This window comes from Phorcysia thermohydrogeniphila (assembly GCF_004339575.1).
Lineage (GTDB): Bacteria > Aquificota > Aquificia > Desulfurobacteriales > Desulfurobacteriaceae > Phorcysia > Phorcysia thermohydrogeniphila.
Genome location: NZ_SMFV01000007.1, coordinates 1 through 53,163, shown reverse-complemented (window position 1 = coordinate 53,163; position 53,163 = coordinate 1). Strand labels below are relative to the sequence as shown.

Below are 53,163 nucleotides of genomic sequence, written 5' to 3'. Positions count from 1 at the left end.
GCAATCAACGTGGGCGTAGTGGTACTTGTCGGATTCGTACTCTACGTGGGCAGTGGCGATTGTGATACCCCTTTCCCTCTCCTCGGGAGCTTTGTCAATCTGGTCGTAGGCTACTTCCTGAGCGAGACCTTTGAGGGCGAGACAGTGGGTGATAGCAGCTGTGAGGGTTGTTTTACCGTGGTCTACGTGTCCGATTGTTCCTACGTTCTTGTGGGGCTTCTTCCTTTCAAATTTCTGCTTTGCCATAATCCTATCCTCCAAAAATCTATTTGGGCTTTAGTGTTTGACGGTGGAAATTTAACAAGGGAAGGGGAAAAATTCAAGGGGGGATTTTCTTTATTTTTAAAGAAAGTGGTGCCCACGGGCGGAGTTGAACCGCCGACCTCACCCTTACCAAGGGTGCGCTCTAACCTCCTGAGCCACGTGGGCAGCTATGATGAAAAATATAGGCTGATATGCCGTGATTGCAACAGGCAGAGCTACTTAAGAAAGAGGCTTGCTACGTGATAAACGCCAAAGGCTATGACCCAAGCTGTCGTTAACTCTATGGCAATAGCTAGGATTGGGTATTTCCAAGTTCCGCTCTCGTGCTTTATTGCAGCAATGGTTGCGATGCAGGGCATGTAGAGAAGGGTAAATACCATGAATGCAAGGGCACTTGCCGGCGTGAAAATGTGGGCAATCGCCTCAATTACGTTTTCTTCTGCTCCGTAGAGCGTTCCGAGGGTTCCAACGACTACCTCTTTGGCAAGAGCTCCAAAAATGAGGGCAACTACAGGTTTCCAGTCGCTTATGCCGAGGGGTTCAAATATGGGAAGTAGCCACTTACCAACGTGCCCAACTATGCTGCCTTCCCCTGCATAATCTACTCCCGGAGGAAGGCTTGCAAGGGCCCAGATGAATACGGAGAGGGCAAGGATTACCGTTCCGGCTTTATACACAAATTCCCTTACCTCTATCCAAGTCTGGTTAAAGACAACGCTCCACGCTGGGAGTTTGTAGGGAGGGAGCTCTATGAAAAAGTCCTCTTCTTCCGATTCTGGTTTAAATGACTTTGAGAGGAGAGCTCCAAGGGTTAGAGCTAAAAGAACGCCTAAAAGGTATAGGGAAAAGATAACGAGGGATTCTTTCTCTCTAAAGAACGCAGCTACAAAGACGGCGTAAACTGGTAACCTCGCACTACAGGATATCCAAGGGATTATGAGCATGGTTATTAGTTTCTGCCTTGTGGAGCGCATAGCCCTTGTTGCGTAAACTGCAGGAACGTTGCATCCAAAGCCAAGTATCATGGGGATTACAGAAGCCCCACTTAGTCCGAATAGCCTCATAAAGTTGTCCCAGAGGGCAGCAGCCCTTGCCATGTATCCCGTATCCTCAAGGATGGACATCGTCAGGTAAAGAATTCCAAGGACAGGAAGAAAGACCATAACGGCTCCGACGCCGGCAAGGACGCCGTTGTTTATTAGTGAGGTTACAAAAGGTGGAAGGGATGAGAGGTAACTTTCAACAAGGCTTGGGAGAATCCTGCTAAACACGATATCAATCAGGTTACTTAAAGGAGCGCTTAAGTCAAAGGTTAGCTTAAAGACTAACCACATTACCCCGAAAAAGATGGGAATGCCGGTAAATGGGTTTGTAACGAACCTGTCAATCCTGTCGCTGATTCTCTCCTTGGGGATTTCCCTGATACTTTTAATGACCTTCCTTGCAATTTGTGAGGCTAAGTTAAACCTCTCTCTTGCTATGTACGATGGAAGGTCGCACCTGTGTCTCTCCTTTATGAACTCCTCTATTTTCTCTATTTCCCTGAAGATGCTCTGGGGCAGTTTTAACTGCTCCTTAGCCTCTTCTGTTACCTCCGGGTCTTTCTCAAGGAGTTTTATTACAAACCACCTTAGGTTGTAGGGGAAGTTTTTTTCAGTGATTAACCTCTCAATTTTCATTGAGAGGAGCTCTATGGCGTTTTCAAGGTCTTCAGAGTAGGTAGGGGTTATTCCTTCTGGCTTTAGTCCTCCCGTTGCTACCCTTAGCAGTGTTTCTGAGAGCTCCTCAAGTCCCTTCCTCTTTAAGGCAGAGACGGTTACTACCGGAAGTTTCAGTATTCTCTCAAGAGCTTTACTGTCAACGGAGAAGTTTTCAAGCTCGTCAGCTTTGTTTAGAACTAAGACCGGTTTAATTCCCATCTCAAGGAGCTCTAAGGTGAGATATAGGTTTCTGCCAAGGAGCGTAACGTCAATGACGTTCATTACGACGTCGTAGTCCCCTTTCAGGAGGAAGCTCCTTGCAACTCTCTCTTCAAGGGTGTAGGAGGTAAGGCTGTAGATTCCCGGAAGGTCTATAAGCTCTACGTCAACGCCACGGAAGTTGTACTTACCGACCTTTTTCTGAACCGTAACGCCCGGCCAGTTCCCTACTTTTTCGGTCGTTCCGGCAAGGGCGTTCATTATGGCAGTTTTTCCAACGTTGGGGTTCCCGGCTATTGCTACCCGGATACTCCTTTTCATTCTTCCTCCACCTCTATCTTTGAGGCCATACCCTTTCCGAGGGCAAGTCGCGTTCCAGCTATCTCCACAATCATAGGGCCCGGAGGAGATTTAACAACTGTAACCTCTGCACCGGGGTAGATACCTATCGCTGCGAGGCGGTTTCTCAGACCAAGACCACCTTTTATGTTAACTACCCTAACTCTTTTTCCTGAGGGGGCTTCCAGTAACTTCATTTTCACCTCCTGAGTTAAATAATATGAACTTTTTTAAGTGTGGTCAACTTTGGATGACTGAAGTGTCTTATAATTCAACCTAAAACCTAAACTAAAGGAGGAGGTATTATGGATGTAAAGAAGATACCACCGGGAAAGAACCCTCCTGAGGATATCTACGCTGTAATAGAAATACCTCAGGGTTCCAACGTGAAGTACGAGGTGGACAAGGAAAGTGGGGCTGTTTTTGTTGACCGTTTCCTCTTCACTCCGATGTTCTACCCTGCAAACTACGGTTTTGTTCCAAACACCCTTGCAGATGATGGAGACCCTATTGACGTCCTCGTTATCTCAAGACAGCCTGTCGTTCCCGGTAGCGTAATTAGGTGTAGGCCAATCGGCGTTCTCGTGATGGAGGACGAGAGCGGACAGGATGAGAAGATTCTTGCCGTTCCTGTTGACAAGCTTGACCTTACCTTCTCTAAGGTAAAGGAGATAACAGACCTTCCAGAGGCTACTCTCAACGAGATAAAGCACTTCTTTGAGCACTATAAGGACCTTGAGCCCGGCAAGTGGGTTAAGGTTAAGGAGTTTAAGGGAAGCGACGTAGCTAAGGAGATGATTAAGAAGGCAATAGAGAACTGTAAGTAAGAGCTCTCAGGCAGCCTCGTGGCTGCCTTTTTTAATTAAACAAGGAGGGGGATGTAAAGCTAAAATTCCAATTGGCGGTTGTTTTTTGCTTTTCCTATATTTAACCAAAACCTTTTGAGGGAATCGGATGGGGCAAGAGCTTATAAGGAACTTCTGCATAATTGCCCATATAGACCACGGTAAGTCTACTTTAGCAGACAGGCTTCTTGAATATACGGGTACGGTTTCTAAGAGGGAGCTCAAGGAGCAGATGTTAGATACTTTAGAGCTTGAAAGGGAAAGGGGCATTACCATTAAGCTAAACGCCGTCCGTATGAAGTATAAGGCCGACGACGGAAAAACCTACACCATGCACCTTATAGATACTCCCGGTCACGTGGACTTTACCTATGAGGTTTCAAGGAGCTTAGCGGCCTGTGAGGGAGCTCTCTTAGTTATTGACGCGACTCAGGGGATTGAAGCCCAGACCATTGCCAACTTCTTCTTAGCCCTTGATGCAGGTCTTGAGATTATTCCCGTTATAAACAAGATAGACCTTCCGAGCGCAAACGTTGAGTGGGTGAAGGAGCAGATTGCAGATGTTCTTGGACTTGACCCCGATGAGGCCATCTTAGCCTCTGCAAAAGAGGGGATAGGAATAAAGGAAATACTTGAGGCGATAGTAAAAAGAGTCCCTCCTCCCTCTGGCGACCCTGAAAAACCGTTAAAGGCGCTCATCTTTGACTCTTACTACGACAACTACAAGGGGGTTATCCCCTTTATAAGGGTTTTTGACGGCGTTGTAAGGCCGGGAATGAGAATAAAGCTCATGTCAAACGACAAGGAGTTTGAGGTCGTTGAGGTTGGAACTCAGACTCCCAATAGAGTTACCTTACAGGAGCTAAAGGCCGGAGAGGTAGGCTGGATAGCGGCCAACATTAAGAACATTGAGGATACACAAGTTGGTGATACGATAACCGACGCAGAGAACCCAACAGAAGAGCCCTGTCCCGGATTTAGGCCTGCAAAACCTATGGTCTTTGCCGGACTCTACCCTGTGGACTCTGACGACTACGAGAACTTGAAAGAAGCCCTTGAGAAGCTAAAGCTTAACGATGCTGCCCTCTTCTTTGAGCCTGAGACTTCTGCTGCCCTTGGCTTTGGCTTTAGGTGTGGATTCTTAGGACTCCTTCACATGGAAGTTATAAAGGAAAGGTTAGAGAGGGAGTTTGGCTTAAATCTCATTGCTACTGCTCCAAGCGTTATCTATAAGGTTTACCTTAAAGACGGTAGCGTGATTGACGTTCAAAACCCTGCCGAGATGCCTCCTGCTGAAAAAATAGAGAGGATTGAGGAGCCCTACATAAGTGCTTCAATAATTACGCCGGCAGAGTACGTAGGGCCAATAATGCAACTGTGTCAGGATAGGCGTGGCATTCAGACGGGCTTTACCTACCTTGACCAGACGAGGGTGGAGCTCCGCTACGACATGCCACTTTCCGAAATTCTCTTTGACTTCTTTGATAAGTTAAAGTCTGTTTCGCGTGGTTACGCCTCCTTTGACTACGAGTTTGCTGGTTACAGGCCTTCCGACCTTGTTAAGCTTGACATTCTCATAAACAAGAAGCCCGTTGATGCTTTATCCGTTATCGTCCACAGGGACAAGGCTTACCAGAGGGGAAGACAGCTCGTTGATAAGCTGAAGGAGATAATTCCGAGACAGCTCTTTGAGGTTGCAATACAGGCTGCAATTGGAAACAAGATAATTGCCCGCTCTACCATTAAACCTTTGAGGAAGGACGTTCTTGCAAAGTGTTACGGTGGAGACGTAACGAGGAAGAAGAAGCTCCTTGAGAAGCAGAAAGAGGGTAAGAAGAGAATGAAGATGCTCGGCAAAGTGGAAGTTCCACAGGAGGCCTTCTTGGCTGTCCTTAAGGTTGAGTGAGTGGATTTGCAAATTTGCAATAGCAGTCTATATTTTAAGTGTGGATGAATAAAGTGGGGGTGAATGGTTTCGACGGGGATGCAAAGGCTTGGGTAGTGGCAGGCCGGGTGCCAACCCGTAAAAGGCACTGCAAATAGCTGCCGACGAAACTCTCGCTCTCGCCGCCTAAATAAACGCGGCGACGTCCCCCGGAGCTCCGCCTGCCGGCTCCGGGTAGGGCGACAGAGAGGCGGGCTGGGCTACTTCCCGCGCCCTCCGGGGGTAGCCGAGAGCTAAGAGGGCTGGCTCTGGGACGCCTGCCCGTGGGCTAATCCCAGAGCGAGAAGTAAAACACGGGCTAAGCCTGTAGAAGCTACCCGAGCCGCATCTCCGGACGCGGGTTCGAATCCCGCCACCTCCACCAATTTAAATAAAAAAATCCCTCCCTCTTTTAGATACCCAGCTTATTTACCCCAAGTAATCACTTTGTAGCTCTGTGTATCTTTTTGAGTTTCACTACTTCAAAAAACAACAATAAGTTATTAAGGGTAGAGGTATTTCTTTAAGTGAAACGGCATAGAGGAGAAGCCTGTATGGAAGTTAACGTAAACTCAAAAAAATCTCATGGTAACCATTCTAAAAAACACAACCACAGTATGAAAGCTTCAAGTCATGGGAAAAGCCATGTAAATCATAAAAGCCATCACTCCCGTATGGTAGAAGACTTTAAAAGGCGGTTCTGGATTTCTCTTATACTGACAGTCCCCGTTCTGGTTTTGTCTCCATCAGTCCGGAGCTTGCTGGGTATTGAGAAAGTACTCCGATTTCCCGGAGACCTCTATGTCCTCTTTGGGCTGTCAACCGTAATCTACCTTTACGGAGGTTACCCTTTCCTCAAGGGCTTCTACAAGGAGATAAAGACGAAAAAGCCGGGAATGATGACCCTTATTGCTACTGCGATAACTACGGCTTACCTCTACAGCAGTTTTGTCGTCTTCGGGTTAAAGGGAAAAATCTTCTTCTGGGAGCTGGCGACGTTAATAGACATCATGTTGCTTGGTCACTGGATAGAAATGAAGTCCGTCATGGGGGCTTCTAAAGCCTTGGAGGAGCTGGCAAAGCTGATGCCTTCAAAGGCTCACAAGCTTATGCCGGATGGGACTTTAAGGGATATTCCCCTTCAGGAGCTAAAGCCGGGAGATATAGTTCTTGTAAAGCCGGGTGAAAAGATTCCTGCAGATGGCGTTGTTATTGAGGGGGAGACCTCGGTAAATGAGGCTATGCTGACCGGTGAGAGTAAGCCTGTCCCTAAGAAGAAAGGCAGTATAGTTATAGGTGGTTCTATCAACGGGGAGGGTTCAATTAAGGTTGAAGTTAAAAAGACGGGGAAGGACTCCTTTTTATCTCAGGTGATTGAGCTTGTAAGGAAGGCTCAGGAGAGTAAGTCTAAAACTCAAGATTTGGCAAATCGTGCTGCGGTCTGGTTAACGGTAGTTGCTCTATCTGGAGGGGCTATTACTTTCCTCGTATGGACTGTGATAATGAAGAAGGACGTTGCCTTTGCCTTGGAGAGGACGGTTACCGTTATGGTTATCACCTGTCCCCATGCCCTTGGTTTGGCAGTTCCTTTAGTGGTTGCAGTTTCAACTGCCCTTGCAGCAAAGAGTGGTTTTCTTATACGAGACCGTTCTGCCTTTGAGAGGGCGAGAAACTTACAGGCGGTGGTATTTGATAAGACGGGAACTCTAACAGAGGGAAAGTTTGGAGTTACTGACGTAGTTAATTTTTCAGATAACCTTACAGACGAGGAGATTCTAAGGTATGCAGCTTCTATTGAGCTACACTCAGAGCATCCCATCGCTAAGGCCATAGTAACCTCGTCTAAGGGGTACATGGAAGTAGAGGGTTTCAGGGCTATTCCGGGGAAGGGAGCAGAAGGTAGGGTAAATGGAAAGCATGTGATGGTTGTTAGTCCGGGTTTTCTAAGAGAAAGGGGTATCAAGGTTGATGATGAGAGAGTTTTAAGGATGGCCTCAGAGGGGAAAACGGTGGTATACGTCCTGATAGACGGTGAGCTAAAAGGAGCTATTGGGCTTGCCGATATCGTAAGGCCTGAGTCTAAGGAGGCAATACTAAAGCTAAAGGAGATGGGTATAAAGTGTATGATGCTCACAGGGGACAATAGACAGGTTGCCAGTTGGGTGTCAAAGGAGATTGGACTTGATGAGTTCTTTGCTGAGGTTCTACCTCACGAGAAGGCAGAGAAAATTAAAGAGATTCAGTCCCGTGGTTTAGTTGTTGCAATGGTTGGCGATGGAGTGAACGACGCGCCGGCGTTGGCACAGGCAGATGTAGGTATTGCTATTGGAGCAGGTACTGATGTGGCCGTTGAATCTGCAGATATAGTGCTTGTGAGAAATGACCCGAGGGACGTTGTTTCTATCGTGAAACTTGCAAGAAGCACTTACAGGAAGATGGTTCAGAACTTGATATGGTCAACGGGGTATAACGCAGTTGCTATTCCTCTTGCTGCCGGTGTTCTCTACGGCTCAGGAATTCTCCTCAGCCCAGCAGTAGGGGCTGTTTTGATGTCTCTAAGCACTGTTATAGTGGCGATAAACGCAAAACTTCTTAAGGTTGAAACGTAGTTAATTTAATAAAGTCGCTAATCTTCTGAGAGAATTCTAAGATTCCTACTGTTACGCTCCTGTCTGGAAAAATAAAGACAGGAGTTCCTGTTATTCCGTACTTTTTGAGTGTATCTGAAACTGTCCAGACCTTTAATTTGCCCCTGTCACAGGTTAAAAGGGGAGGTTGAATTTCAAAAAAGTTCTGGGCGTCCTTTTTTCTACAGACAGCGTCAACTGCTACCTTTTCCTGTTCTCTGTTAAAGGCTGCTGGGACGAAGGAGAGTTTTACCTTCTCAACCAGCTTTTTGAGCTTTTCTCTATTCTGGCGACAGGCGTTACATAGGGGATTGGTTACAACGATAATTTCTTCCCCCTTTCCTGTGCTAAAGAGAACATTTTTCCTTAGTTTAAGGTAGTCTTCCTCTGATATCTTAAGGGGAGGAACTTTAGTAAGGAAGCCTTCTATCAGGAACTTCTTATCAAGGGACAGAAAGAAAGTTTCTCCTTCGGCGGTTTTAACTTTGCAGGCTGAAAAGCTCTCTACCGGTTCTACAGAGACAGCGGTAAAAGGCGTCTTTAATGTTCTGTTGAGGATAGACTGGACTTCTGGAACTGGAGGACAGTTTTGGGCGTAGGAAGCAAAACTGGAAACGAGAACTGTGAAGATTGGGAGTAATTGCTTAACTTTCATTTGGAGCTCCCAAACCTCTTTTAGAGGAATATTGTAATATACACCCTGCGTCTTCCTTAAGTTGCCGTAGGTAGGTTTGTATGGACAGGAAGGAAATAAATGAGCTTAGGCAGGAAATAGAGAGTATTGATAGTAGGTTAAAGGAGATAGCAGAAACCCTTTCTGTAAGCAAAAAAAACTTTAACTTTAACGACTTTATTCAGGAAATTACAGGAGCTGTAATTTTAGCTTTCCCCTTTGCTGCCAATGCCGACATCTGGGAAATTTCAAAGAATATGACTTTTTATCATGCGGCTTTTACGTTTATAGCTACGGTATTGGGACTGTTCATTTTCATAAGGTACGCTAACGTCGGAAACTGGAAAACACAGAACCTTGCAGGATTTATACCTTTAAGGCTTTTAACGAGCCTCATCATTTCTTTGGTAATTTCAGCTCTTTCACTTTTGATTCTTGGAATCTACCCGGGTATCATCAACACCTTTAGCTGGTTCATTAAAACAGTTATACTTGTTACTGTTTTTTCTGTGATAGGCAGTATAGGTCTTGACGCTGCAAAATGATGATGGAGGGAGTTATGTTTGAGGAGTTAAAGGGTAAGGTTGTCTTGGTAACCGGAGGGACGAGGGGCATTGGAAGGGCTATTGCAGAAAGATTTAAGAGCTTAGGTGCTGTTGTTTACATTACGGGAACTAACGAGGAGAGAACGAAGGCTGTAGCAGAGGAGATAGGAGTAAACGGTGTAAAAATGGACGTAACGGACAGAGAAGAGGTTAAAAGGGTAGTTTCAGAGATACTTGAGAAGGAAGGAAGGATAGATGTTCTCATTAACAACGCAGGGATAACGAGGGATACGCTGTTTCTGAGGATGAAGGATGAGGACTGGGACGCTGTCATAAACACCAACCTAAACGGCGTTTACAACGTTACAAGGGCAGTTGTTCCTTCTATGGTGAAAAGGAGAAGTGGGAACATCATCAACATCTCTTCTGTTATTGGCTTTACCGGTAACGTAGGACAGGTTAACTACTCCTCAACAAAGTCTGCCCTTGTTGGTTTCACAAAATCCCTTGCTAAGGAGCTCGGTGGGAGAGGAATAAGAGTTAACTGTATTGCTCCTGGCTACATAACCACCGATATGACTGAGAAGATACCTGAGAAGATAAAGCAGGAGATACTCAAGTCCATTCCACTTAAGAGAGAAGGAGAGCCAAGGGAAGTTGCCGACGTTTGTGTCTTCTTGGCCTCTGATATGGCCTCTTATATTACGGGAACGGTTATTCACGTAAACGGTGGACTTTTTTAAGGCTTGGGCTATAATTCCAGACGATACTTAAAAAATAAAGCTTGGGAGGTCATAAGGATGGAAAACATTGAACAGAAGGTAAAGGAAATCATAGCTGATAGACTTGGAGTAGACCCAGAGGAGGTAACTCCTGAAGCTTCATTCGTAGAGGACCTTGGTGCTGATTCTCTCGATACAGTAGAGCTCGTTATGGCTCTTGAAGAGGAGTTTGGAATTGAAATTCCAGACGAGGATGCTGAGAAGATACAGACAGTAGGAGACGCTATAGAGTACATCCAGAAGCACCTTTAAGTTAGTAGATAGTTGGTAGATTCAGCCCCCGAAAGGGGGCTTTTTATTTTTTACTTAACACTTCTCTTAAAAACTTACCCGTCCACGTGTCTGTTTGGGCAACCTCTTCGGGTGTTCCAGTTGCAACTACACGTCCACCCTTTTCTCCACCCTCAGGGCCTAAGTCAATTATCCAGTCTGCGCACTTTATAAAGTCAAGGTTGTGCTCAATAACTATTACGGTATTCCCCTTATTAACGAGCCTCTGGAGGACGTTTATCAGCTTCTTTATGTCGTGTAGGTGAAGTCCCGTGGTAGGCTCATCAAGGATATAGACGGTCTTGCCAGTTCCTTTTTTAGAAAGTTCTTTTGCTAATTTAATTCTCTGGGCTTCTCCACCTGAGAGGGTTGTTGCAGGCTGTCCGAGCTTTATGTATCCCAGCCCGACGTCGTAGAGAGTTTTAAGCTTGTTCATTATCGTCGGGTGGTTTTTGAAGAACTCCATTGCCTCTTCAACTGTCATCTCTAAGACGTCGTAGATGTTCTTACCCTTGTAGGTAATTTCAAGGGTTTCTCTGTTGTAGCGCTTTCCTCCACATACGTCACAGGTCACGTAAACGTCCGGCAGGAAGTGCATCTCAACCTTTATAACGCCGTCTCCTTTACAGGCCTCACACCTTCCGCCGGGAACGTTAAAGGAGAACCTGCCCTTTTTATAGCCCCGTGCCCTTGCCTCTGGCGTTGCGGCAAAGAGCTCCCTTATCGGCGTGAAAACGTCAACGTAGGTTGCGGGGTTGGAGCGGGGAGTTCTCCCTATCGGGGACTGGTCAACCCTTACCACTTTATCAACGTGTTCTATTCCCTCAATCCTTTCGTGTTTTCCGGGGATAACCTTACTCTTGTAAATCTTCCTTGCCAAGGCCTTGTAGAGTATTTCGTTTATGAGGGTGGACTTTCCAGAGCCGGAAACTCCCGTAACGCAGACAAAGAGCCCCAAGGGAATTTCAACGGTTATGTTCTTGAGGTTGTGCTCCCGTGCTCCTACTATCCTGAGCCACTTACCCTTTGGCTTTCTCCTCTCTTTCGGGATTTCAATTCTTAGCTTTCCGGATAGGTACTTGCCCGTAAGGGATTTTTCGTTTTTCTTGATTTCTTCAGGCGTTCCGGTTGCAACAACTTCACCGCCGTGGACTCCAGCTCCCGGCCCCATGTCAACTATGAAGTCTGCGCTCTCTATGGTTTCAAGGTCGTGCTCTACGACAATAACCGTGTTCCCCAAGTCCCTTAAGCTCTTTAAGGTTTCTATGAGCCTCCTGTTGTCCCTTTGGTGAAGGCCTATACTTGGCTCATCAAGAACGTATAGAACGCCTGTAAGCCTTGAACCTATTTGAGTCGCAAGCCTTATCCTCTGGGATTCCCCTCCAGACAGAGTTGATGTTCTCCTATCAAGGGTGAGGTAGTCAAGGCCAACGTCTATGAGGAACTTAAGCCTGTTTCTGACTTCCTTTAAAACCCTCTCTGCTATTACTGCTTTCTGCCCTGAAAACTTAAGGTTTTCAAAAAATCGGTAGCACTCCCCGACGCTCATAGACTCAACTTCTGCAATGCTTAGCCCCTCTATTTTTACTGATAGCGCCTCCTCGTTGAGCCTTCTCCCCTTACATCTTTCGCAGGTTACTTCCCTGAGGTAGGGCTCAATCAGCTCCTTTACGTAGTCTGACTCAGACTCCACGTAGCGACGCTCTAAGTGTCTTATTATCCCTTCAAAGTAATAGGGGCGGTAGTTGCCCCGACTGTAGGGAACGGTGTTAAAGACCCTTATCGGCTGTTTTTTTGCGTAGAGGAGAAACTCTAACTCTTCCTCTTTTAACTCTGACGCTTTCGTGTAGGACGAAATCCCCAAGTACTCGCACCCAGTTTCTATTAGGTCGTAGAGATACTCAAACTTTGCCCTATTCACAAGCTCAATAGCCTCAATTATGGGCTTATCCCAGTCAATTAAGAGGTCTGGGTCAACTGCAAGCCTAAAGCCAAGACCTCCACACTCAGGACACGCCCCAAGGGGGCTGTTAAATGAGAAAAGCCTTGGGGAGATTTCCTTAAAGCTAAAACCGCAGATAGGGCAGGCTCCCTTTGTTGATATTGTTTCTTCCTCTCTTGTATCGTAGTCCTGAATTGTTACAAGACCTTCTGAAAGCTTTACGGCAATTTCTACTGAATCTGCAATTCTCGTTTTTTCTTTTTGAGAAACCTTTATCCTGTCAACTACTACCTCTATGGTGTGTTTTACCTTTTTCTCAAGTTTTAAGTTTAGTGCTTCTTCAATCCTGTAGTCTTTGCCGTCTATTCTTAACCTGCGAAAGCCCTGCTTAAAGAGCCTTTCAAGGAGCTCCCTGTGCTCTCCCTTCCTCTCCCTTACAACCGGTGAGAGGATTATGACCCTCTTCCCTTCCAGCTTTAAAACCCTGTCAACGATTTCCTGAACAGTCATAGGCTCTATTGGAACGTTACACTTTGGACAGTAGGGAGTTCCAACCCTTGCAAAGAGAACCCTTAAGTAGTCGTGAATTTCCGTTGTCGTTCCAACAGTTGAGCGGGGGTTTTTTGAGACGGTCTTCTGCTCTATTGAAATGGCAGGGGAAAGTCCCTCTATAAGGTCAATGTCTGGCTTTTCCATGAGCTCCAAGAACTGCCTTGCGTAGGCAGATAAACTCTCAACGTACCTTCTCTGCCCCTCTGCGTATAACGTGTCAAAAGCCAGAGAGGATTTTCCAGAGCCGGAAACTCCTGTAATTACGACCAGTTTGTTTTTAGGTATTTCAAGGTCAACGTTCTTTAAGTTGTGCTGACGAGCTCCCTTTATAACGATTTTGTCCTTCATTTTCCCTTTCTCTTCCTCTTTGGAAAGTATTGCTCTTGGAAAAGATAGGCGGTAGGAAGTAGGAGGAAAAGAATCTGTTGTTATTACCAGACTTTGTCAACTTCAAGCTCTAACGGACACTCAATTTCAAAAGTGAACCTACCTGAACTTCCATCAAAGACGTTTATGAACTTATCGCCTGTATGTTTGTAAACTTTGAGCCTCTTTTCATCTGGGTAGACAAGGACGTAGTAGTTTACTCCTTCCCTCTCGTAAAGCTCAAATTTTAAATTTTCGTCCTTAAAGGCTGTTGTTCTTGATACGACTTCAAAAACTATGCTTGGAGTTTTCCTAACGAAATCCTCTGACTCATCTCCACAGACCACTAAAATGTCTGGTCTTACAACAGTGTCCTTGCTTACTATCCAGTCTATCTCGTGGAGAACTTGGCAGTTTTTACACTCCGTAAGCTGGCTGAAGAGCTGTATGTAAATCTTGCCAGCGACAATCTGGTGTTTTTTTAAAGGAGAAGGTGTCATAGCGTAAGGAATTCCCTCTATGAGCTCCCAGTCTCCTTCCCAGCGTTTGTAATCTTCATAAGTGTAGTGGGGAAGGTATCTGTGAGTTAAGGGCATTTTAAACCTTCTCTAAGGGTTCAAAAGGAAACTATATCCAGTTGGAAAAGAGTTCAAGGCCGGTGGTTTCAGGAAATCCACACACGATATTCATATTTTGGACGGCCTGACCAGAAGCGCCTTTACCGATGTTGTCAATTGCAGAGATAACTACTGCAAGCCCCGTTGATTCTTCTTTTGTTACGTAGATGTCGCAGAAGTTTGTCCCTGCAACGTCTGAGGTTGAGGGAGGAGAGTTTCTAACTCTAACAAAGTATTCGTCTTTATAAAACTCCCTGTAGATTTCTTGTAGTTCTTCCTTCTTTGCCTCGGTCTTAAAGTAAATTGTTGAGAGAATCCCCCTGTTCATCGGGACGAGGTGGGGGGTAAATCTGACGGCTGGTAGGTTTAACTTTTCAGCAATTTCTGGAGCGTGGCGATGACCCTCTACTCCGTAGGCCTTAAATGACTCGTTAACCTCGCAGAAAGTAAAGGAGAGACTTGCCTTCCTGCCTGCTCCAGTTACTCCTGACTTACTGTCGGCTATTATGGGGAAGGAGGTGTCTATCAGTCCTTTTACCCTTGCAGGGTAGAGTCCCAAGATGATGCTTGTTGGATAACAGCCGGGATTTGCAATGATGCTTTTTCTCTTTATTTCTTCCCTGTTTATCTCTGGAAGTCCGTAGGTGGCCTTTCCAAAGAGCTCCTTTGCCGAGTGCTCTACTCCGTAAACTTCCTCGTAGGTTTTCGGGTCTTTAAACCTAAAGTCTGCGCTAAAGTCAATGATTTTAAGCTCAGGGTTGATAGTGTAGAGTTCCTTCACGATGGGGAATGATGCCTTGTGAGGAAGACAGCAGAAGACAACATCACAGTTTTTGGCAATCTTTTCGGAGTTGTAGGGCTCAAATTGGAGTTCTGAAAAAGGACTTTTTAAAAAGTGAGGGAAGACGTCTGTGAGCTTTTTACCTTCAAACTGTCTGGAAGTAACGGTAACTACGCTGACAAGAGGGTGTAGTGTAAGGAGGCGGAGGAGCTCCGCCCCCGTATATCCAGAAGCACCGATAATTGCAGCTTTAACGCTTGGACCACTGGTACCTTGCACGTGCTCCCCTTTGACCGTACTTCTTCCTTTCCTTGATTCTTGCGTCCCTTGTGAGGAAACCTGCTTTCTTGAGGACTGGACGGAGTTCCGGGTTAAATGCGAGGAGTGCCTTAGCAATTCCGTACTTGATTGCGTCTGCCTGAGCTGACTTTCCGCCACCCTTTACAGTGCAGAGGACGTCAAACCTTCCGGTAGTTCCTGTTACCTCAAAGGGCTGCTGCATAATCTTGAGGAGTGTAATCCTTCCAAAGTACTCCTCTGCAGAGAGAACCTTGTTCTTTGAACGCTTTATCTGTATCTTCCCCTCTCCGTTTGGAATGAGCCAGACCCTTGCAACTGCAGTTTTCCTCTTTCCTGTTCCGTAGTATCTAACTTCAGCCATTACTTTCCTCCGTTAAAGCTCAAGGGGTTTGGGTTTTTGTGCGGCGTGGGGATGCTCAGGCCCTGCGTAAACCTTTAACCTCTTCATCCTTCTCTTTCTGAGCTTGTTCTTAGGGAGCATGCCCCTTACTGCGAGCCTTATAACCTCCTCGGGCTTCTTCTGGAGCATCTCTTTAAGGGTAGTTTCTTTGAGGTGTCCCATGTAGCCTGTGTGCTTGTAGTAGATTTTCTTCTCAAGCTTTTTACCGGTTACGTGGATTTTCTCTGCGTTAACCACGATAACAAAGTCACCGTTGTCAACGTGAGGGGTGTAGTTTGGCTTGTGCTTACCAATGAGAATTTTAGCAATTTCGCTTGCAAGCCTACCGAGGGTTTTTCCAGTAGCGTCAACTACGTACCAGTCTCTCTGGACGTCCTCCTTCCTCAGCATAAAGGTCTTCATCCTTAGTCCTCCGGACTTAAATGGCGTTTGGGTAAAGCGCCGAAAATGTAGCGGGCAGGCGGAAATTTACTAAAGTAAGAGTAACTTGTCAACTCCTTAAAATTGTCCTATATTTGCTCCTTGCACGGAGGGGTGCCCGAGCGGTCGAAGGGGCACGACTGGAAATCGTGTGTACCCCTAAAAGGGGTACCGCGGGTTCGAATCCCGCCCCCTCCGCCATTTTAATTTGAGTTCTAACTATGAAGACGCTTCAGAGCATAATCCAGATTCTACAGAAGCACGAAGAAAAGTTAAAAGGAAAGTATAAAATAAAAACTTTAAAAATTTTTGGTTCTTACGCAGTAGGCAAACAAACAGAAAGCAGTGACCTTGATGTAATAGTGACCTTTAAAGAAGCTCCAACCCTTCTTGAGTTTTTAAGCTTAAAAGAATACATAGAAAACTTGGTTAAATTGAAAGTGGATTTGGTTACAGAGAATGCCATAAGTCCTTATATAAGGCCTCATCTAAAAGAAGTTGAGGTGTTAAATTTTGAAAAGTGATAAAGTTTACTTAGCCCACATCTTGCAAGAATGTGAGTTTTTGATGGAATATTCCGCCAAAATTTCCTATGAAGAGCTTGTGGATGACCCAGTTCTATCAAGAGCGTTTGTAAGGAGTCTTGAAATCATAGGTGAGGCTGTTAAAAATCTTTCTGCAGGGCTTAAAGAAAAGTACTGTGAGATTCCTTGGAAAAAGATTGCGGGAATGAGGGACGTCCTCATTCACGATTATTTCGGTGTTGATTACGAGATTGTCTGGAGGAAGACCGTCTGTAAAGATGTTCCTTGGCTCAAAATGAAAATTCAGGAAATTTAAGACAAGCTGGAAGAAAGTGCTCTTGACAGTTGATGTTTAGTTTTTATCTTTTATTAAAGCCGGGGTCTCCACAACGTCCGGAGGGTGAACCCCGCCAGGCCCGGAAGGGAGCAACGGTAAGCCTGAAGGACGTGTGTGGTAAGGCTCCGGCTCTTTTATTTATCCCTGTTCATTAAATAAGAGAGAGCTCTCGCCACGTTCTCAACTATCGGAATGACCTCAGAGTAGTTCATCCTCTTTGGTCCTATTATTCCTACAACTCCGCTGTTTCTCATTCCTACCTGATACTTTCCTATCACTATACTGAAAGGTTCAAAGGGTTTAAATGAGGTTTCTGAGCCAAGAATTACGTCTATCTTCTTGTTCTCCTCTAAAAACTTGGATAGTATTTCAAGGAGAACGTTTTTCTCTTCAAGAACTTTAAGAATTTCCTTTAATTTCTCCAAGTCATCGGCTAAAACGTTTACTATGTTGGGCGTTCCTTGAAGTTTTACTTGGTTTACGCTGTTTAAGGTAGATAGTATTTGCTTGTTGACCTTAAAAGACAGGGTAGCAAATTCCTGCCTTACTGCGTCTATCTCTTCTATGAGCTCTTTTTTGACTTCTCCTAAGGTTTTCCCTTTAAAGCGTTTGGAGAGCTCCTTAGACAGTTTGGGGAGCTCCGTGTCGGGAATTTCTATGTCTATTACTTTGTGGAGTATGTAGTCTGGAGAGAACTTGATAACGATGAGTACTTTATTGTGTGAAACCTTTATCAGCGTAACTCCTTTAACTACTAAGTTCTCAACAAAGTTAACTCCAAATCCAAGGTAACCTGTTGAGTTCTGGAGGAAATCAAGAACCCGAGAGAGTATCTCTTCTGGCCTTGAAACGCCTGCACCCTGTATGAAATCCAGTAGCCTGTTAACGAGGGTGGTGTCTTCTTCTCCTAAAGCTAAGAAAAGGTGGTTTATGTAAATTTTCAGTCCTTCGTCCGTGGGAACTCTTCCGGCAGAAGTGTGGGGTTGGGAGAGAAGCCCTTTGTCTTCTAAATCCGCCATAACGTTCCTTATGGTTGCGGAGCTTATTTTCATCCTGTAAGTCTTTTGAACCGTCCGAGAGCCGACGGGTTCACCGGTCTCAATGTAGAGCTCTGCAACCTTTAAAAGAATATCTCTCTCCCTTTCAGAAAGTTGTTCCTCAGAAGTGTACCTTACCCTTTCCATTTGCTCTGTCTTCACATAGGATTTCACAGAGTTAAAATATAGGACTATTTAAAGAATTCCAGATACTCGTCTTTGTACCTTACGTACCTTTCAGCGTGCTCTCTTAGGCCTTTTATTTCTTCTTCTGTTAGCTGTCTTACCACCTTGGCAGGGAATCCCATTATGAGACTTCCGGGAGGAAACTCCTTTCCCGGTGGAACGAGAGCTCCAGCAGCGACTATGGAGTTCTCATTAATTACTGCACCGTCAAGGATAATCGCTCCTATACCTATCAGGCAGTTATCTTTAACTGTGCACCCGTGAAGTTTAACTGCGTGTCCGACAGTTACGTAGTTTCCGATAATTGTCGGGTGAGTTTTTCTCGTTACGTGGACAACGGAGCCGTCCTGAATGGAGGTACACTTACCAACTTTTATGTAGTTAACGTCTCCCCTCAGGATAGCTCCAAACCAGATGCTACTGTCATCTCCTATCTCTACGTCTCCTATTACCGTTGCGTTCTCTGCGATGAAAACTCTTTCTCCAATTTTTGGGGTTAGGTCTCTGAAGGGCTTTATCAAAGCTTCCTCCTTTTAGTTGGTTGATTTTCAAAGCAATTTTAGCACTTTAGAAGCCCATATATAAATAAAGTCTTGTATAAATAAAATGTTATATAGCTATATAACATTGATAATTTAATTTATTTAGGTATTGTCAATTTTCTAAAATTGAAGTAAAGTATAAATATGAATGAACTAACTAACCAATTTAGGAGGGAACGATGAAGAGATACTTAGGGGTAGTGTTGGGGGTTGCGCTGTTATCAACCTCAGGAGCTTTAGCAACACACCCTGATGTAACCCTTAAAGACCAGTTTGAAAATCCTGTTTCAGAATCAGGACTTCCTGTGGATGTTAGAAAAAGCTGTGGCTCCTGTCATGACGTTGATTACATTGCAACAGCTTATCACTTCCAACAGGGAAGGCTTGTTCTCCTGACAAAGGAGATTTATGAGAAGAACTATTACAACAAGTATGGTGATACCCAGTTCACAAACGGTCTTCCTAAGGAGCTGACATCTCTTGACATGGGGATGTACGGTAAGCTCTGACCACCAGCTTACCGCCAGTTGGCGCCTCAGGAAGGAACAAACCCGGGACTCATTGACCTTACTACTCCAGATTACGCCAGAATGTGTGGAATGTGCCACCCCGGTGGCGGCCCTATGGAGAAGGACAGAAACGACAACTTCCTTCACGAAAAGTCCCTTTCAGAAATTCAGGCAGTGTTTGACTCTGGAAAGATTCCGGGAGATTACGCTACCTTTGGTACTGACCCGAATACCGGGGAGAAAAAGTTTTTACCTTTTGAGTGGAAAGTAGATGTAAACGGCCAAAGTGTAAATAATACGATGGCTCCTACCTGTTTCTACTGCCACTCTAAGAAGCTGACGGAAAGCTGGGAAAAGGCGGCAACAGGAACTCTTATGTTCAGAACAACTGTAAACGGTAGAGCTGTTGGGAAGCCTTACTTTGCTGCTGCAGACGTTGCTGGAGGCTTTATTGGGACAGTTAATGAGGATTTGAGCGTTACCTATGAAAGTGGAACGGTTGGGGATGAAACCATAGGCCACGCAACTGATAAGCACTGCGGCCACTGCCACGGAGCTATAGGGTTTGAAGATATAAATGGCGACGGTCAAGTAAATGCGATGGACTTTGTCCTGCAGGTTAAGGACTTAAAGTTCATGCAGCCGGACTTTATGAAAGAGGCAATGGTATGGCAGTTTGCAGATGGTAGTAAGAACGTTGACGTTCATAAGAAGAACGGTATTGGCTGTGTAGATTGTCACCAACCTGTGGGAAGTACTCACATAGGAACTCCTTCCCACAACTTTGCAAAAGGTAGCTGTGGGCCTGCCTTTGGAGTTATGTGGAATCAGCTTGCAGGTAGCTTAACCTGTAAGAACTGTCACTACGATGCAGAGAGCGAGCACATAGACTACTTCGGCCCTGCGGCAAATACCCACCTTAGTGTAATTGCTTGCACTACTTGCCACATAGGAAAGAAGTATTTTTACAGGGTCAAGCTCATAGACTGGACTCTCCCGATGTTTGTAGTTATGGGAAATGCAAGTAACATTCAGTTCTTTGGGCTTGACAAGCACGGTTACCTCTACGGAGACCCTGTAAACGGTAAGTACGTTGATATCGCTTGGTTGCCAGAAAGGGACTTTGAGACGGGAGAAGTTAAGTGGAAGATTAAACCTGTAAATGCAATGGGAGTTCTCCTGTTTGAAGATAACTCCTCTGGAGAGTTTAAACCTGTTCTTGCAAGGTATTTAGCTAAGGTCTTTAAGGTTAATCCTGAGTGGCCGACCAAGTATATGAAAGTGGAGATAGACCCTTCTACCGGTAAACCTAAGTATAGTCCAGCAACGACGAATACAGGGGAAAACTTGAATATTCTTAACATTAAGGTCGTTAAGGCGAATTCTGGAGTTACGATTGCAACCGATTCCGACCTTGCCAGCGGTAACTGGTCACTGTGGAGGGTCGTCCCGAACTGTATAGACGTTAATCTGGATGGTGTTTGTGGTGAAGGTGATGTTCAAATTACTGACGATACCGGTCTTACCGGAGCTCCCGACGGCGACTTGGAGCTCAATACAAAGGAGGAGGTTGAAGCAGCAATTACTGCTCTCAAGAAGGTTATAGCTTCTGCGACCGGAAAGAGCGAAGAGGAAATAGAGGTTAGGCTTGTTGCTACGACAGACGCCTTTGGAATGAGCCATAACATCAGGCCGGCAGACGAAGCCCTTTCCTGTGGCGACTGCCACGGAACAAGGACTGAGGACTTAGAAGGTTCACTCCTTAGGAACACTACGCCTCTATACTTTACCTACGACTCCGATGTTGAGACATCCTCTTATTTTGTAAAAGCGATTGACAGAACTCCTACCCTTGCTGAGTACGCAGAACACGTTAAGGAAGAACTGGTGGCTGTCGGATATCCCGCTCCTTCTGAAGATACCCTTTCTCTAACAGAAGAAAGCGGGGAAACTACCACCGAGTCCTCTATAAGCGAGGTTGCTACGTCTGAAGGTGGCGGAGGCTGTTCTGTGAGTCATTCTGCTGGAGTTGGTGGAGCTCTCTCTGCCTTGATTTCACTCCTTCCCCTTGGACTCCTTAGAAGAAAGAGGAACTAATTTTGGGGGGCTTTCGCCCCCTTTTTTAATTTCCCAAGACCTCAACGATTGCATCCCTGTAAGTTTTCACCATAAAGTCAATCTCCTCTTCAGAGATAGCTAAGGGTGGCATTATCACGAGGACAGGACCTAAAGGCCTTGTAAAGACGCCTTTTTCTACGATTCTCCTTGAAACTCTCCTTCCTACATCGTCCTTCCACGAAAAGCCTTCTTTAGTTTTCTTGTCCTTGACGAGCTCTATTCCTACCATAAAGCCCTTTCCTCTTATGTCTCCAACGTGTTTGAGCTCTGAGAGCTCCTCGTATAGTTTCCTGTAGAGGTAGTCAATTTTTGGTTTTAAGGACTCTGGATATCCCTTCTTCTCAAAAAGGTCAAGGTTTGCAAGGGCTACTGCACATCCTAAGGGGTTTCCTGTAAAGGTGTGTCCGTGGAAGAAGGTCTTTCCACTTCCGTAGTCCCCTCCCCAGAAGGCTTCATAGACCTCGTCGGTAGCCAATGTTATTGCAAGGGGCATGTATCCTGCAGTAAGTCCTTTTGAAATGGCCATAATGTCCGGGGTAACCCCTTCCCACTCACAGGCAAACATCTTTCCGGTCTTTCCAAAGCCCGTTGCAACCTCGTCTAAAATCAGGAGGACGTTGTACTTGTTGCAGAGCTCCCTCACCCCTTTTAAAAAGCCTTCCGGATGAACGATTATTCCGGCTGCTGCCTGAACGAGAGGCTCTAAAACAACCGCGGCAACTTCTTCTCCGTGTTTCTCTAAGACTTCTTCAAGCTTTGAGAGGGCGTAGTCCCTACACTCTTCTGGCGTTCCGTCAAACCTGTAAGGGTGAGGGGAGGGAATTTTGTAGGTCTCAAACATGAGCTCTCTAAACATTGAGTGGAAGAGGTCTATTCCTCCGATGCTGACAGAGCCTACCGTATCCCCGTGGTATGCCTCGTCAAGCTTTACAAACTTTGTCCTCTTCTTTTCTCCCTTAAGTTGCCAGTACTGGTAGGCCATCTTTAGGGCAACTTCCATGGCTGTTGAGCCGTCGTCAGAGTAAAAGACGTGGTTTAGCCCTTTAGGGGCTATATCAACGATTCTCTTTGCTAAAAGGACTGCCGGAACGTTTGAAAGGCCAAGGAGCGTTGAGTGGGCTATCTTATTTACCTGTTCTATTAGAGCCTCGTTTAGTTCTTTTACGTTATGGCCGTGGACGTTACACCAGATTGAACCGACTGCGTCAAGGTACTTTCTGCCATCAATATCGTAGAGCCAGCACCCTTCGCCCCTTTCAATAATAATCGGATCAAACTTTACGTATTCGGCCATCTGTGTAAATGGATGCCAGACGTAAGTTTTATCCCACTCTTTAAGGAGCTCTTTTTCTACTTTCATTTTTAAAACCTCCAAATGTCCATAAAATCAAGACAAATTTTAACCTGACGGTTAACCTGAAGGGGAAGAGGAGAAAGGCTTAGGATTCTTCAGTTAGTATTTCCCTATCTTTTACGAAGACCTGTCCTGTAAAGAGGGCGACCAGTTGACCGTTTTCCTTCCTTACCTCTACTCTGTATAGTCCTGTTCTTCTTGTTCTGTTCATTTCAGTGGCTTCTGCGATTAACCTTTCACCTTTAAAGGCTGGATTGGCAAAGTTTATGTTTGCGTTTGTTGCAAGGGCTACTTTTCCGTAACTGTTTGATGCAAGGGCAAAGGCAAAGTCTGCAAGTGAAAATATTGCCCCTCCCTGACAAACGCCGGCAGCGTTTAGCATATCTTCCCTTACAGTCATTTCAATTTTTGCGTAACCTTTCTTAATTTCTATTAGTTTTACGTTGAGCCATACGGCTACTTTGTCGTTTTTTAGCATAAAGTCGGCTATCTTCTCAACCAAAGTAACCTCTGCGATTGTCTTTTCTTGAGAAATTATTTTAGCAGTTTGAGGAAGGAAAAGCCCTCCCACCGAGGGAGGGCAAGGATGTTATGCTTTCTGGAGGGCTTGCTGGCCGATTTTGACACCTTCAAGGAAGGCGTTCTTGTTGAGGTCAATGAACCTTGCAGGAACGCTCTTTTCAATCGCTTTAAGGAAGGAATCCTCAGAGATGAGGGGCTTTCCGTCAAACTGGATGGTGGTTGCAACCTGAAAAACTCCAAGGGCAACGATGTTCATAACCTGCCTTCTTCCAAGAACCTCTGCTGCCGTTCTGGCTATTGGGGCAGAAACAACTCTGTACATGTTGCAGTCAAGGTCGCACTGGACGAGGTCGGCGTCTACTATTACGAGAGCTCCCGGCTTAACGTTTACGAGGATGTCGGCGTCATTCTCGCCACACTCAGGGTCAAGCCTTACAGGCTTACCCTTTACCATATCGTCGTAAGCTTCCTGAGACTGTATGATAACTGCGTCAAGGTCTGTTGTCTTTGGGAAGTCAATAGGCTCGTTGGAGATAACCACGTCTCCAAGAGAAACTCCACTCCTCATAGCAGCGCCGTAGGTAGCTGTCTGGGTAGCGTAAAGCCCTTCCTCGGCTGCTGCCGTAGCAAGGACAACTGCGGCCAATATGGAACCCTGACCAGCAGAACCTATAACTCTAACTTCATACCTCATTTTTCACCTCCAGAGAGCTCTTTCACCCTTTTCCAGTAAACTTCCGTGTACTCAGGTCTTGAGGTGTCGTGGTAGAGAACACCCCTTGGTATCTTTCCAGCCCTCTTCTCCTCTGGGAGTTTCTCCCAAGCCTGAATAGGTAGTGTGTTCTCCTTGAACCAGAAGTACATCTCCTCTGTGCTCATCCTGTTCTTACGTCCGTAGATAACTGTACATGGAGAGAGAACCTCAATTAGGGAGAAACCTTTGTGCTTAATTCCGTCCATTATGAGCTTCTTGAGCTCCATTGCGTGGTAGGCCGTTCCCCTTGCAACGTAGGTAGCTCCGGCAGCTATGGCTACCTTTGCTATGTCAAACTGGGGCTCGTAGTTTCCGTAAGGCATTGTTGTAGCGTAAGAACCTTCTGGAGTTGTTGGGGAAACCTGTCCACCTGTCATACCGTAAATCCAGTTGTTGATGAGAACAACTGTAACGTCAATGTTTCTCCTTGCAGCGTGGATAAAGTGGTTTCCACCGATGGCGAGAGCGTCACCGTCTCCGGTGAAGATGATTGTTGTGAGCTCGGGCTTAAAGAGCTTTAAACCTGTTGCGAAGGTGAGAGCCCTTCCGTGAGTTGTGTGGAGGGTAAATCCGTCAAAGTAACCGGGAGTCCTTGAAGAACATCCGATACCGGAGACCATTGCAACTTTGTCGTTTGGTATTCCGAGCTCGTCAAGGGCCATACAGGTAGCCCTGAAAGCCTGTCCGATACCGCAACCCGGACACCAGATAGTAGGGAGCTTGCTAAGACGCAGGTACTTAAAGTAAGGCTTCTTTTCAATGATTTTTTCCATAGGTATGTTAGCGGCGTTCATTATTTACCTCCCTTAGCAATTTCCTCTACTTTTTCAAGAATCTCGCTGGGGTAGATTATCTTTCCGTTTGCCCTGTTGAGCCTGTAAATTGGACACTCGCCCTTAGCACACCTTTCAACTTCAAGGACGTACTGTCCCATGTTGAGCTCAGGAACGAGGATGGCCTTAACGTGCTTGGCAAGCTTGTTTAGAGTTTCCTCTGGAGATGGCCATATGGTTATGACCCTGAAGAGTCCTGCCTTTATTCCTTTTTCCCTTGCAAGCTGAACGGCCGTTCTTGCAGCCCTTGCCGTTGTTCCAAAGGCAACGATTGCGATTTCTGCGTCGTCAAGCATATACTCTTCGTTTTTCTCAAGCTCAGGCTGAACTCTTTTAACCTTTCTGATAAGCCTGTCTATGAGCTCTTGGCACATTTCAGGGTTTGTCGTTGGGAATCCTGTGTAGTCGTGGTGAAGGCCAGTAGCGTGTCCCCTGTATCCGGGTGTTCCGTAGTCGGCTATTGCTGGAACGTCGTCCTCACCGGGCTTGTAGGGGAGGTACTCCTCTGGTGGAACGTCGGGCTGTTTCCTGTTCCAGACTTCAATCTTGTCGGGGGTGAACTGCTCAACGTCAACGGTTTCCCTCATGTGTCCGAGAACCTCGTCAAGGAGGAGGACAACGGGAGTTCTGAGCCTTTCAGCCCAGTTGAAAGCCCTTATTGTCTCTTCCATTATCTCCTGAACGTTTCCGGGGTAGAAGACCGGAATGAGCTTGTCTCCGTGAGTTCCCCAGAGGGACTGCATTATCTCCTGCTGACCAATCTGGGTAGGAAGACCTGTTGAAGGACCGCCCCTCTGAACGTTAACGACAACGCACGGAGCTTCAGACATAAAGGCGTAGCCGAGGTTCTCCTGCTTTAGGGAGAATCCGGGACCAGAGGTTGCTGTCATTGCCTTTGCGCCGGCAAAGGAAGCTCCAACTACAGCTCCCATTGCGGCAATTTCGTCTTCCATCTGGATGAATACTCCTCCAACCTTTGGAAGGAGCTCTGACATCTTCTCGGCAATCTCTGAAGATGGTGTAATCGGGTAACCTGCGTAAAACCTACATCCTGCAAGGATTGCAGCTTCAGCACAGGCGTGGTTTCCGTACTTGAGCTCCAGTTTTGCCATACTTTCCTCCCTTAAGCGCTTGCTATTTCTTCATACTCTTCTGGAGTGAAAACGTAGATGCAGAAGTCTGGACATATCATTTCACACTGTTTACACCCGATACACTTTTCGGGCGCTACGACCTTCATTACGGCCTTAACCTTGTCAAGCTCAAGAACTTTTGTAGGACATACGGCTGCACAGATGTTGCAGCCCTTGCACCACTCCTCTTTTACAACAACAACTCCTTTTGCCGCCATACTTTCCTCCCTTTTGGTTCCTTTAGAGAAGTCCCCTTTCTTTAAGAGCTCTCTCAACCATTTCGCCAATCTCTGCAGGAGTGTTGCAGACGTAAGCTCCTGCTGCCTTTAGAGCTTCCATCTTGCTCTTGGCGTCTCCCTTACCGCCGGAGATGATAGCTCCAGCGTGTCCCATCCTCCTTCCCGGAGGAGCTGTAACACCGGCGATGTAGGCAATTACCGGCTTGTCAACGCACTCCTTGATGTACTCGGCAGCTTCCTCTTCCATAGTTCCACCGATTTCACCGATGAGAACTATTGCGTCGGTTTCTGGGTCGTTGTTGAACATCTCAATAGCTTCCCTGTGGGTTGTTCCGGGAACTGGGTCTCCACCGATTCCGATAACTGTTGACTGTCCAATTCCCCTTGTTGTTAGCTGGTAGGCAGCCTCGTAGGTTAGAGTTCCAGAACGGGAAACGATTCCGACCCTTCCCTTCTTAAAGATATGTCCGGGCATAATTCCCATCTTGCACTCTTCAGGTGTGATAACGCCGGGACAGTTTGGACCAACGTAGCGAACGCCAGTTCCTTGGAGTGCCCTCTTTACCTTTACCATGTCGTTAACTGGAATTCCCTCAGTGATACAGACAATCAGCTTTATTCCTGCGTCTGCAGCTTCCATAATTGCGTCTGCCGCAAAGGCAGGAGGAACGAAGATAAGGGAGGCGTTAGCTCCAGTTTCCTTAACGGCTTCCTCAACTGTGTTAAAGACGGGCACTTGATACTTACCTTCGTCATCTGTCCAAGTCATTCCACCCTTACCGGGTGTTACGCCTGCAACTATCTTTGTCCCGTAGTCAAGACACTGCTTTGCGTGGAAAGAACCTTCCTTTCCTGTAAGCCCCTGAACGACTACTTTTGTGTCCTTATTTATGAGAACGCTCATCTCTTCCTCCCTCTCCTTTTTTAAAGTTCACCTTTTGCAGCTTTTACGGCCTTCTGAGCTCCGTCTGCCATATCCTTAGCTGGAATTATGTTGAGACCACTCTCCTCAAGCATCTTCCTACCGAGCTCAACGTTTGTTCCTTCAAGCCTTACGATTAAAGGCCTGTCAAGCTCAACCTGCTTTGCAGCTTCAATAATTCCTCCGGCAATCCTATCGCACCTAACGATTCCACCGAAGATGTTGACGAATATTGCTTTAACGTTGGGATCGGAAAGGAGTAGCTTAAATGCAGCTGCAACCCTCTCTACAGTTGCGGTTCCACCAACATCTAAGAAGTTGGCAGGCTCTCCACCGTAGTACTTAATTGTGTCCATTGTGGCCATTGCAAGGCCTGCACCATTAACCATACATCCGATATTTCCGTTGAGCTTAACGTAGTTGAGGTTCCACTTCTGAGCTTCAAGCTCAAGTGGGTCAATCTGGGTTGTATCTTCAAGCTCCTGAATGTCGGGATGTCTAAAGAGAGCGTTGTCGTCAAAGTCTATCTTTGCGTCAAGACAGATAAACTCTCCTTCCTTTGTCTGAACGAGTGGGTTTATTTCAATGAGGGAAGCGTCAAGTTCAAAGTACATCTTTGAGAGGGTCATTGCGATTTTAACGAACTGGGAGAGAAGCTTTTTATCCGTTATTCCGACCTTGTAAGCGATTTTCCTTGCTTGGTAAGGAAGGAGTCCTATGGCAGGGTCTACGTGTTCCTTGATGATGAGTTCGGGGTTTGTTTTCGCTATTTCCTCTATTTCCATTCCACCAGCCGCTGATACCATAAGGACTGGCCTTGAAACTTCCCTGTCAAGGGTTAGACCAACGTAGAACTCCTTGTCTATGTTTACGCCGGCCTCAACAAGGACACAGTTTATAGGAAGGCCCTCTGGGTTCTGATAGGTTTTAAGGCGGCTTCCTATCATTTGAGCTGCTATCTGTCCGGCTTCCTCTGGGGACTTTGCAAGTTTAACGCCACCAGCTTTGCCCCTACCACCTGCGTGAACCTGAGCCTTTACAACGACTACCGGTGTACCGAGTTCCTTTGCAGCCTGCTCAGCTTCCTGAGCGTTGTGGGCTACGATACCCTTAGGAACCGGGAGTCCGTACTTCTTAAAGATTTCTTTTGCTTGGTACTCGTGTATCTTCATCCTCTTCCTCCCGCCTTTTAAGTTGCCAATGATTTTAACAAAATTTTTACAAAAATTTAACGGGAATTAAAAAGTCAAGTGGCTCTTTAGTTGATGGGAGGGTTGAACTCCAGCTCTGTAAGCTCAACTTTTAGTTTTTCAACGTTATTTGTGTTTTTGAGCTTGACGAGGATAAGGGAAACACCTAAGGTTTTTTCAATCTCCTTTATTTTTTCTACGATTTCACTGTCTGGCTTTGAGGTTGGAACGAAGAAGATGAAGTTGTCGCCAGAGTACCTGACTATGTAGTTTGGTTGAACTTCCTTTTCAAGTAGTGAGACTACTCCTTTGAGTAACTTGTCCCCCTCGCTCCAACCGTTTTTGATGTTTATTTCCCTTAGTTTTGCAATGTCCAGAGAGTAGGCCTTGAACTCTCTTAGCTGTTCTTTAACGAGAGTGTAAACGTACTCAAAAGCATTCCTGTTGAACACGCCGGTAAGGGAATCCCTCAGGAAGTAGTCAAGTCTTCTCTCTTCGATTTCTTTTACAGTTTCTACGTTTAGGTAGTCCTCGCGGAGCTCCTTCGGTTCTTCGTTTAGCAGAATGGGAATAGCTGCAGAGACAACATCGGGGTCGTAGAGTTTCCCGGCCATTTCCATAATCTCGCTAATAGCCTCTTTCTTACTCCTTCCTTTCCTGTAGATTCTCTCGCTTGTCATTGCATCGTAAGAGTCTGCAACGGCTATTATTCTTGCTGCAAGTGGAATCTCTCTACCTTTAAGGCCTTTCGGGTAACCTCTACCGTCCCACCTTTCGTGGTGGTACCTTATCCCGTCAAGGGCTCCCTTTAGTGGCTCAATGTTTTTCAGGAGCTCATAGCTAAGTAATGGATGTAGTTTGATTATTTCGTACTCTTTGTCTGAAAGCTTTCCCGGTTTTAGGAGTATGCTGTCGGGGATACCTATTTTTCCAATATCGTGAAGGAGGCCTGCCAAGTATATGTTTCTGACCTCTTCCTCAGGGAGTCCCATTTCTTGAGCAATTCTCTTAGAGTAGTACGCAACCCTTTCGGAGTGACCGCGGGTGTATGAATCCCTTATCTCTATGCCCCTTACAAGGCTTTTTATTATTGTGTCCGTTAATCTTTCTTCCTTTTCTAACTTTCTGCGGAGCTCCTCTATTAGATTTCTGGTTTCAACGGAAATTCCTATAGCTTTAGCTATGTTCCTTATAAACTTCTTGTTTTCCTCGTTAAGAGGTTGGGTGCTTTTCCTGAAGAAGATACAGTAACCTATTGTCCTTGAGAATACCGTCATGGGGAGTCCTATGAAATATTTAATACCAAGCCCTCTTTCTTCCCTTGATAGAATGTCCTCTTTTGCTGTTTCTACTTCTTTTCCCATTTCAAGGATGTAAGGTTCTATTCCTTGGAGGTCAACAATCTTCCTTTCCAGTGTGCGATGTTCAGTTTGGGTAATTACCCTTATTTCTACTTTGTCCCTATTGTTATCGTTTAGAACACCTATGATTGCCCCGTCTGTACCTGTAATTTCCAGTGTTTTTTTCATGAGTTCGATGAACTCGCCGTTAAAACCTTTACCAACAGTAAGTAACTGAATGAACTGGGATATTGTTTCTGCTTTTTCGTCCCTCTCACGAATACTGTCTATCATCTGGTTGATGCTTTTCCTTATCCTTCCAAACTCGTCCCTTCCAATTTCTGGAACTTTCTGAAGTTTTCCGCTATGAATTTTATCTATGTCCTGTCGTATCCTCTTGAGAGGAATGAGGTAGAACTTTCTTATTAGTAGGATTAAAAGAATTTGAAGGAAGAGTGTTGCGGCAAATACAGTTAGAGCTACGTTCTTAGCAACGGAAGAAGCCTTTGACTTTATAACCTCTTTATTTAGGAGAACTTTGACATTTAGCGGGCCGTCAGGAAATAGGAGCTTTTTCTCTACAGAGAAAGAACCAATTTTGTTTTTGCCAAAGGAAACTTCCTTAATGTAAGGAGCTTTTTCAAGGATTTCCTTCAGTTTTGTTTTTTCCTTACTTGAGGTGATGGCTGTTGCTGTGACTTCAATGTAATTATTGGCGCTTTCTATGGTTGATGTTAGAAATCGCTTTTCTGTAATTGAGAGGGTGATAAAGTAACTAAAAAGGCCGATGCATATTGATATGACCGTGGAGGAGATAAGTAGAAGCCAGTACTTATCTATGCCCCGGCTCTGGCCATAGCCTCAACCTGTACAGTGGACGAGTTTAAGCTTGCCGTCTGCCCGGATGTTAAGGTTTTTAAATATGACTTTCTGGACAGCAGGGTCTTTCAGAAGGTCTACTCCACGGTTCCAGCTCTCAATTAAGTTTATCAAAATCTCCTTGTGGCGCAATAGGTTGCTATTTACGACTATACTGTAGGTTTTAAGAGGAGAAGCTGGTCTTTTCACAGCTATACGGCATATGAGAACCCACTTGTTATTGTTTCCTGTTATGAACTTAGCGGTTTCTGTGTCCGTTATAAATGCGTTGTAACGGCTCAAGTTCAGGAACTTTATAAGACTATTCCTGTCCTGAACTATGTCCACGTGGACTTTAAGGTACTTCCTTGTGAGGAAGCCGGTGAACTTACTTGCTTCAAATGGAGCTGCAAAGTAGCATCTATCCGTGAGGAGGCAGACATCGTTGTCGCTGCTACAGCTGCCAAAGCTTAGAAGGCCTGTTATTAGAGTAGCTAAGAGGATTTTTCTGCCCATGTAGAAATTTTAAAAAAAATTAAAGCTTTTTCAACCAAGAGCTTTTTACTTTTGCTTTTACTTTTCACACTCTACTAAGAGGTCCGCGATGTGAAGAGCTTTTACCTTGGAGCTCACCCTTTCTAAACCTTCTGCTATGTTCATAACGCAGCCGGGACACTCCGTCGAGACGGCGTCGGCAGCTGTGGCCTCTATGTTCTTAGCTTTCTTGAGCTGTATTTTTCTTGATATTTCTGGATACGAGAGTTTGAATGAACCACCCATACCGCAGCAGTTGTCAGCTTCCTCCATGCTGATGAACTTAACGTTTTGGAGGGCCTTAAGCACGTCAATCGGGTAGTTCCTCGGTATCTTCTGTCCCCTTACGATGTGGCAGGGGTGATGCCAAGTTACTTTTATGGGTTGTGGATACTTCCATCCTTTAATTTTGTCTATGTTTTCAAATAGGACCTCTATTAGCTCCTTAACTGAGTACGGGAAGCTCTTGTAGAAGGACTTTAGAACGTGTCCACAGGTTGCACATGCCGTTACTGCAAAGTCAAAATCTTCCTTTAGTTCTTTAAAAACTTTAAAGTTTTCCTCTTTTAGCCTTTCAAAAGTTTTTAGGTCTCCAGAAAAGAGGGCTGGAGCTCCACAGCACCCTTGTTCTTTTGGAACAAAAACGGAGTATCCAAGGGCGTTTAATACTTTCACTACGTTCTCTGCCGTCTGGGTGTAGAAGTTGTTAAACATACATCCTGTAAAGAAAACAACTTTTCCTTTTTCTTTGTCAGCCTTAAACCACTTATCTCTGTCGTTAAAAGGTTTTGCTTTGGGCTCTGGTATTAGAACTTTGCCGAGTTTTGGAATCTTAAAGGGGAGTAGCCTGTTCTGGGAGCTCTGGGAGCTCTTTGGGAGTAACTTGGTAAAGGGAGCAGAGAGCTTAGTGGCAGTTTCAAGGAGTTTCCTGTGGCTAAACAACTTAACTGCAGCCTTTTTCTCTGGGGATAGACCGAACTTCTCTACGGCTAAGCTTCTGGCAGGGATTATTATCTTCTCATAGTCAACCATAACGGGACAAATTTCTGCGCACCTTAAACAGGTTGTACACAGGTTAAAAAAGTGGGCAGCCTCCCTGTCAAGTTCCACTACCCCTTGGTTTATCATGTTGGCCAAGAAGATTTTTCCCCTTGCAACAGAAGGCTCTTCCCTCGTAACGTTAAAGACGGGGCAGACGGTTCTACAGGAACCACACCTTACGCACTTTTCTAAGAGCTCTCTGCTTACGCCGGGGATTTTCTCTTTGGCCATTTACTTCTCCGCAGGAAAAAATTCCACCTTTAAAGGGTAACTTCCAAATTTATGTTTGGAGGGGAAGGTTAGTCAAAAACTACCTCTTGAGCGTTAAAAATGGGACCTTCAACACAGCACCTTTTATAGCCCTTTGTGGTTTTTACGGTGCACCCAAGACAGGCGCCAACACCACAGGCCATTCTCCTGTCCATAGATAGGTAACACTCAACTCCTATTCTTTCTGCTATTTCCTTAACCTTTTTCAGCATCGGGGTAGGGCCGCAGGCTACCCACCTGTAGTCGGTATACTCTTCAAGCTCTGCCGTAACAAATCCGGTCTTACCGTAGCTTCCGTCCTCTGTGTAAACCGTGCAGTCAATTCCTGCATCCTCAATAAAGGGAAGGGCAGAAAGGGTCTCCTTTGTCCTCTCTCCGTAGAGGAGCTTAACCCTCTTTCCCTTCTGTTTAAAGAGTTTCGCAGCTAAGAAGACTCCTCCTATACCGATACCGCCGGCGATAAATAGGTAGTTACTTGCGTCATCCTCAATGAAGTTACCCAAGGGCATCAGAATGGAGACTCTATCTTTAACCTCTGTTAAGAGAGAAGTTCCTCTACCGTAAACCCTGTAGAGAAATGAAACGTTGTTACCCCGAACGTCAAAAATGCCCAAGGGACGGCGAAGGAGAGGGTCAAGCTGTAAAGAGCTCCTTACCTGAACCATTCCAAACTGACCGGGCTTTATCTTAGAGAGTGTCTTCTCGTCAACTTCAACGGTTAACAGGTAGTCCCTTCCGGTTACGTGTCTGTTCTCAACTACTCTAAACTCCATAACTATTCTCTCTTTGAGCAGATTTTTCCTTCGGCAATCTCCATGAGGGCGATTACTGTCTTTTTGTGCTCTTCACCCTTTTCGTCCTTGCCGAAAGTGTAAGAGTCAATAGTGTAAAGGTGTCTTGCTCTCTTGGCTGCTACGTGGACGGTTTCGTAGTAGTTCCCGATTTTCTCAACTACCGGCTCTAATGGTATCCTCTTAGACATGTCCAACCTCCTCAATTAAGCTTTACGGATGAGTTCTACTATTTCCCTATCTTCCACCAACTTCTCAATTTCTCCCGATAGCCTATCGGTCCTGCACTTTTCGGCTGTAATGATAGACCTTAACCTCTCAAAGGCAACTTCTAAGATGTCGTTTACGACTATGTAGTCGTACTCAAGGGCTTTCCCTATCTCCTCACGGGCTATCCGTAACCTTTTCTTTATAGTCTCTTCGTCGTCAGTTCCTCTCTTCCTGAGGCGTCTCTCAAGCTCTTTAAGGGAAGGAGGAAGGATAAAGATGAGAACGGCTTCTGGGAAGTTCTTTTTAACTTGGAGAGCTCCCTGAGTGTCTATGTCAAGCAGAATGTCCTTCCCTTCCTCTAAGGCTTTTAAAACTTGGCTCTTTGATGTTCCGTAGAGGTTCCCGTAAACCTCTGCCCACTCCAAAAAGTCCCCTTCCTCTATCATCCTCTCAAAGGTTTCCCTGTCAACGAAGAAGTAGTCCCTGCCGTTTAGCTCTCCCGGCCTTGGCTTCCTCGTCGTGTATGAGATTGAGAACTCCATGTTTGGAAACTCTTCAAGGAGCATATGGCAGAGGGTAGTTTTACCCGTTCCTGAAGGGGCTGAGATAACTATGAGGAGTCCTTTCTGCTTTCCCATCTTTTTCTCCTCACTCAACGTTCTGAACTTGCTCTTTTATCCTTGCTATCTCTGTCTTTATGGCAATAACTGGGTCTGTTACGTCAATCTCCTTTATCTTGTTGCCGAGGGTGTTTATCTCCCTGTGCATCTCTTGACACAAGAAGTCAAGAGTCTTACCTACCGGTTCTTCTGATTTCAGAAGTTCTCTAAAACGGGAAATGTGAGCCTTTAACCTTGATATCTCCTCAGAAACATCCTGCTTTTCGGCTAAAAAGGCAACTTCAAGCTCAAGGCGTTTTGTGAAGTCCTCGGGGAACTCATCCCCCTTTAGTAGTTTCTGAACCTTTTCCTTTAACTTTTGAAAGAGCTTCTCCTCTATCTCTTCAACCTGCTTTTCAAGGTCTAAAAGGGTAGACTCTATTCTCTCAAGTCTTTCTAAGAAGTAGTTTTTAAGCTTTTCTCCCTCTGCTTTTCTTGCACTATCAAGCTCTTTTAGTGCGCACTCAATAGTTCCTAAGAGAATTTCTTTAAATGGCTCTACTTCAAGCTCCTCTTTAACGAAAATCTCAGGAATTGAGAGGAGGTCTTTAAGGGAAACCTGAATTTCCCTCCCGGAAATAGCCCCAATCCTTTCGGCAGCCTTTACGTACTTAACGGCTTCAGCGTAGTTAACGGAGATGGGAACGGTAACGTCCGGTGAGAGCCTGTAGTAGAGGTAGAGGTCAACGTCTCCTCTCTTTATGTACTTTGACACAAGGGCGTTTATCTCGTTTAAAAAGGGATTAAAAATCCTCGGTATGGAAAAACGTGTTCTTAGGGCTTTTCCGTTGAGGGTTTTAATTTCAACGGATATCTCTATAAGCTCGTTACGTTTAACGCACTTTCCGTATCCGGTCATGCTCTTCAAGGTTCACCTCTTCTACTTAAATAGTGCCTGATTAATCTTTATCGTTGCTCTTTCCCTTAAAAGGTTTACAAAGTTGGCGTAGTTGCTCTGACGTTTTACGTTAAGGATAAACTCCTTAATCTGCTCCATCTTTTCCTTATCGTAACCGTCAACTCTTATCTCTGAAGTAGGTTCAAAGACCCCGTAACCATCTGAAAGGACAATAACCATTTTCACTCCACTGTGGAGGGCAAAGAGCTTATCAACATCATCGGGACTTAGAGGTTTAAACTTCTCAAAGAATGAAGCTTTGTCTAACCCCTCTACCTTTTCTGTTAAGCTTCTGTTCTCCTTGAGGAAAGCTGTTGCAGCTTCCTTGGCAAGCTTTAGGGCTTTTTGTGTCTTTAACTTTTTGGCTATTTCTTCTTTTACTGACTCTAAGGGTTTAACCTTTTCTCCTTCCTGCTTAAAGAAAACGTAGAAATTGTCCCTATCGCTGTAAAATCCGAAGGGCTTGTTTTTAAACTTTTTCTCTATCAGCTCTTTGTCTGTAACGGGTTCTGGAGAAAACTTTTGGAGCTCTTCTTTTTTTCCTCCCTTTGCTAACCTAAAGGCCTCCTTTGCTCTATCGCTTGCTCCCTCTTCTCCCTTGGGAATTTTTATCAGAAAGTACTGCTCTCCGGTCTTCTCTGTGAATTCTCCCTTATGGGCCTTGTAGTAGTCCTCTATCTCTTTTTCTGTTACTTCCGGTTTAAAACTGTCTACAGGGAAGAGCTTAAAGGAAAAGTCCCTCTTCCCGAAGGTCTCCTTGTAGAGCTCCTTTACCTCATACTCCGTAACGGAAGGGGAACGGTTGATGACTTCTAAGAGCTTTTGAATCGTTAAGTCTTCCCTTACCATCTCCTCAAAGGTGTGTTTTGTGAGCCTGTTGGCCTTGAGGAACTCCTCGTAGAGCTCCTTAGAGAACTTTCCGTCCTTTTTAAAGAGGGGAGATTCCATAATCTCCTTTGCAACCGCCCAGTCGCTTACCTTTATTCCCTCCTCCTTTGCTGCCTGCAGAAGGAGCTCCCTTGTTATTAACCTCTGAAGTGCCGTAAGCTTTATCTCCTTTTCCGGAAAGAGCTTCCTGAAGTTTTCACCGAACTGCTGTTCAAGCTCCCTGACGAGACTGCTGTACTCTCTGTTAAACTCAACAAAGTCTATTCCTTTACCGTTGACTGTTGCAACCTCGTTCCCAGAAGGTCCAGAGATTGACCCTCTCCCCCAGACTAAAAAAATCGTCCCCACGAAGGAGGCGGCCACAATCCAGAGGGGAATGCTAAAGGCCCTCATATTTTTCCTTATCTTTGAAAGCATGAACCCTCCGAGCTTGAAAATTTATAGGAAGGATTTATACTTGAAATTAGCAGCTATCTCAAGGAATAGGGAGCGCTTTCAGTGAAGAAGAGTTTTGAGAAGCCGGTGGCCGACGTTAGGTCCATCCTTGAAAAAGCTGAAAATTTCATAAAGTCCAAAAATTACAGAAAAGCTGTAGAAGAGTTAGAAAAACATAAAATAAGAAGTGTTGACTACTTCCTCCTCCTTGCAGAGGCCTACGAGGGTTTGGGAAACAGCGAAAAGGCAGAGTTTTACCTTGAGGAAGCCCGTTTCCTTGATACGGAGCTCCGCTCAAAGGAAAAACTCCGTAAAGGTATCACCTTGGCCTCTATGAAGAACTTCCGTGCTGCCGAGCAGGCTCTCCTTGAGTCTGTAAAGCTCAACCCCTTTGAGAGGGATGCCTACTACGAGCTATACAGGCTCTACAGGGAAACCGGTAACCACAAGAAGATGGTTGAAACTTTACAGAACTTAATGACAATAGACCCCTTTTCATCCTTCCCCTACCTTGAGCTTTCAAGGCTTTACGCCTTGAGGAGGCAGTACAAGAAGGCTGTTGAAGTTCTACGCTTTGGCCTTGAGAGGATAGACCTTCCGGAGCTCCACTTTGAGCTCGGAAAAGTCCTTGCCGATATGGGAAAGGTGGAAGAGGCAAAGGAGGAGCTCTCAGAGGCATGCCGTCAGGACTTCTTAAACGTTGAGTATCGCCAAAAGCTTGCCGAAGTAATGGTTAACGACGAGGATTACGAGGGAGCTCTGCAGGTTGTTATGTCTACTTTAGAGCTTTACCCCGATGCCGTTTACGTAATACAGAGCGCTGCTGCCCTTTATGACCTCCTCGGAAACGAGGAACTTGCCGAGTACTACTACAGACTTGCCATTTCAAAGTCTGAAGGTTTCGTTAGAGAAGACTCCTTAAAGCTCTTCTCCGAGTTCCTTGCAGAGAAAGGACGCTACGACCAAGCAGAAGAGATACTGAGGGAGATTATTGACACCACCGATAACCTCTGGATTTTACTTGATGCCTTCTCTGAGCTTGCGATAATCCTCGTTGAGCAGGAAAGGTATAAGGACATCGTTGAAATTGGCAAAAAGCTCATGAAACACCCCGAGCTCACCGAAGAAGACTACTGTGAAATTGCCGAAATAGTCGCCGATGCCCTCTACGAGGACAAAAACTACGAGGAGGCCTTAAAGTACTACAGGGAGATTGTTTCCTACTCAAAGGACGAAAAACTGATAAAGCGCTCTTACTCAAAACTTAAGGAAATTGAGGAGATACTTTCACTTGAAAGGATGCTCTAAAGGTCATGGACAGAGAGCAAAAAGAGCTTGAATTCTTAAAAGGAAAAGTTAGCCTATTACAAAGAGCTTCTGCGTAACTTGATAATTCTGCTAATTTCTCTTGTTGGAGGAACGACGGGTTTACTTTTCAAGCTGGAACATCCAGTTTTTTTCTGCCCTAATTTTGACTGTTGGAGTTATGATAGAAATTTTCATAGTGTTAGAAATTTTAAGTGAACTTGTAGAGGAGTTGAATAAATAGAAAGAGAAGCCTTGATAGCTCTAATAGTGGGAATAGCAATAGTTGTTCCTTTCCTCTACGTGATTCATAAGATGGTAAGGGTGGTGGCGTAGACTTACCCTTGGGACTGTTTGAAAAATCCATAAGACCAAGAAGAGAACCCACGAAACAACTCCGCAATGTGGTAACTCTTCGTCCTCTCATAACTACCAAGCGTTTGTTTAACCTCTACAAATATCTCCTCCAACTCCACAAGTTTCTTGCACTTCAACCTCAAAGGGAAGCAAACTCCAACTCTGAAAGTTTCTCTAACCTTGATGTAGGGTCTAAGACCAAGCATAATAGCGTTCATAATGAAACTTTCACTATCATAGGCTTTATCCACTATTTTAGTTTCCGTCTAATACAGCCAGAGGAAAATGAGTGGATAAAGCCAGAATAAACCTTTTACCGTTATCAAGGTGAACACTCAGAATAACAGCTTTAACATAGCTCGTAATCTGTGTTTCTCTTAGGATTCTTAGGGGGTAAAGTTCGTTGTACTTAAAGCCAGTACCGTCAATAATCGGGCGGGTTACCTGCTGTGATATTTGTTAAGGAGTTTTCCGGACAGGAAGTTGTGGAAGTCAATTAGGGTTGCCAAATGACTTGAAGGAAGAGCATTAATAGGATGATGTCGTCTGGATACTTTTTGGAGGTTTATGAAATAACTTATTATTAGTCTGCCTCTCTGGTGCATGTTAGGAGTTGATGAGTTTTAGGGGTTTGTTGGGTTTAAGTTTTTTTGCTCTGATGTCGGAAAAGGTAAGTTTTTTTTCTTCTTTTTGCAAAAGATGTGGTAAAATCAAGGAACATAATTAAGATGCCACCAAAATGGGGGGTGGAAGATGTTGAAAAACATTTCTAGTAAACTTAGAGAGCAGAGTGAAAAAGTGAAGGGAAAGATTCCTGTAGTAGACCTTTCAAATCTTGGTGTTGAAAAAATAAATGAATCAATAAAGCAGCTTAAAGACGTTTTGCCACTTGTAAAAGAGGCTGGTTATACACTGTCAGAAATTGAAGTTGAGGTTGGGATGCCTCCAACGGTTATCATCCATTTCCAAGTGGGTTCTGGTAGTACTAGTCTTGAGGACATTTTATCTGAGCTACGGGAAGAAAATAAAGTTGGATATTCAATTATAAAGGGTCTTCTTTTTGCTTCAAAAGTTCAGGAATCCTTAAAGTTAAAGGATGAAAAGTTAGAAGAGGTAGAAATAGAGTTGGGAATCCCTCCAAAAGTGGTGTTACATTTCCAGAAAAGTTAATACAGTAAAAGCAAGAGAGGGGATAATGAGATGTCAGAACAAAGATTAAATACTTTTATTTTGGTAGCATTGTTTTTGCTAATTGGATTTGTTTTCTTTCACGTTTTTTTTGAAGCTAAGCTTTCAAATTTTAGTTATGAATTAATGGCAGCTGTTTTAGGGACTGCTTTTACTGTCGCTGTGATGGCAGTAATTCTAAAGTGGCAATACAAAGAAGAACAAAAAAGTGAATACGCCGTCCATGTGTTCAGGGCGAAACTTAAGATATACCAAGAATTGTTGAAGCTGATATTTGAGATGGATGATGACAAAATAATAGAAGATAAGGAAATAACAATTATTGAGAACAAAATAGGAGAAGCATGCTTAGTTGCAAATGCGTCTTTAGTGTCTATGCTTTCACAGTTCCTTCTCCAACTTAAAATGTATGGACGCCTCTATCCTAGAGATATGGATGAGGAACAGATAGCTCATTTTGTTAAATACTTCAGGGAAAATAAGGAGCGCCTCGCTTTTAATAAGCGAGTGGCTGATTCTGAACCATTAAATGAAAAGAACTTCTCCAAATTTTTCGTGACGCTTGATGAAATAGTTCAAGGAATGAGAGAAGACCTTGCGGTTGTGGAAGGAGATGTAAGGGAACTTATAGAGCATTTTGTGGACATGCCTTTTGATAGTTACGGCTTGATAAAGAAGCCTAATATTGTTAGTTAATGGCATAAACTCTATAAGTTTCATCATCCTAGACTATCCTGTTTTGGAGTTCTGTTGCTCTTTCAAACTCCCGGATTTACCCCTTTACAATCAGCCTTCTCTTTGTTAAATTTCCACCTGCTCTTCTTTGGTGGAAAACGCAAATTTTGGGAGGTTTCTTAGATGCCACTGGATAAAGACGTTGTGCAGGAGATTGTAAAGAAGTACGGCTTCCACGAGAAGGACACCGGTTCTCCAGAGGTACAGATTGCTCTCTTAACTGAGAGGATTAAGAGGCTCACAGAGCACTTCAAGGTTCACAAGCACGACAACAACAACAAGAGGGCTCTCCAGAGGCTCGTTGGAAGAAGAAAGAAGCTCCTCAAGTACCTCAGGGAGAAGGACTTTAACAGGTATCAGAATATCGTTCTTAAGCTCGGTCTCAGAAAGTAAGGGAGGCTCTCTGCCTCCTTTTCGCTTTCTCCCCTTCCCCTCCCCCTCATCCCTCCTCTGTTGTGTTATTATTTTGCCTGAATTAACTTAACTTAAGTTAAAGAAAGTTTCGTTTGGAGGTAAAAATGTCTATATCGGAAGTTGCAACTAACGTTGGTGGCCGGCCTTTGCGCTTTCAGACAGGAAAAGTCGCAAAGCAGGCTGATGGAGCTGTCCTTGTATCTCAGGGGGACACAACCGTCCTCGTTACGGCAGTAATGAGCGATGAGCCGAGGGAGGATATAGACTTCTTCCCCCTCCTTGTTGAGTATAGAGAAAGGGCTTACGCGGCAGGAAAGATTCCCGGAGGTTTTATAAAGAGGGAGGGTAAGCCTACCGACGAGGAAGTTCTAAAGTCAAGGGTTATTGACCGTTCCATAAGACCAATCTTCCCGAAAGGTTTTAGAAACGACGTTCAGGTTATAGCCTTTGTTATATCGGCAGACCAAGAGAACGACCCTGCAGTCCTTGCAATTAACGGAGCTTCTGCTGCCCTTCACATATCAAGGATACCCTTTGAAAAGCCCGTTGGAGCTGTAAGGGTCTGCAGAATAAACGGAGAGCTCGTCATAAATCCCTCTTATGAGGCCCAGCAGGAGGCCGACATAAACCTGATAGTTTCAGGAACGGCCGACGCCGTTGTAATGGTTGAGGGAGGGGCTAAGGAAGTTCCAGAAGAAGAAGTCCTTGACGCTATCCTCTTTGCCCACGAGGAGATAAAGAAAATCATTAAAGCTCAGGAAGAGCTCCGCACCCTTGCCGGTAAGGAAAAGTACGAGTTTATCGCTCCTTCCTTAGATGAAGCCACAAAGGCCAAGATAGAGGAGTGGGTATTTGAGAGGATAGAGCCAATCATCACAATTCCGGATAAGAAGAAGAGGAGAGAGGAGCTCCGTAAACTCAAAGAGCTCATGCTCGTTGAGCTTAACATTCCGGAAGAGGAGCAAAAGCTTGCAGAGGAGGCCTTTGACGAGGCCGAGAAGAAGTTCGTCAGGAAGATGGTTCTTGAGAAGGGCGTCAGAATTGATGGAAGGAAGCCCGACGAAATCCGTCCTATCACTATAGAGGTTGGACTCCTTCCGAGGGCTCACGGTTCTGCCCTCTTTACCCGTGGACAGACTCAGGCCCTCGTTACTACCACCCTTGGAACGCCGGAAGAGTACCAGCTCGTAGAAGGTTTAATGCCTGAAGAGCAAAAACGCTTTATGCTCCACTACAACTTCCCACCCTTCTGCGTTGGAGAGATATCTCCCCTAAAAAGGCCCGGAAGGAGGGAAATTGGACACGGAGCTCTCGCAGAAAGAGCCCTTGCTCCGGTTATTCCACCGGAGGAAGAGTTCCCATACGTTATAAGGGTAGTTTCGGACATCCTTGAATCAAACGGCTCTTCATCAATGGCAACAGTTTGCGGTGGTTCTCTCTCCCTCATGGACGCCGGAGTTCCCATAAAGGCACAGGTTGCCGGCATCGCAATGGGACTCATTATGGAGGAGGACAAGTTCGTCGTCCTCTCTGACATCTTAGGGGACGAAGACCACTTGGGAGACATGGACTTTAAGGTTGCAGGAACGAGGAAGGGAGTAACTGCCATTCAGATGGACCTAAAAGTTAAAGGAATAAGCAGAGAAGTCCTCTCTAAGGCACTTGCTCAGGCAAGGGAGGGAAGGCTCTACATCCTTGACAAGATGGATGAGGTTATATCCAAACCAAGAACTGCCATTTCACCTTACGCTCCGAGAATTGTTACAACCAAGATAGAGCCAGAAAAGAGTAGAGACCTTATAGGACCTTCCGGTAGGACGATTAAGACAATCATAGACAGAACCGGCGTTAAGATAACCATTAAAGAGGACGGAACTGTTCTCGTCTCTGCCCCATCTGAAGATGCTGCAGCTCAAGCCCTCAAGATGATTGAGGACGTGACGAAGGATTTAGAGATTGGTGGAACTTACCTTGGTAAAGTTACAAGGGTAGAAAACTACGGAGCTTTTGTAGAGCTTGCTCCCGGTAAAATCGGACTTGTTCACATCTCTAAGCTTCCTCCTGAAATGAGGGAGAACATCTTTGAGCACATAAAGGTTTCCGACATCATTCCCGTTAAAATCGTTGAGTTTGACCAGCTCGGAAGACCTAAGCTCAGCCGTATAGATGTTACTCCCGAAGAGGAAAAGAGGTTAAGACAGCAGGGTGGATTCTACGCTGAACCGGAGAAGACAGATGAGTAACTGGGCTTGTGGATGGATCTATACAAAAGGTTTAAGGATAGAGTTTGAGGATAGGTTTCTTGACGTAGCCGTTAAGCTCCACTCCTTCCTTGGCGGAAAGTTGGAGAAGGAGGGGAGCTCCTTTATCTTTTCACTTTCTTCCTATCCAGAAGTTAAAGAGGTTGACCTTTCCTTTATAAGAGGAGTCTTTGAGGCCGGTGGAACTTGGGGTTCAAAGACGCTCTTTATCCCGATAGTTAAAAAGTTTTCAAAAGAGATGGAGGAGTTCCTTTCACCCTTTTCACCTCTTAAAACAGAAATTGGCTTTTTCGTTACCGACGGGGCGGAGCTCCTTATTCACGCTCTCTACGACGAGGAGACGGAAGAGCGTTCAGAGTTTTTCTTTGAAAAGTTCCTCTCAATGCTGACCGGTGAAATCTGGGAGAGGAAGGCCTTTAAGTTTTCTCTTGAGGAAGGAGCTCTACCACCCTTTAAAAAGAGAATTTCTGACAGCGGTTGGGACTTACACCTTATAAAACTCCTAAAGAAGGAAGGTAACCTCTACTTTTTTGACACTGGCGTAAGAGTTTCTCCTCCTCCCGGCTTTTACTTTGACCTTGTTCCCCGTTCCTCCATCTATAAGAGCGGATTCATCCTTGCAAACTCTGTCGGAATCATAGACATGACCTACAGGGGAACTATTAAAGTTCCCCTTATAAAAGTTGACCCAGAGAAGCCCGACCCGGAGCTCCCTTGGAGAGCCGTTCAGCTCATCCCGAGGCGTTTCTTCCCCTTAGAGGCTAAAGAAGCTCCTTCCCTTGACCAGACACTAAGGGGAGAGGGGGGATTCGGAAGCACAGGATAGGGGGATGGTGTGATACCGATAAAGGACATAAACCCAAGCCGCAGAACTCCTGTTGTTACCATAGCACTAATAGTTATCTGCACTGCTGTTTTTCTCTACGAGCTCTACCTTGGGGCTTTTAACCACATCTTCGTAAAAATGTTCGGCGTTATACCTTACGAGATTTCTCACGGTGTAGATATCCCCCCACCAAGTCCCGTAGCCCCTTACGGTAACCTCATTTCCCACCAGTACCTCCACGGTGGGCTTTTCCACATCTTGGGCAATATGCTCTTTTTGTGGGTTTTTGGGGACAACGTTGAAGACAGGCTGGGAAGGTTTAGGTTCTTCCTCTTCTATACTATCTGTGGGATATTCGCAGCTCTCCTGCAAGTTTGGGTTTATCCCGACTCAAAAATTCCACTAATAGGAGCTTCTGGCGCTATAAGTGGCGTTCTCGGTGCTTATATGGTATTTTTCCCGAGGGCACAAATAGTAACGCTCATTTTTATTTTCTTCCTCATAGACATCATTGTCCTTCCTGCTGCTCTTTGGATATCCGTTTGGTTCTTAATGCAGTTTGTTAGTGCCCTTCTTTCAGTAAACCACCTTTCAATGGGAGGAGTTGCTTGGTTTGCCCACATCGGGGGATTCCTCGCTGGCGTAATCTTAGCTAAGTTCTTTGCACCAAAAGAAAATGAGATGGGAAGTTATAAGGTTTAAACTTGCTGTTGAGATTTTAAACTTTCTTCTTCAGAAAGGAGATTTTGTTTCAACCCCAGAGATTCAGAAGCATTTATTCTCTTTGGGGCTTCTGGAAAGTGTTTCACCTGCCGGAAAAGATAGGAGAAAACTAAATAGGCTTCTTTCCTTTCTTGAGTCTACAGGCTATATAGAATCTGAAAGAGCTGATTTACGGGGGAGAAAACCTCAAAGGTGGCGAGTTAATGAAAAGGCTTTGCCTTACTTGGTATCTATTTCTGATGAGGAAATGGTGTCGCTTTTAACCTTTGCTACTTTTGTTCCAGAAACTTACAGGAATCTACCGATATTTTCTCCCTTCTTAGAGCTTCTTTGCCGTTTGAGTAAACGGTTAGATGGAAGTAAGAAAGAACTGATAGAGGATTCTTTTGTCTATGAGACTCAGTTCTTAGAAAAGTTTGTTTCTTTTGACCAAGAAGTGCTTATACAGGTTCACAGAGCTATAATAGAAAACAGAGCTCTAAGGGTTAAATACAAGGGTTCAGAGGTCTTTAAGATTTTTCCGTTAAAGATTTTCGTTTACAACGGAGTCCTTTACGTTGGAGCTCTAAAAGAGGATAAGGAAGATAAGAGTTATAGAACCTACTACTTAGCTGGTTTGAAAGTCCTTGAGGAGCTGAATGAGACGTTATCAAAGTTTTATCGTAAGCAGTTTAGAAACATTACCTTTGGTATGAAGGATGAAGAGCCTTTTCTTTTTGGAATGAGAGTTGCTTTAAAAGGGGGAATGGACTACTTCTCTGAGCCTCAAGTGTTTTCTACACAGTTTTTCTTCAAGAAAGAGAAAGAAAGTTACCTCATCTACCTTGTTGGTTTCTTAGGTTCACGGTTTACGAGTCGTTTTCTGGTAGAAGAGGTTCTGGAGATAATTCCTCCCTCACAAGATATGATAGCAATGGCTAAAGAGCGAAAGTTGAAGGAAAAGTATTCTAATCTCTCTTTTAGTCTTGAAGAGAATAGAAAGAAATTCTCGCTTTTTGTGGAAGAGCTCCGTTACTTTCTGAAACAGAGAAAGAGAGCACTTGAAAAGCTGGAAAAGGAGGGGATTTAGGACGCCTATTGACTAATAAAACTTCTAATGTTTCTACGACGTAAATCTAAAGAGGAGATTGGTATGAATGGGAGGTCAGCTCTTATCTTGAATCGCTAAATAGGTTTTTTGAAGGTCTAAAAAATTCCTATAACAGAGAAAGGAAGTCTTACGAAAAAAAGCTTTCTTTCTTTGGATCTTTTGGTGTTTTTCAGAGTGTGAAGGGAAATAAAGAACAAACGGATAATTTCCTAGCTTCTGACTTTAATCTTATTAGGAGTATGAGTCCTGACTAAGATAGAATCTCGTATTATGAGTTACTTAAGTGATATAATTGCCGAGAATAAATAATAAATTGGGGAGGTAACCATGGCAGGTAAGCCCTTTGATGCGAAAGAACAAAATTTGATGGAGCTTATTCAGGGACACTACTTGTTTAAGGTTCCTGATTATCAAAGACTTTATTCTTGGGGAGAGAGAAATTGGAAAGAATTTTTAAGAGATCTGATAGATGCTTTTAAAAATAACATGCCTCATTATTTAGGTTCTATAATCTTAAGAAGAGCGAGAGATAAAAAGTGTGGTGGCTTTTCTGTATATACTGTTTACGAGGTGATAGATGGTCAGCAAAGACTTACGACTTTGATTATTATGCTTAAAGCTATAAATGATCTTTTAGGTGATGAAGTGTTTAGCTTAAAAAGAGGGAATTGCTTCGTTTTAGAGCTTGGAAATTTAAATGAAGAATTTTTTAGAAAATTCTTAGGAGGAGAAAGCTTTTCACGCGAAGATTTGAGATTTTTAACTAACAGGTTAATAAGGGATGCTTACGAGTATTTTAAAGCAAAACTTGGCGAACTTGATGATATTGGAGGATTTATTGATTTTCTCTATAAAAAACTTTTTGTTGTAAAGACGGAAGTTGAGGATGAAAAGATATCAATAAAGATTTTTGAGACTATTAATGATAGAGGAAGACCTTTAACATACATTGATAAACTTAAAAGTTTTTTAATGTTTGTTTCTACTAAACATTTAGCTGGGAAGTTCAATGAAGAGATAAATCTTACATTTTCGCAACTATTTAGGAATTTTGAGTATCTTAGAGAACTTGCAAGGATTACGGATGTGTCTTACTTTAGGGGATTATCTGAAGATGACTTACTTCGTTTTGTGTTTCACTACTTAGGAGAAGGATTATACGGTTACGTTCCGGAATATCCTTACGATGCTTCTTTGGAAAGCATTTTTAATGCTATAAAGCAAAGAATTGATGACTTAAGCCATTCAAAGTCTTTACTTGAAGAATTTCTAAAAGAACTTCTGATTACAATGAAGGGAGTCTTGAGGTCAGTACTGGAAATTCTACTTTCAGTTTTAATACCAACAGAAAGAGAGGGGATTTTGGAATCTTTTGGAGAACACGAGGTTGAATTTAATCCAAGGCTTTGTAAGCTAGTAAGATTTTTAGGACCTATTAGACATAGCTGGATTTTGCTAATTTTGCTGAAACTAAAAGGTTGGCTGGACGATAAGTGGATCTTACTCTTGGAAACCTTAGACTTAAGAGTTTATAAGCTTGTGGGCTCTCAGGTTAGAAGAGACTTATACTTGGATATAATAATAAAACTCAAAAATGAAACATTAAGTAAAAGGCTGGAGACAAAACTTAAAGACTTTATAAGGAGAGTTGCGAACGATTACAGGATAGTAGCCGTTTTGAACGGTCATATGTATGGAAATCCTGCTACTAAATATATCCTTTGGGAATACGTGAGGAATTTTCAAGAAGTAGAGGACTGTCAAAGATATCCTGATAGAAAATTTAAGGAATGTAGCATTAAAGAATTTGAAGAGCTTGAGGTGGAACACATATTACCAAGAAGCTTAGATATTGATCCTTCAAGTTTTGGATTTAGCGACAGGATAGAATATGAGGCTGGAGTTAACAAAATTGGGAATTTATCTTTGCTGAAGAGCAATTTGAATCAAAGGTGCAAGAATCGTTTACCCTCTTCGGAGGGTAAATATTTGGACGACTGTTATAAGAGTGATGAGAATAAGAACTGTGAACTTTACTTACTTGCATTAACTAACAGAAATTGGAATAAAGGAGAAATAGATAGGAGGACAAAGAGAATTACAGAGTTCGTGCTAAATAGATGGAAAGTTTAGAATAGTTTAGGTCGCTAAGTTAAGATCGGTCGCCCTCTGTGGGTGGCCTGTTAATTTCATAGTGTTCGTCCCATACGAGTTTAGGAGCTCCTGATATTTCAAAGAAATGAGATATTGCCTTAATAAGGTTTTTGTTTTCCAGTACTTCTTTTGAGGAAAGTATTAAGAAACGTTTCTCTTTCTTGTTATAGACTACCCTACCTCTTGGTGTATCGTCATACTCAAGAAGTTTGAGTTTGGGGTAGCGTAGTATTAATTTTTTCCAGTAACTAAAATGGTCAAAGGTTGGCTGGATAGTATCGCCGTAGCTTTCTCCACTTTCAAGAGGCTCTCTATAGCCGTCAATCTTTTCACCGTCTATTACCCAGAAGACTCCTATTTTTGCCATTGTTTTGTCCTCTGTTCACCTAACTATTACGGCGTCGAGCCCGAATATTAGCTTTACCATCTCCTTTGGAAACCCGTCTTCAACCTCGTAGAAAAATTTTCCCTTCTGTATTCCTTGAAAAGTGACTTTAAAGAACCTTTCAAATTCCTCTTCGCCGATGACAAACTTGAGCCAGATTTTTCCTTTGCCGGAGTAAGGATCTTTTGTCTGAATAATCATCTTCCCTCCAAATGACTTTTGTGAAAAGAAGAGTAGAGCTGAAAAAGGACAGAATGCGACCTATAAGTTGAAAAGTTGATGCTTGGAGGTTGAAATGTTTTATGAAGTATTTATCATAAGAAAGGTGCATACTGTTGGTAGGAGGAAATGATGTCTGCAAGGCTTACCATAAGTATTGAGGAGGAGCTCTTAAAGGAAATAAAGAAACTTGCAAAGAAGGAAGGGAAAAGTGTGAGTGAGTTTGTTAGGTCATCTCTTAGGGAGTGGCTTACGGATAGGAAGAGACGGCAGGCAGGAATGAGACTTTTAGAGTTTGTTGGTTCAGTTTCTGAAGATGCTTTGAAAGAGCTTGAAGCCGAAAGAAGGAGAGCTGACCGTGATTGGTCTTGATACGGGTTTTTTCATCAAACTCCTGCAGGGACAGGCAAACCTTAAAGGTGTATGGCTTAGTGTGGTTGGAGGAAAGGAAAAAGCGGTTGTTTCCGTTCTGACACTGTTTGAACTTGAAAGGTTGAAGTTGAAAGGACTGATAAACTGTGAAGCTCTTGAAGCTTTGAGAGAGGCCATTTTTCTGAACTGTTTAGTGGTGGAAGTTAATGCCGATTTGGTTGTTGAGGCGGCAAGGTTGTCTTATGGATTGAAGTTGGCGACAGTGGATTCTATTATATTGGCTTCTTTTAAGCTGGCAGGTTGCAAAAAAGTGTTAACTACCGATAGTCTGTGGAAGAATTATAGGAGCAAGTTGATGAAAATAGAAATAATTTAAAAGGTTGAACTTTCTGCAAGGAGGTTGGATTTGGCTAAGGAGAAACTGTACATATTTGATACGACTTTAAGGGACGGAGAGCAGACGCCGGGAGTTAATCTGACAGTTGAGGAGAAGGTTCAGATAGCTAAGCAACTTGAAAGGCTTGGGGTTGACGTAATAGAGGCAGGTTTTGCCGTTAGCTCTCCGGCAGACTTTGAGGCCATAAGGAGAATAGCGAGGGAGGTTAAAAACTCAACCGTCTGCTCCCTTGCAAGGGCAGTAGAACTTGATATAAGGACGGCTTGGGATGCCCTGAAAGAGGGGCACAGGGTAAGGATTCACACCTTTATTGCTACTTCTGACATTCACCTTAAGTATAAGCTCCGTATGTCAAGGGATGAGGCTTTAAAGAGGGCCGTTGAAGCGGTTAAACTCATTCAGGACGTAAGCGAAGGAAAGGCAGAGGTAGAGTTTTCTGCAGAGGATGCCGGAAGGACCGACCTTAAGTACCTCTTTGAAGTTATAGAGGCCGTAATTGAGGCCGGTGCTAAAGTAGTAAACATTCCCGATACCGTCGGTTACGCTGTTCCTGATGAGTGGTACGAGAGGATTCTGGCAATAAAAGAAAACGTTCCAAACATAGACAGGGCAATAATCAGCGTTCACTGCCACAACGACCTTGGCCTTGCGACTGCTAACTCTTTAGTGGCCGTTAAAGCCGGAGCTCGTCAGGTAGAGTGCACCATCAACGGCATAGGTGAGAGAGCTGGCAACGCCGCAATGGAAGAGATAGTAATGGCCATAAAGGTTCGTTCCGACCAGTTTCCTGTCTATACTGAGATAGATACGACTCAGATATACAAGACCTCCCAGCTCGTTAGCAGGCTCACAGGCGTAATGATTTCAAGGACAAAGCCTATAGTTGGGGATAACGCCTTTGCCCACGAGTCCGGAATCCACCAGCACGGCGTCCTTGCCTGCCGTGAGACCTACGAGATAATGAAGCCTGAGGATATCGGCCTTAAGGAGTCAAAGATTGTTCTTGGAAAACACTCTGGTAGGCACGCCTTTAAGAAGAAACTTGAAGAGATGGGGGTGGAGCTCTCCGAAGAACAATTTGAAGAAGCCTTCAAGAAGTTTAAAGAGCTTGCTTCCCGTAAGAAAGAAATTTACGACGTTGATATAGAGCTCCTCATAGAAAACCTTGAGGGGGCAAAAGAGAGACTCTACGAGCTCCTCCACAACCAAGCAGTTAGCGGAGAGGGGATAATACCCTCTGCTACTGTTAAGGTGAAAACTCCAGAAGGAGAAAAACTTGGTCTTGCGATAGGTAACGGTCCTGTTGATGCTACTTATAAGGCGATAAAGAATGCCCTTGGAATAGGAGAGGAAGTAAAGCTCAAGGACTTTAAGATAAGAGCTCTAACCGCCGGTACAGATGCTTTAGCGGAAGTTTACCTAACAGTTGAAGCTGACGGCATAAGAGTAAGCGGTAGAGGTGTTGACTCTGACATTGTCAAAGCCTCTGCTCTTGCTTTCCTTGATGTTCTTGATAGACTTGAAAGGAGGAAGAGGAGAGAATAACAATCTTGACATTTGAGTGTTTAGTTAGCTTGATTTTGCTGTTTTCCTGACTATCATCTTTCCTTGACAAATTCTTTTCTCTTTGCTTATATTCAACCGCCAAACTTTCTATGGGAGGAGTAGTATGCCCACAATTAACCAGCTCGTAAGGAAGGGGCGCGAGAAGAAAGTTAAGCGCTCTAAAGCCCCTGCCCTTCAAGGATGTCCCCAGAAAAGGGGCGTCTGTATAAGGGTTTTCACGACTACGCCAAAGAAGCCGAACTCTGCTCTCCGTAAGGTTGCAAGGGTAAGGCTCTCAAACGGAATTGAGGTTACTGCCTACATTCCGGGAATCGGACACAACTTACAGGAACACTCCGTTGTTCTTGTAAGGGGTGGAAGGGTTAAGGACCTTCCGGGTGTTCGTTACAAGATTATCCGTGGAGCTCTTGACGCCGCAGGCGTTGAGGGTAGAAGACAGTCCCGTTCCAAGTACGGAACAAAGAGACCAAAAGACCAGAAAAAATAACCATTAGGAGAGGAAGGACATGCCGAGGAGAGGACCAGTTCCACCAAGGGAGATTCCACCCGACCCGGTTTACGGCGATAAGCTCGTTGCAAAGCTCATTAACAAGGTTATGAAGGACGGTAAGAAGAGCAAAGCTGAAAAGATTGTTTACGGAGCTTTTGACCTCATCAGGGAAAAGCTCGGGGAAGATCCTCTCAAAGTATTCCACAAGGCTGTTGAAAACGTAAAACCAATAATGGAAGTACGTCCACGCCGTGTAGGTGGTGCTACATACCAAGTACCTATGGAAGTGAATGAGAGAAGGCAGATTCACCTTGCCCTCAAGTGGATCGTGGACGCTGCACGCGCTCGTTCTGAGCGCGGAATGGTCAACAAGCTCGCCAACGAGCTTATTGACGCCTACAACGAAAGGGGTGGAGCTTACAAGAAGAAGGAAGAAGTTCACAGGATGGCAGAGGCCAACAAGGCGTTTGCCCACTACAGGTGGTAATCTAAGGAACTCTATATCGGGAGGCGAAGTTGAGTAAGCAACAGGCACTCATTAAGCAGATAAAAGTTCCCCTTGAAAAGGTTAGGAACATTGGAATCATAGCCCACATTGACGCCGGTAAGACAACCACCACGGAGCGTATCCTCTACTACACCGGCCGTATCCACAAGATAGGTGAGGTTCACGAGGGTGCGGCCGAGATGGACTGGATGGAGCAGGAGAAGGAAAGGGGTATTACGATTACTTCCGCTACAACTACCTGCTTCTGGCGCGACCACAGGATTAACATCGTTGACACTCCCGGACACGTTGACTTCACGATTGAGGTTGAGCGTTCCCTCCGCGTTCTTGACGGTGCAGTAACAATACTGTGTTCCGTTGGTGGTGTTCAGCCTCAGACAGAGACGGTCTGGAGACAGGCGGACAAGTACCGCGTTCCAAGGATTATCTTCGTCAACAAGATGGACAGAATAGGAGCTGACTTCTTTAAGGTTGTTAACGATGTTGAAGAAAAGCTTGGTGCAAAGCCCGTTCCAATTCAGATACCAATTGGAGCTGAGGACGAGTTTAAGGGCGTTGTTGACCTCATTACAATGAAGGCCATCATCTGGGAAGATGAGACCCTCGGAGCTAAGTACCACTACGAGGAAATTCCTGAGGACCTGAGGGACCTTGCCGAAGAGTGGCGCGAAAAGATGCTTGAAGCTCTTGCCGATGTTGATGAAGAGATAATGATGAAGTACCTTGAGGGAGAGGAGATTACAGAGGAAGAGATTAAGAAGGTTCTAAGGGAAGGAACTATTGGACTTAAGTTCTTCCCAATGCTCTGCGGTGCTGCTTTCAAAAACAAGGGTGTTCAGCCACTCCTTGACGCAGTTGTAGATTACTTACCATCTCCACTTGACATTCCTCCAGTTAAGGGCGTTAACCCAAAGACTGGAGAGGAAGAAGAAAGACCCGCATCCTACGATGCTCCATTCTCAGCCCTTGCCTTTAAGATTCTCACAGACCCATACGTTGGACAGCTTACGTTCATTAGGGTTTACTCCGGTCTTATGGAGTCCGGTTCTTACGTTTACAACGCTACAAGGGATAAGAAGGAAAGGCTTGCGAGAATCCTCCGTATGCACGCAAATAAGAGGGAGGAAATCCCAGTTCTTGGTGCTGGAGACATCGCTGCTGCTGTAGGTCTTAGGGAGACCTTTACCGGAGATACTCTTTGTGATCCAGAGCACCCAATTCTCCTTGAGGCAATGGAGTTCCCAGAGCCTGTTATCTCCATTGCCGTTGAGCCTAAGACAAAGGCTGACCAAGAGAAACTTTCCATAGCTCTCCAGAAGCTTGCAAAGGAAGACCCATCCTTTAGGGTCTCTATGGACCACGAGACCGGCCAGACAATTATCGCCGGTATGGGAGAGCTCCACCTTGAAATTATCATTGACCGTCTGAAGCGTGAATTCGGCGTTGACGTTAACGTCGGTAAGCCTCAGGTTGCCTACAGGGAGACAATCAGGAAAGAGGTTACCTCTGAAGGTAAGTTCATCAAGCAGACCGGTGGTAGAGGTCAGTACGGTCACGTATGGCTCAAGATTGAGCCCCTTGAGCGCGGTAAAGGGTTTGAGTTCTACGAGACCATTAAGGGTGGTGTCGTTCCAAAAGAGTACATTCCTGCAGTTGAGGCCGGCGTAAAAGAGGCTATGGAAACCGGTGTCGTTGCTGGTTATCCAATGGTTGACATCAAGGTTACCCTCTTTGACGGTTCATACCACGAGGTTGACTCTTCAGAGCTGGCCTTTAAGATTGCTGCTTCCATAGCCTTTAAGGAAGGTGCTAAGAAAGCTGACCCAGTTCTCCTTGAGCCAATTATGGAAGTTGAGGTTACAACTCCTGAAGAGTTCATGGGAGACGTTATCGGTGACCTCAACAGGCGTCGCGGTAGAGTTCAAGGAATGGAGGCAAGGGGTAACGCTCAGGTGATAAGAGCTCTCGTTCCCCTTGCTGAGATGTTCGGTTACGCTACAGACCTCCGTTCTATGACTCAGGGTAGGGCAACCTACATCATGAAGTTTAGCCACTACGAGGAAGTTCCGCCTAACGTGGCTGAACAGATTATCGGAGAGAGGACGCAGTAAGTTCTAAAACGCCTGCAAATAAAGGGGGAATCGGCCGATTCCCCCTTTACATTTTTCCGAAAAGGAATATAATTCTACGCCGCTTGGTCTTTAACAAACCAATAAGGGATTTATAGGAGGAATAAAATGGCAAAGCAGAAATTTGAAAGGAAGAAGCCCCACAAGAACGTGGGAACAATCGGACACGTAGACCACGGTAAAACAACCCTCACTGCTGCTATCACCCACTGTCTCGCCCTCAAAGGTCTCGCTCAGGAAGTAGCCTACGACCAGATTGACAAAGCTCCAGAAGAGAGGGAAAGGGGTATCACAATCGCTACTGCCCACGTGGAGTACGAATCCGACAAGTACCACTACGCCCACGTTGACTGT

At 44.8% G+C, this 53,163-nt stretch carries 55 protein-coding genes, 2 tRNA genes and 2 other RNA genes; 29 read left to right on the top strand and 30 right to left on the bottom strand.

What is annotated here, in order from left to right:
• The 4 genes from CLV27_RS08435 to CLV27_RS08420 all read right to left on the bottom strand — a co-directional run.
• The coding region (locus CLV27_RS08435; protein ID WP_243644921.1) for a GTP-binding protein at positions 1-246 on the bottom strand (246 nt) is incomplete at its 3' end.
• 106 nt (positions 247-352) lie between these two features.
• Positions 353-429, bottom strand: a tRNA-Thr gene (locus tag CLV27_RS08430).
• 50 nt (positions 430-479) lie between these two features.
• Positions 480-2,504, bottom strand: a complete 2,025-nt coding sequence (gene feoB / locus CLV27_RS08425) for a ferrous iron transport protein B (RefSeq protein WP_132527762.1) — start codon at positions 2,502-2,504, stop codon at positions 480-482.
• A complete protein-coding gene (locus tag CLV27_RS08420; protein ID WP_132527760.1) occupies positions 2,501-2,719 on the bottom strand; it encodes a FeoA family protein in 219 nt (72 codons plus the stop codon). The genes feoB and CLV27_RS08420 overlap by 4 nt, the downstream gene beginning before the upstream one ends.
• Before the next feature lie 108 nt (positions 2,720-2,827).
• Between CLV27_RS08420 and ppa the strand changes: the two genes are divergently transcribed.
• From ppa to CLV27_RS08400, 4 genes are all read left to right on the top strand, one after another.
• A complete protein-coding gene (gene ppa / locus CLV27_RS08415; protein ID WP_132527758.1) occupies positions 2,828-3,349 on the top strand; it encodes an inorganic diphosphatase in 522 nt (173 codons plus the stop codon).
• 127 nt (positions 3,350-3,476) lie between these two features.
• Positions 3,477-5,273: a translation elongation factor 4 gene (gene lepA, locus CLV27_RS08410; protein ID WP_132527756.1), complete on the top strand. Its 1,797-nt coding sequence runs from the start codon at positions 3,477-3,479 to the stop codon at positions 5,271-5,273.
• A gap of 55 nt (positions 5,274-5,328) precedes the next feature.
• Positions 5,329-5,676: a transfer-messenger RNA gene (gene ssrA, locus CLV27_RS08405) on the top strand.
• Between the two features lie 169 nt (positions 5,677-5,845).
• On the top strand, positions 5,846-7,900 hold the full coding sequence (locus tag CLV27_RS08400; protein ID WP_207891617.1) for a heavy metal translocating P-type ATPase: 2,055 nt from the start codon (positions 5,846-5,848) through the stop codon (positions 7,898-7,900).
• On the opposite strand, the gene CLV27_RS08395 is transcribed toward CLV27_RS08400, so the two are convergent.
• Complete coding sequence (locus CLV27_RS08395) at positions 7,884-8,573, bottom strand: thioredoxin fold domain-containing protein (RefSeq protein ID WP_132527754.1); 690 nt, start codon at positions 8,571-8,573, stop codon at positions 7,884-7,886. The genes CLV27_RS08400 and CLV27_RS08395 overlap by 17 nt on opposite strands.
• A gap of 80 nt (positions 8,574-8,653) precedes the next feature.
• On the opposite strand from CLV27_RS08395, the gene CLV27_RS08390 reads away from it, so the two are divergent.
• From CLV27_RS08390 to acpP, 3 genes are read left to right on the top strand one after another with little or no spacing between them, the layout of a single operon-like run.
• A complete protein-coding gene (locus CLV27_RS08390) occupies positions 8,654-9,136 on the top strand; it encodes a DUF2391 family protein (protein ID WP_132527752.1) in 483 nt (160 codons plus the stop codon).
• Between the two features lie 14 nt (positions 9,137-9,150).
• Entirely contained in the window at positions 9,151-9,879 is a 729-nt protein-coding gene (gene fabG / locus CLV27_RS08385) for a 3-oxoacyl-[acyl-carrier-protein] reductase (RefSeq protein ID WP_132527750.1), read from the top strand.
• Positions 9,880-9,936: 57 nt separating this feature from the next.
• Complete coding sequence (gene acpP, locus CLV27_RS08380) at positions 9,937-10,170, top strand: acyl carrier protein (RefSeq protein WP_132527748.1); 234 nt, start codon at positions 9,937-9,939, stop codon at positions 10,168-10,170.
• 43 nt (positions 10,171-10,213) lie between these two features.
• Here acpP and uvrA read toward each other — a convergent pair whose 3' ends face one another.
• The 5 genes from uvrA to rplM all read right to left on the bottom strand — a co-directional run bounded on the left by uvrA (position 10,214) and on the right by rplM (position 15,548).
• Entirely contained in the window at positions 10,214-13,030 is a 2,817-nt protein-coding gene (uvrA, locus tag CLV27_RS08375) for an excinuclease ABC subunit UvrA (protein WP_132527745.1), read from the bottom strand.
• Between the two features lie 83 nt (positions 13,031-13,113).
• A complete protein-coding gene (locus tag CLV27_RS08370; protein WP_132527743.1) occupies positions 13,114-13,644 on the bottom strand; it encodes a Uma2 family endonuclease in 531 nt (176 codons plus the stop codon).
• A 31-nt stretch (positions 13,645-13,675) separates the two neighbouring features.
• Complete coding sequence (argC, locus tag CLV27_RS08365; RefSeq protein WP_132527741.1) at positions 13,676-14,725, bottom strand: N-acetyl-gamma-glutamyl-phosphate reductase; 1,050 nt, start codon at positions 14,723-14,725, stop codon at positions 13,676-13,678.
• Entirely contained in the window at positions 14,697-15,107 is a 411-nt protein-coding gene (rpsI, locus tag CLV27_RS08360) for a 30S ribosomal protein S9 (protein WP_132527739.1), read from the bottom strand. Before rpsI ends, argC begins: the two co-directional genes overlap by 29 nt.
• A gap of 12 nt (positions 15,108-15,119) precedes the next feature.
• The gene (gene rplM / locus CLV27_RS08355) at positions 15,120-15,548 is read right to left on the bottom strand and encodes a 50S ribosomal protein L13 (protein WP_132527737.1); all 429 of its coding nucleotides are present in this window, start codon (positions 15,546-15,548) and stop codon (positions 15,120-15,122) included.
• A 126-nt stretch (positions 15,549-15,674) separates the two neighbouring features.
• Here rplM and CLV27_RS08350 point away from each other — a divergent pair.
• The 4 genes from CLV27_RS08350 to ffs all read left to right on the top strand — a co-directional run bounded on the left by CLV27_RS08350 (position 15,675) and on the right by ffs (position 16,561).
• Positions 15,675-15,767: transfer RNA gene (locus tag CLV27_RS08350), tRNA-Ser, on the top strand.
• Between the two features lie 20 nt (positions 15,768-15,787).
• Positions 15,788-16,090 carry a nucleotidyltransferase family protein gene (locus CLV27_RS08345; protein ID WP_132527735.1) on the top strand — a complete coding sequence of 101 codons (303 nt, stop codon included), beginning with the start codon at positions 15,788-15,790 and terminating at the stop codon, positions 16,088-16,090.
• Positions 16,080-16,406 (top strand): HepT-like ribonuclease domain-containing protein, encoded by a 327-nt coding sequence (locus CLV27_RS08340; RefSeq protein WP_132527733.1) that lies wholly within the window; start codon positions 16,080-16,082, stop codon positions 16,404-16,406. Before CLV27_RS08345 ends, CLV27_RS08340 begins: the two co-directional genes overlap by 11 nt.
• A 57-nt stretch (positions 16,407-16,463) precedes the next feature.
• Positions 16,464-16,561, top strand: an RNA gene (ffs, locus tag CLV27_RS08335) — signal recognition particle sRNA small type.
• Here the strand turns inward: ffs and hrcA are convergent.
• Both hrcA and CLV27_RS08325 read right to left on the bottom strand, forming a co-directional pair.
• Entirely contained in the window at positions 16,562-17,611 is a 1,050-nt protein-coding gene (gene hrcA, locus CLV27_RS08330; RefSeq protein WP_132527731.1) for a heat-inducible transcriptional repressor HrcA, read from the bottom strand.
• A gap of 44 nt (positions 17,612-17,655) precedes the next feature.
• Positions 17,656-18,171 carry a gamma carbonic anhydrase family protein gene (locus tag CLV27_RS08325; protein ID WP_132527729.1) on the bottom strand — a complete coding sequence of 172 codons (516 nt, stop codon included), beginning with the start codon at positions 18,169-18,171 and terminating at the stop codon, positions 17,656-17,658.
• 200 nt (positions 18,172-18,371) lie between these two features.
• Here CLV27_RS08325 and CLV27_RS08320 point away from each other — a divergent pair, with 200 nt between their 5' ends.
• Positions 18,372-18,701 (top strand): hypothetical protein, encoded by a 330-nt coding sequence (locus CLV27_RS08320; RefSeq protein ID WP_132527727.1) that lies wholly within the window; start codon positions 18,372-18,374, stop codon positions 18,699-18,701.
• Positions 18,702-18,719: 18 nt separating this feature from the next.
• Positions 18,720-20,798, top strand: coding sequence for a hypothetical protein (locus CLV27_RS08315; RefSeq protein ID WP_165863720.1), 2,079 nt, complete (start codon positions 18,720-18,722; stop codon positions 20,796-20,798).
• A gap of 25 nt (positions 20,799-20,823) precedes the next feature.
• Here CLV27_RS08315 and bioA read toward each other — a convergent pair whose 3' ends face one another.
• The 16 genes from bioA to CLV27_RS08235 form a co-directional block, all read right to left on the bottom strand.
• Positions 20,824-22,179 carry an adenosylmethionine--8-amino-7-oxononanoate transaminase gene (gene bioA / locus CLV27_RS08310; protein WP_132527723.1) on the bottom strand — a complete coding sequence of 452 codons (1,356 nt, stop codon included), beginning with the start codon at positions 22,177-22,179 and terminating at the stop codon, positions 20,824-20,826.
• Between the two features lie 79 nt (positions 22,180-22,258).
• Entirely contained in the window at positions 22,259-22,675 is a 417-nt protein-coding gene (gene paaI, locus CLV27_RS08305; RefSeq protein ID WP_207891616.1) for a hydroxyphenylacetyl-CoA thioesterase PaaI, read from the bottom strand.
• Between the two features lie 87 nt (positions 22,676-22,762).
• Positions 22,763-23,389, bottom strand: coding sequence for a 2-oxoacid:acceptor oxidoreductase family protein (locus CLV27_RS08300; protein WP_132527721.1), 627 nt, complete (start codon positions 23,387-23,389; stop codon positions 22,763-22,765).
• Positions 23,386-24,243, bottom strand: a complete 858-nt coding sequence (locus CLV27_RS08295; RefSeq protein WP_132527719.1) for a 2-oxoacid:ferredoxin oxidoreductase subunit beta — start codon at positions 24,241-24,243, stop codon at positions 23,386-23,388. The genes CLV27_RS08300 and CLV27_RS08295 overlap by 4 nt, the downstream gene beginning before the upstream one ends.
• The gene (locus CLV27_RS08290; RefSeq protein ID WP_132527717.1) at positions 24,243-25,394 is read right to left on the bottom strand and encodes a 2-oxoacid:acceptor oxidoreductase subunit alpha; all 1,152 of its coding nucleotides are present in this window, start codon (positions 25,392-25,394) and stop codon (positions 24,243-24,245) included. The genes CLV27_RS08295 and CLV27_RS08290 overlap by 1 nt, the downstream gene beginning before the upstream one ends.
• 11 nt (positions 25,395-25,405) lie before the next feature.
• Positions 25,406-25,633: a 4Fe-4S binding protein gene (locus CLV27_RS08285; RefSeq protein WP_132527715.1), complete on the bottom strand. Its 228-nt coding sequence runs from the start codon at positions 25,631-25,633 to the stop codon at positions 25,406-25,408.
• A gap of 22 nt (positions 25,634-25,655) precedes the next feature.
• Positions 25,656-26,558 carry a succinate--CoA ligase subunit alpha gene (gene sucD, locus CLV27_RS08280; protein ID WP_132527713.1) on the bottom strand — a complete coding sequence of 301 codons (903 nt, stop codon included), beginning with the start codon at positions 26,556-26,558 and terminating at the stop codon, positions 25,656-25,658.
• A 20-nt stretch (positions 26,559-26,578) separates the two neighbouring features.
• Entirely contained in the window at positions 26,579-27,748 is a 1,170-nt protein-coding gene (gene sucC, locus CLV27_RS08275; RefSeq protein WP_132527711.1) for an ADP-forming succinate--CoA ligase subunit beta, read from the bottom strand.
• Between the two features lie 86 nt (positions 27,749-27,834).
• A complete protein-coding gene (locus CLV27_RS08270; RefSeq protein WP_243644922.1) occupies positions 27,835-29,400 on the bottom strand; it encodes an HD domain-containing phosphohydrolase in 1,566 nt (521 codons plus the stop codon).
• Between the two features lie 567 nt (positions 29,401-29,967).
• Positions 29,968-30,480 carry a hypothetical protein gene (locus CLV27_RS08265; protein WP_132527707.1) on the bottom strand — a complete coding sequence of 171 codons (513 nt, stop codon included), beginning with the start codon at positions 30,478-30,480 and terminating at the stop codon, positions 29,968-29,970.
• A 57-nt stretch (positions 30,481-30,537) separates the two neighbouring features.
• Positions 30,538-31,770: a (Fe-S)-binding protein gene (locus tag CLV27_RS08260; protein ID WP_132527705.1), complete on the bottom strand. Its 1,233-nt coding sequence runs from the start codon at positions 31,768-31,770 to the stop codon at positions 30,538-30,540.
• A gap of 68 nt (positions 31,771-31,838) precedes the next feature.
• Positions 31,839-32,582, bottom strand: coding sequence for a dihydroorotate dehydrogenase electron transfer subunit (locus CLV27_RS08255; RefSeq protein WP_132527703.1), 744 nt, complete (start codon positions 32,580-32,582; stop codon positions 31,839-31,841).
• A 2-nt stretch (positions 32,583-32,584) separates the two neighbouring features.
• Positions 32,585-32,791, bottom strand: coding sequence for a DNA-directed RNA polymerase subunit omega (gene rpoZ, locus CLV27_RS08250; RefSeq protein ID WP_132527701.1), 207 nt, complete (start codon positions 32,789-32,791; stop codon positions 32,585-32,587).
• A gap of 15 nt (positions 32,792-32,806) precedes the next feature.
• Positions 32,807-33,448 (bottom strand): guanylate kinase, encoded by a 642-nt coding sequence (gene gmk, locus CLV27_RS08245; RefSeq protein WP_132527699.1) that lies wholly within the window; start codon positions 33,446-33,448, stop codon positions 32,807-32,809.
• Between the two features lie 10 nt (positions 33,449-33,458).
• Positions 33,459-34,328 carry a YicC/YloC family endoribonuclease gene (locus tag CLV27_RS08240; protein ID WP_243644923.1) on the bottom strand — a complete coding sequence of 290 codons (870 nt, stop codon included), beginning with the start codon at positions 34,326-34,328 and terminating at the stop codon, positions 33,459-33,461.
• Between the two features lie 21 nt (positions 34,329-34,349).
• Entirely contained in the window at positions 34,350-35,672 is a 1,323-nt protein-coding gene (locus CLV27_RS08235) for a peptidylprolyl isomerase (protein ID WP_132527695.1), read from the bottom strand.
• Positions 35,673-35,753: 81 nt separating this feature from the next.
• Here CLV27_RS08235 and CLV27_RS08230 point away from each other — a divergent pair, with 81 nt between their 5' ends.
• The 9 genes from CLV27_RS08230 (at position 35,754) to CLV27_RS08190 (ending at position 46,722) form a co-directional block, all read left to right on the top strand.
• Positions 35,754-36,998, top strand: a complete 1,245-nt coding sequence (locus tag CLV27_RS08230) for a tetratricopeptide repeat protein (RefSeq protein WP_132527693.1) — start codon at positions 35,754-35,756, stop codon at positions 36,996-36,998.
• A gap of 1,107 nt (positions 36,999-38,105) precedes the next feature.
• Entirely contained in the window at positions 38,106-38,522 is a 417-nt protein-coding gene (locus tag CLV27_RS08225) for a hypothetical protein (RefSeq protein ID WP_132527691.1), read from the top strand.
• 30 nt (positions 38,523-38,552) lie between these two features.
• A complete protein-coding gene (locus CLV27_RS08220) occupies positions 38,553-39,236 on the top strand; it encodes a hypothetical protein (protein WP_132527689.1) in 684 nt (227 codons plus the stop codon).
• A gap of 162 nt (positions 39,237-39,398) precedes the next feature.
• A complete protein-coding gene (gene rpsO, locus CLV27_RS08215) occupies positions 39,399-39,668 on the top strand; it encodes a 30S ribosomal protein S15 (RefSeq protein ID WP_132527687.1) in 270 nt (89 codons plus the stop codon).
• 125 nt (positions 39,669-39,793) lie between these two features.
• Positions 39,794-41,932: a polyribonucleotide nucleotidyltransferase gene (locus CLV27_RS08210; RefSeq protein WP_132527685.1), complete on the top strand. Its 2,139-nt coding sequence runs from the start codon at positions 39,794-39,796 to the stop codon at positions 41,930-41,932.
• Positions 41,925-42,776 carry a dUTP diphosphatase gene (locus CLV27_RS08205; RefSeq protein ID WP_132527683.1) on the top strand — a complete coding sequence of 284 codons (852 nt, stop codon included), beginning with the start codon at positions 41,925-41,927 and terminating at the stop codon, positions 42,774-42,776. The genes CLV27_RS08210 and CLV27_RS08205 overlap by 8 nt, the downstream gene beginning before the upstream one ends.
• 9 nt (positions 42,777-42,785) lie before the next feature.
• A complete protein-coding gene (locus CLV27_RS08200) occupies positions 42,786-43,478 on the top strand; it encodes a rhomboid family intramembrane serine protease (RefSeq protein WP_132527681.1) in 693 nt (230 codons plus the stop codon).
• Positions 43,453-44,568, top strand: coding sequence for a WYL domain-containing protein (locus CLV27_RS08195; RefSeq protein ID WP_132527679.1), 1,116 nt, complete (start codon positions 43,453-43,455; stop codon positions 44,566-44,568). Before CLV27_RS08200 ends, CLV27_RS08195 begins: the two co-directional genes overlap by 26 nt.
• A gap of 348 nt (positions 44,569-44,916) precedes the next feature.
• A complete protein-coding gene (locus CLV27_RS08190; protein ID WP_132527677.1) occupies positions 44,917-46,722 on the top strand; it encodes a DUF262 domain-containing protein in 1,806 nt (601 codons plus the stop codon).
• Between the two features lie 19 nt (positions 46,723-46,741).
• Here the strand turns inward: CLV27_RS08190 and CLV27_RS08185 are convergent, their stop codons facing one another.
• Entirely contained in the window at positions 46,742-47,110 is a 369-nt protein-coding gene (locus CLV27_RS08185) for a hypothetical protein (RefSeq protein ID WP_132527675.1), read from the bottom strand.
• 15 nt (positions 47,111-47,125) lie between these two features.
• A complete protein-coding gene (locus CLV27_RS08180; protein WP_132527673.1) occupies positions 47,126-47,329 on the bottom strand; it encodes a hypothetical protein in 204 nt (67 codons plus the stop codon).
• A 150-nt stretch (positions 47,330-47,479) separates the two neighbouring features.
• On the opposite strand from CLV27_RS08180, the gene CLV27_RS08175 reads away from it, so the two are divergent.
• From CLV27_RS08175 to CLV27_RS08145, 7 genes are all read left to right on the top strand, one after another.
• On the top strand, positions 47,480-47,719 hold the full coding sequence (locus CLV27_RS08175; RefSeq protein ID WP_165863719.1) for a DUF6364 family protein: 240 nt from the start codon (positions 47,480-47,482) through the stop codon (positions 47,717-47,719).
• Entirely contained in the window at positions 47,706-48,095 is a 390-nt protein-coding gene (locus tag CLV27_RS08170; RefSeq protein WP_165863718.1) for a type II toxin-antitoxin system VapC family toxin, read from the top strand. Before CLV27_RS08175 ends, CLV27_RS08170 begins: the two co-directional genes overlap by 14 nt.
• Before the next feature lie 30 nt (positions 48,096-48,125).
• Complete coding sequence (locus CLV27_RS08165; RefSeq protein WP_132527667.1) at positions 48,126-49,661, top strand: 2-isopropylmalate synthase; 1,536 nt, start codon at positions 48,126-48,128, stop codon at positions 49,659-49,661.
• Between the two features lie 124 nt (positions 49,662-49,785).
• Complete coding sequence (gene rpsL, locus CLV27_RS08160) at positions 49,786-50,169, top strand: 30S ribosomal protein S12 (protein ID WP_132527665.1); 384 nt, start codon at positions 49,786-49,788, stop codon at positions 50,167-50,169.
• 19 nt (positions 50,170-50,188) lie between these two features.
• The gene (rpsG, locus tag CLV27_RS08155; protein ID WP_132527663.1) at positions 50,189-50,659 is read left to right on the top strand and encodes a 30S ribosomal protein S7; all 471 of its coding nucleotides are present in this window, start codon (positions 50,189-50,191) and stop codon (positions 50,657-50,659) included.
• Between the two features lie 29 nt (positions 50,660-50,688).
• Positions 50,689-52,791 carry an elongation factor G gene (fusA, locus tag CLV27_RS08150; protein ID WP_132527661.1) on the top strand — a complete coding sequence of 701 codons (2,103 nt, stop codon included), beginning with the start codon at positions 50,689-50,691 and terminating at the stop codon, positions 52,789-52,791.
• 126 nt (positions 52,792-52,917) lie between these two features.
• Positions 52,918-53,163: GTP-binding protein (locus CLV27_RS08145; protein ID WP_243644921.1), on the top strand; the 246-nt coding region annotated here is incomplete at its 3' end.

What these genes read in the sequence shown, in the direction of transcription:
- feoB (WP_132527762.1), bottom strand. Translation starts at nt 2,504, where the DNA reads ATGAAAAGGAGTATCCGGGTAGCAATAGCCGGGAACCCCAACGTTGGA.
- CLV27_RS08420 (WP_132527760.1), bottom strand. Translation starts at nt 2,719, where the DNA reads ATGAAGTTACTGGAAGCCCCCTCAGGAAAAAGAGTTAGGGTAGTTAAC.
- ppa (WP_132527758.1), top strand. Translation starts at nt 2,828, where the DNA reads ATGGATGTAAAGAAGATACCACCGGGAAAGAACCCTCCTGAGGATATC.
- lepA (WP_132527756.1), top strand. Translation starts at nt 3,477, where the DNA reads ATGGGGCAAGAGCTTATAAGGAACTTCTGCATAATTGCCCATATAGAC.
- CLV27_RS08400 (WP_207891617.1), top strand. Translation starts at nt 5,846, where the DNA reads ATGGAAGTTAACGTAAACTCAAAAAAATCTCATGGTAACCATTCTAAA.
- CLV27_RS08395 (WP_132527754.1), bottom strand. Translation starts at nt 8,573, where the DNA reads ATGAAAGTTAAGCAATTACTCCCAATCTTCACAGTTCTCGTTTCCAGT.
- CLV27_RS08390 (WP_132527752.1), top strand. Translation starts at nt 8,654, where the DNA reads ATGGACAGGAAGGAAATAAATGAGCTTAGGCAGGAAATAGAGAGTATT.
- fabG (WP_132527750.1), top strand. Translation starts at nt 9,151, where the DNA reads ATGTTTGAGGAGTTAAAGGGTAAGGTTGTCTTGGTAACCGGAGGGACG.
- acpP (WP_132527748.1), top strand. Translation starts at nt 9,937, where the DNA reads ATGGAAAACATTGAACAGAAGGTAAAGGAAATCATAGCTGATAGACTT.
- uvrA (WP_132527745.1), bottom strand. Translation starts at nt 13,030, where the DNA reads ATGAAGGACAAAATCGTTATAAAGGGAGCTCGTCAGCACAACTTAAAG.
- CLV27_RS08370 (WP_132527743.1), bottom strand. Translation starts at nt 13,644, where the DNA reads ATGCCCTTAACTCACAGATACCTTCCCCACTACACTTATGAAGATTAC.
- rpsI (WP_132527739.1), bottom strand. Translation starts at nt 15,107, where the DNA reads ATGGCTGAAGTTAGATACTACGGAACAGGAAAGAGGAAAACTGCAGTT.
- rplM (WP_132527737.1), bottom strand. Translation starts at nt 15,548, where the DNA reads ATGAAGACCTTTATGCTGAGGAAGGAGGACGTCCAGAGAGACTGGTAC.
- CLV27_RS08345 (WP_132527735.1), top strand. Translation starts at nt 15,788, where the DNA reads ATGAAGACGCTTCAGAGCATAATCCAGATTCTACAGAAGCACGAAGAA.
- hrcA (WP_132527731.1), bottom strand. Translation starts at nt 17,611, where the DNA reads ATGGAAAGGGTAAGGTACACTTCTGAGGAACAACTTTCTGAAAGGGAG.
- CLV27_RS08320 (WP_132527727.1), top strand. Translation starts at nt 18,372, where the DNA reads ATGAAGAGATACTTAGGGGTAGTGTTGGGGGTTGCGCTGTTATCAACC.
- bioA (WP_132527723.1), bottom strand. Translation starts at nt 22,179, where the DNA reads ATGAAAGTAGAAAAAGAGCTCCTTAAAGAGTGGGATAAAACTTACGTC.
- CLV27_RS08300 (WP_132527721.1), bottom strand. Translation starts at nt 23,389, where the DNA reads ATGAGGTATGAAGTTAGAGTTATAGGTTCTGCTGGTCAGGGTTCCATA.
- CLV27_RS08295 (WP_132527719.1), bottom strand. Translation starts at nt 24,243, where the DNA reads ATGAACGCCGCTAACATACCTATGGAAAAAATCATTGAAAAGAAGCCT.
- CLV27_RS08290 (WP_132527717.1), bottom strand. Translation starts at nt 25,394, where the DNA reads ATGGCAAAACTGGAGCTCAAGTACGGAAACCACGCCTGTGCTGAAGCT.
- CLV27_RS08285 (WP_132527715.1), bottom strand. Translation starts at nt 25,633, where the DNA reads ATGGCGGCAAAAGGAGTTGTTGTTGTAAAAGAGGAGTGGTGCAAGGGC.
- sucD (WP_132527713.1), bottom strand. Translation starts at nt 26,558, where the DNA reads ATGAGCGTTCTCATAAATAAGGACACAAAAGTAGTCGTTCAGGGGCTT.
- sucC (WP_132527711.1), bottom strand. Translation starts at nt 27,748, where the DNA reads ATGAAGATACACGAGTACCAAGCAAAAGAAATCTTTAAGAAGTACGGA.
- CLV27_RS08270 (WP_243644922.1), bottom strand. Translation starts at nt 29,400, where the DNA reads ATGATAGACAGTATTCGTGAGAGGGACGAAAAAGCAGAAACAATATCC.
- CLV27_RS08265 (WP_132527707.1), bottom strand. Translation starts at nt 30,480, where the DNA reads ATGGGCAGAAAAATCCTCTTAGCTACTCTAATAACAGGCCTTCTAAGC.
- CLV27_RS08260 (WP_132527705.1), bottom strand. Translation starts at nt 31,770, where the DNA reads ATGGCCAAAGAGAAAATCCCCGGCGTAAGCAGAGAGCTCTTAGAAAAG.
- CLV27_RS08255 (WP_132527703.1), bottom strand. Translation starts at nt 32,582, where the DNA reads ATGGAGTTTAGAGTAGTTGAGAACAGACACGTAACCGGAAGGGACTAC.
- rpoZ (WP_132527701.1), bottom strand. Translation starts at nt 32,791, where the DNA reads ATGTCTAAGAGGATACCATTAGAGCCGGTAGTTGAGAAAATCGGGAAC.
- gmk (WP_132527699.1), bottom strand. Translation starts at nt 33,448, where the DNA reads ATGGGAAAGCAGAAAGGACTCCTCATAGTTATCTCAGCCCCTTCAGGA.
- CLV27_RS08240 (WP_243644923.1), bottom strand. Translation starts at nt 34,328, where the DNA reads ATGACCGGATACGGAAAGTGCGTTAAACGTAACGAGCTTATAGAGATA.
- CLV27_RS08235 (WP_132527695.1), bottom strand. Translation starts at nt 35,672, where the DNA reads ATGCTTTCAAAGATAAGGAAAAATATGAGGGCCTTTAGCATTCCCCTC.
- CLV27_RS08225 (WP_132527691.1), top strand. Translation starts at nt 38,106, where the DNA reads ATGTTGAAAAACATTTCTAGTAAACTTAGAGAGCAGAGTGAAAAAGTG.
- CLV27_RS08220 (WP_132527689.1), top strand. Translation starts at nt 38,553, where the DNA reads ATGTCAGAACAAAGATTAAATACTTTTATTTTGGTAGCATTGTTTTTG.
- rpsO (WP_132527687.1), top strand. Translation starts at nt 39,399, where the DNA reads ATGCCACTGGATAAAGACGTTGTGCAGGAGATTGTAAAGAAGTACGGC.
- CLV27_RS08210 (WP_132527685.1), top strand. Translation starts at nt 39,794, where the DNA reads ATGTCTATATCGGAAGTTGCAACTAACGTTGGTGGCCGGCCTTTGCGC.
- CLV27_RS08205 (WP_132527683.1), top strand. Translation starts at nt 41,925, where the DNA reads ATGAGTAACTGGGCTTGTGGATGGATCTATACAAAAGGTTTAAGGATA.
- CLV27_RS08195 (WP_132527679.1), top strand. Translation starts at nt 43,453, where the DNA reads ATGAGATGGGAAGTTATAAGGTTTAAACTTGCTGTTGAGATTTTAAAC.
- CLV27_RS08190 (WP_132527677.1), top strand. Translation starts at nt 44,917, where the DNA reads ATGGCAGGTAAGCCCTTTGATGCGAAAGAACAAAATTTGATGGAGCTT.
- CLV27_RS08185 (WP_132527675.1), bottom strand. Translation starts at nt 47,110, where the DNA reads ATGGCAAAAATAGGAGTCTTCTGGGTAATAGACGGTGAAAAGATTGAC.
- CLV27_RS08180 (WP_132527673.1), bottom strand. Translation starts at nt 47,329, where the DNA reads ATGATTATTCAGACAAAAGATCCTTACTCCGGCAAAGGAAAAATCTGG.
- CLV27_RS08175 (WP_165863719.1), top strand. Translation starts at nt 47,480, where the DNA reads ATGTCTGCAAGGCTTACCATAAGTATTGAGGAGGAGCTCTTAAAGGAA.
- rpsL (WP_132527665.1), top strand. Translation starts at nt 49,786, where the DNA reads ATGCCCACAATTAACCAGCTCGTAAGGAAGGGGCGCGAGAAGAAAGTT.
- rpsG (WP_132527663.1), top strand. Translation starts at nt 50,189, where the DNA reads ATGCCGAGGAGAGGACCAGTTCCACCAAGGGAGATTCCACCCGACCCG.